Origin of the sequence: Streptomyces klenkii (assembly GCF_003626645.1) — a bacterium.
Classification (GTDB): domain Bacteria; phylum Actinomycetota; class Actinomycetes; order Streptomycetales; family Streptomycetaceae; genus Streptomyces; species Streptomyces klenkii.
Genome location: NZ_RBAM01000023.1, coordinates 1 through 57000, shown reverse-complemented (window position 1 = coordinate 57000; position 57000 = coordinate 1). Strand labels below are relative to the sequence as shown.

General features: G+C 73.1%; 42 protein-coding genes and 1 pseudogene. 16 read left to right on the top strand and 27 right to left on the bottom strand.

Features of this window, described 5'->3' with window-relative positions; all coding sequences use genetic code 11:
* Positions 1–480 precede the first annotated feature (480 nt).
* Positions 481–1104, top strand: a complete 624-nt coding sequence (locus tag D7231_RS31705) for a hypothetical protein (RefSeq protein ID WP_199739497.1) — start codon at positions 481–483, stop codon at positions 1102–1104.
* Positions 1105–1180: 76 nt separating this feature from the next.
* Here D7231_RS31705 and D7231_RS31700 read toward each other — a convergent pair whose 3' ends face one another.
* From D7231_RS31700 to D7231_RS31685, 4 genes are all read right to left on the bottom strand, one after another.
* Positions 1181–2188, bottom strand: a complete 1008-nt coding sequence (locus tag D7231_RS31700) for a lytic polysaccharide monooxygenase (RefSeq protein WP_120759244.1) — start codon at positions 2186–2188, stop codon at positions 1181–1183.
* A 112-nt stretch (positions 2189–2300) separates the two neighbouring features.
* On the bottom strand, positions 2301–3734 hold the full coding sequence (locus tag D7231_RS31695) for a glycoside hydrolase family 18 protein (protein ID WP_120759242.1): 1434 nt from the start codon (positions 3732–3734) through the stop codon (positions 2301–2303).
* A 131-nt stretch (positions 3735–3865) separates the two neighbouring features.
* Positions 3866–5299 (bottom strand): sensor histidine kinase, encoded by a 1434-nt coding sequence (locus tag D7231_RS31690; protein ID WP_120759240.1) that lies wholly within the window; start codon positions 5297–5299, stop codon positions 3866–3868.
* Positions 5296–6006 (bottom strand): response regulator transcription factor, encoded by a 711-nt coding sequence (locus D7231_RS31685; protein WP_194962873.1) that lies wholly within the window; start codon positions 6004–6006, stop codon positions 5296–5298. Before D7231_RS31685 ends, D7231_RS31690 begins: the two co-directional genes overlap by 4 nt.
* Positions 6007–6039: 33 nt before the next feature.
* On the opposite strand from D7231_RS31685, the gene D7231_RS31680 reads away from it, so the two are divergent.
* On the top strand, positions 6040–6564 hold the full coding sequence (locus tag D7231_RS31680; RefSeq protein ID WP_228775632.1) for a hypothetical protein: 525 nt from the start codon (positions 6040–6042) through the stop codon (positions 6562–6564).
* 33 nt (positions 6565–6597) lie between these two features.
* Here D7231_RS31680 and D7231_RS31675 read toward each other — a convergent pair whose 3' ends face one another.
* The 8 genes from D7231_RS31675 to D7231_RS31640 all read right to left on the bottom strand — a co-directional run bounded on the left by D7231_RS31675 (position 6598) and on the right by D7231_RS31640 (position 15479).
* Positions 6598–7272 carry a GntR family transcriptional regulator gene (locus D7231_RS31675; protein ID WP_120759236.1) on the bottom strand — a complete coding sequence of 225 codons (675 nt, stop codon included), beginning with the start codon at positions 7270–7272 and terminating at the stop codon, positions 6598–6600.
* A gap of 57 nt (positions 7273–7329) precedes the next feature.
* Positions 7330–8730: an aldehyde dehydrogenase family protein gene (locus tag D7231_RS31670; RefSeq protein WP_120759234.1), complete on the bottom strand. Its 1401-nt coding sequence runs from the start codon at positions 8728–8730 to the stop codon at positions 7330–7332.
* Positions 8727–9731, bottom strand: coding sequence for a proline racemase family protein (locus D7231_RS31665; RefSeq protein WP_120759232.1), 1005 nt, complete (start codon positions 9729–9731; stop codon positions 8727–8729). Before D7231_RS31665 ends, D7231_RS31670 begins: the two co-directional genes overlap by 4 nt.
* Before the next feature lie 70 nt (positions 9732–9801).
* Positions 9802–10710, bottom strand: coding sequence for a dihydrodipicolinate synthase family protein (locus D7231_RS31660; RefSeq protein ID WP_120759230.1), 909 nt, complete (start codon positions 10708–10710; stop codon positions 9802–9804).
* Positions 10711–10805: 95 nt separating this feature from the next.
* Positions 10806–12416: an FAD-dependent oxidoreductase gene (locus tag D7231_RS31655; protein ID WP_120759228.1), complete on the bottom strand. Its 1611-nt coding sequence runs from the start codon at positions 12414–12416 to the stop codon at positions 10806–10808.
* Positions 12397–12717: a (2Fe-2S)-binding protein gene (locus D7231_RS31650; RefSeq protein WP_120759226.1), complete on the bottom strand. Its 321-nt coding sequence runs from the start codon at positions 12715–12717 to the stop codon at positions 12397–12399. Before D7231_RS31650 ends, D7231_RS31655 begins: the two co-directional genes overlap by 20 nt.
* Positions 12718–12818: 101 nt before the next feature.
* Positions 12819–14006 (bottom strand): NAD(P)/FAD-dependent oxidoreductase, encoded by a 1188-nt coding sequence (locus tag D7231_RS31645; protein ID WP_228775631.1) that lies wholly within the window; start codon positions 14004–14006, stop codon positions 12819–12821.
* Positions 14007–14108: 102 nt separating this feature from the next.
* A complete protein-coding gene (locus D7231_RS31640) occupies positions 14109–15479 on the bottom strand; it encodes an aminopeptidase P family protein (RefSeq protein ID WP_242000029.1) in 1371 nt (456 codons plus the stop codon).
* Between the two features lie 182 nt (positions 15480–15661).
* On the opposite strand from D7231_RS31640, the gene D7231_RS31635 reads away from it, so the two are divergent.
* The 6 genes from D7231_RS31635 to D7231_RS31610 all read left to right on the top strand — a co-directional run bounded on the left by D7231_RS31635 (position 15662) and on the right by D7231_RS31610 (position 24002).
* Positions 15662–17398 (top strand): ABC transporter substrate-binding protein, encoded by a 1737-nt coding sequence (locus tag D7231_RS31635; protein ID WP_120759224.1) that lies wholly within the window; start codon positions 15662–15664, stop codon positions 17396–17398.
* Positions 17399–17405: 7 nt separating this feature from the next.
* Complete coding sequence (locus D7231_RS31630; protein WP_120759221.1) at positions 17406–18341, top strand: ABC transporter permease; 936 nt, start codon at positions 17406–17408, stop codon at positions 18339–18341.
* Positions 18338–19324 (top strand): ABC transporter permease, encoded by a 987-nt coding sequence (locus tag D7231_RS31625; protein ID WP_120759219.1) that lies wholly within the window; start codon positions 18338–18340, stop codon positions 19322–19324. Before D7231_RS31630 ends, D7231_RS31625 begins: the two co-directional genes overlap by 4 nt.
* Positions 19324–20340: an ABC transporter ATP-binding protein gene (locus D7231_RS31620; RefSeq protein WP_120759217.1), complete on the top strand. Its 1017-nt coding sequence runs from the start codon at positions 19324–19326 to the stop codon at positions 20338–20340. The genes D7231_RS31625 and D7231_RS31620 overlap by 1 nt, the downstream gene beginning before the upstream one ends.
* On the top strand, positions 20337–21395 hold the full coding sequence (locus D7231_RS31615) for an ABC transporter ATP-binding protein (protein ID WP_120759215.1): 1059 nt from the start codon (positions 20337–20339) through the stop codon (positions 21393–21395). Before D7231_RS31620 ends, D7231_RS31615 begins: the two co-directional genes overlap by 4 nt.
* Positions 21396–21593: 198 nt before the next feature.
* Positions 21594–24002, top strand: a complete 2409-nt coding sequence (locus tag D7231_RS31610) for a collagenase (RefSeq protein WP_242000028.1) — start codon at positions 21594–21596, stop codon at positions 24000–24002.
* Positions 24003–24076: 74 nt separating this feature from the next.
* On the opposite strand, the gene D7231_RS31605 is transcribed toward D7231_RS31610, so the two are convergent.
* On the bottom strand, positions 24077–24688 hold the full coding sequence (locus D7231_RS31605; RefSeq protein ID WP_120759211.1) for a dihydrofolate reductase family protein: 612 nt from the start codon (positions 24686–24688) through the stop codon (positions 24077–24079).
* A gap of 255 nt (positions 24689–24943) precedes the next feature.
* Here D7231_RS31605 and D7231_RS31600 point away from each other — a divergent pair, with 255 nt between their 5' ends.
* A complete protein-coding gene (locus D7231_RS31600) occupies positions 24944–26278 on the top strand; it encodes a tetratricopeptide repeat protein (protein ID WP_228775630.1) in 1335 nt (444 codons plus the stop codon).
* A gap of 12 nt (positions 26279–26290) precedes the next feature.
* On the opposite strand, the gene D7231_RS31595 is transcribed toward D7231_RS31600, so the two are convergent.
* Positions 26291–27181, bottom strand: a complete 891-nt coding sequence (locus D7231_RS31595) for a TIGR03619 family F420-dependent LLM class oxidoreductase (protein ID WP_120759207.1) — start codon at positions 27179–27181, stop codon at positions 26291–26293.
* 149 nt (positions 27182–27330) lie between these two features.
* Between D7231_RS31595 and D7231_RS31590 the strand changes: the two genes are divergently transcribed.
* Positions 27331–28254, top strand: coding sequence for an aminoglycoside phosphotransferase family protein (locus tag D7231_RS31590; protein ID WP_199739496.1), 924 nt, complete (start codon positions 27331–27333; stop codon positions 28252–28254).
* A gap of 66 nt (positions 28255–28320) precedes the next feature.
* On the opposite strand, the gene D7231_RS31585 is transcribed toward D7231_RS31590, so the two are convergent.
* The 3 genes from D7231_RS31585 to D7231_RS31575 all read right to left on the bottom strand — a co-directional run bounded on the left by D7231_RS31585 (position 28321) and on the right by D7231_RS31575 (position 30668).
* Entirely contained in the window at positions 28321–28692 is a 372-nt protein-coding gene (locus D7231_RS31585; protein ID WP_120759205.1) for a peptidase inhibitor family I36 protein, read from the bottom strand.
* Entirely contained in the window at positions 28689–29231 is a 543-nt protein-coding gene (locus D7231_RS31580; RefSeq protein ID WP_199739495.1) for a hypothetical protein, read from the bottom strand. Before D7231_RS31580 ends, D7231_RS31585 begins: the two co-directional genes overlap by 4 nt.
* A 225-nt stretch (positions 29232–29456) precedes the next feature.
* A complete protein-coding gene (locus tag D7231_RS31575) occupies positions 29457–30668 on the bottom strand; it encodes a cytochrome P450 (protein ID WP_120759201.1) in 1212 nt (403 codons plus the stop codon).
* Between the two features lie 246 nt (positions 30669–30914).
* Here D7231_RS31575 and D7231_RS31570 point away from each other — a divergent pair, with 246 nt between their 5' ends.
* A complete protein-coding gene (locus D7231_RS31570) occupies positions 30915–31388 on the top strand; it encodes a hypothetical protein (RefSeq protein ID WP_158673848.1) in 474 nt (157 codons plus the stop codon).
* Between the two features lie 93 nt (positions 31389–31481).
* Here D7231_RS31570 and D7231_RS31565 read toward each other — a convergent pair whose 3' ends face one another.
* The gene (locus D7231_RS31565) at positions 31482–31967 is read right to left on the bottom strand and encodes a ribonuclease domain-containing protein (RefSeq protein ID WP_242000027.1); all 486 of its coding nucleotides are present in this window, start codon (positions 31965–31967) and stop codon (positions 31482–31484) included.
* Between D7231_RS31565 and D7231_RS31560 the strand changes: the two genes are divergently transcribed.
* Positions 31939–32823 carry an NADPH-dependent F420 reductase gene (locus D7231_RS31560; RefSeq protein WP_324197193.1) on the top strand — a complete coding sequence of 295 codons (885 nt, stop codon included), beginning with the start codon at positions 31939–31941 and terminating at the stop codon, positions 32821–32823. The two genes, D7231_RS31565 and D7231_RS31560, sit on opposite strands and share 29 nt — an antisense overlap.
* A gap of 91 nt (positions 32824–32914) precedes the next feature.
* On the opposite strand, the gene D7231_RS31555 is transcribed toward D7231_RS31560, so the two are convergent.
* From D7231_RS31555 to D7231_RS31545, 3 genes are all read right to left on the bottom strand, one after another.
* The gene (locus tag D7231_RS31555) at positions 32915–33178 is read right to left on the bottom strand and encodes a hypothetical protein (protein WP_242000026.1); all 264 of its coding nucleotides are present in this window, start codon (positions 33176–33178) and stop codon (positions 32915–32917) included.
* Positions 33179–33191: 13 nt separating this feature from the next.
* Complete coding sequence (locus tag D7231_RS31550; RefSeq protein WP_120759193.1) at positions 33192–33926, bottom strand: TNT domain-containing protein; 735 nt, start codon at positions 33924–33926, stop codon at positions 33192–33194.
* Positions 33927–34134: 208 nt separating this feature from the next.
* Positions 34135–34821 (bottom strand): DUF5701 family protein, encoded by a 687-nt coding sequence (locus D7231_RS31545; protein ID WP_242000025.1) that lies wholly within the window; start codon positions 34819–34821, stop codon positions 34135–34137.
* 132 nt (positions 34822–34953) lie between these two features.
* On the opposite strand from D7231_RS31545, the gene D7231_RS31540 reads away from it, so the two are divergent.
* Positions 34954–35580 carry a TetR/AcrR family transcriptional regulator gene (locus tag D7231_RS31540; RefSeq protein WP_120759189.1) on the top strand — a complete coding sequence of 209 codons (627 nt, stop codon included), beginning with the start codon at positions 34954–34956 and terminating at the stop codon, positions 35578–35580.
* Positions 35581–35632: 52 nt separating this feature from the next.
* On the opposite strand, the gene D7231_RS36620 is transcribed toward D7231_RS31540, so the two are convergent.
* The gene (locus tag D7231_RS36620) at positions 35633–35788 is read right to left on the bottom strand and encodes a hypothetical protein (protein ID WP_158673847.1); all 156 of its coding nucleotides are present in this window, start codon (positions 35786–35788) and stop codon (positions 35633–35635) included.
* Between the two features lie 350 nt (positions 35789–36138).
* Here D7231_RS36620 and D7231_RS31535 point away from each other — a divergent pair, with 350 nt between their 5' ends.
* Both D7231_RS31535 and D7231_RS31530 read left to right on the top strand, forming a co-directional pair.
* On the top strand, positions 36139–36654 hold the full coding sequence (locus D7231_RS31535) for a GNAT family N-acetyltransferase (RefSeq protein ID WP_120759187.1): 516 nt from the start codon (positions 36139–36141) through the stop codon (positions 36652–36654).
* A 229-nt stretch (positions 36655–36883) separates the two neighbouring features.
* On the top strand, positions 36884–38692 hold the full coding sequence (locus D7231_RS31530) for a protein-arginine deiminase family protein (RefSeq protein ID WP_120759185.1): 1809 nt from the start codon (positions 36884–36886) through the stop codon (positions 38690–38692).
* A gap of 35 nt (positions 38693–38727) precedes the next feature.
* Here the strand turns inward: D7231_RS31530 and D7231_RS31525 are convergent, their stop codons facing one another.
* Positions 38728–39489: an HNH endonuclease family protein gene (locus tag D7231_RS31525; protein WP_120759183.1), complete on the bottom strand. Its 762-nt coding sequence runs from the start codon at positions 39487–39489 to the stop codon at positions 38728–38730.
* A gap of 287 nt (positions 39490–39776) precedes the next feature.
* Between D7231_RS31525 and D7231_RS31520 the strand changes: the two genes are divergently transcribed.
* Positions 39777–47951, top strand: a complete 8175-nt coding sequence (locus tag D7231_RS31520) for a type I polyketide synthase (RefSeq protein ID WP_242000024.1) — start codon at positions 39777–39779, stop codon at positions 47949–47951.
* Here the strand turns inward: D7231_RS31520 and D7231_RS31515 are convergent.
* The 4 genes and pseudogenes from D7231_RS31515 to D7231_RS37880 all read right to left on the bottom strand — a co-directional run.
* A complete protein-coding gene (locus D7231_RS31515) occupies positions 47900–52186 on the bottom strand; it encodes a hypothetical protein (RefSeq protein WP_120759181.1) in 4287 nt (1428 codons plus the stop codon). The two genes, D7231_RS31520 and D7231_RS31515, sit on opposite strands and share 52 nt — an antisense overlap.
* A 3-nt stretch (positions 52187–52189) precedes the next feature.
* Positions 52190–55915: a hypothetical protein gene (locus tag D7231_RS31510; RefSeq protein ID WP_120759179.1), complete on the bottom strand. Its 3726-nt coding sequence runs from the start codon at positions 55913–55915 to the stop codon at positions 52190–52192.
* Positions 55916–56156: 241 nt separating this feature from the next.
* Positions 56157–56705 carry a DUF4232 domain-containing protein gene (locus D7231_RS31505; RefSeq protein WP_120759177.1) on the bottom strand — a complete coding sequence of 183 codons (549 nt, stop codon included), beginning with the start codon at positions 56703–56705 and terminating at the stop codon, positions 56157–56159.
* Between the two features lie 168 nt (positions 56706–56873).
* Positions 56874–57000 (bottom strand): annotated as a pseudogene (locus D7231_RS37880) (transglycosylase SLT domain-containing protein); the annotation flags it as partial.

Sequence of the window (57000 nt, the reverse complement as noted above, 5' to 3'; positions counted from 1 at the left end):
CGGATGTCGCCCGGCCCTGAAGCGGCGCAATAACGAAGCGCCGTTTCTCGGTCGACGGCGCCCAGCGACCCCGCAATTGTTAGCGGCGGCGAAAACCCCTGACAAGCACGGTGACCTACTACCCCCATTCATGGAACGGAGCGGCCGCGGCCGCTCAGCCTTTGTAATTCAGCATTTTGCCCACTAAGCCGCTTAGTAAGTGACCCAGGCCTCATGGGCGGCCTCACACCGCCGGGGCGCCGGGGTGACGGGGAGCGAGTGATCCCGAGCTCAGCGTCAGCCGGACCGCAGATATTGATCAATTGCCGGCCGCACCGGCCGGAATTGAGCGCGAATACGCCCGTGACCTGCAAAGCTTGCGATTTCCATGCAGGAGTGTTCAGGCTTATCCCGCACTTAAGCCGGTTTCCCCGGGGAAATTTCCATGACCCAGTAATGAGTCAGCCTTACCGCCGTAAGGGTCTGCGTTTGGAGAATCGCGTGTCCGCTCTGCCGTCCGAACCGCCGCTGTCCGTCGTCCATCCGCGAGGCCCCGTCCGCGCCGCCGCACCGTCACCGGGCGCCCGGCACGCGAAGCCGCTGGCCCTCTACGACTCCTGGTGGACGGTTGCCGCCGCCGGAGCCGTGATCTGCGGGGCCTGGGCCGTCTCCGTGTGGATATCCGTGCACCTGCAAGCCGACGCGACGCTCCACACCGCAGCCCTCTTCGTCCACCTCGCCAGCCTCGTGCTGGGCTTCGGCGCCGTGCTCGTGGCCGACTACTACGGGCTCCTGTGGATGACCGGCCGCTGCACCCTCCGCGAGGCCCTCGGCAGCGCGGGCCGCCTGCACGCGCCCATCTGGGCCGGACTCGTGGGCCTCGTCGCGAGCGGCATGCTGCTCCACCCCAACCCCTCCGCCACCCTCACCGCCGTCAAGCTGGTGATGGTCCTCGTCCTCAGCCTCAACGGCCTCCAGGCGGGCCTCCTCAACCGGCGCATGGCCGAGCAGTCCTCCGCCTCCCCGTCGACGGGCATCCTGGCCTGGGGCGGAGCCACCGCCCTCGTCTCCCAGATCTGCTGGTGGGGCGCCGTCGTCATCGGCTTCCTCAACACCCAGAGCTGAACACGCACATACGAACACGGTCAGCAGCCGTACAGCTGCTGACCGTGTTCGCGTGCGTTAGGCAGCCGCCAGGTGCCTAGCCACGGCTCCGGGCCGCGCGACGCCGCATGGTCAGGAACAGGGCGGCCGAACCGGCCGCCAGGGTCCCTGCGCCGGCGACCGCCAGCATCGCCGTGCGGCTGTCGCCGCCGGTCTCGGCCAGGCGCCCGCCCTGGGCGGACGGAGCGCCGTCGGCCTTCGCCGCGGTCTGCGGCTCGTGACCGCCCATGGCGTGCGCGTTCTCGGCGTGCGCGCCCGCTCCGTGTCCCTCCTCACCCGGGCCGTCACCCCCGTGTCCGCCGTGATCGACGGTCGACTTGGCGGCCTCCTCGCTGATCTGCGCTTCGCTCGGGGCGGACGCGGCGGGGGCCGGGGCCACGGCCTTCGCCGCCGCCTGCTTCCCGCCGAAGTCCACGTCGGAGCAGGTGTAGAACGCCTCGGGGCTGTCCGAACGCTGCCAGATGCTGTAGATCAGGTGACGGCCGGACTTCTTCGGGACCGTCCCGTCGAAGACGTAGCTCCCGTTCTTCAGCGCCGGGTTCGTGACCTTGGCGAACGGCTTCGCCTCCAGATCCGACCACTTCAGCGGCTTCCGCGGGTCGTATCCGTCCTTGGTGACGTACAGCTCGAACGTGCCGCGGTGCGCGGCGGTCGCCCGGTACGTGAAGGTGTGCCCGCCCGGGGCGAGCTTCGTCCCCGGCCAGTCGGCACGTGCCGCGTCCAGTCCCTTGTACTTGTCGCGTCCGGCGCTGCACAGCTTGCCGTCCGGGATGATCTGGCGGTGACGGCCGGCGGCGGTGCCTATGTTGACCTCGTTCCAGTCGTAGAGCGGCTGGGTGCCGCCGGCCGCGACCATGGCCTTGCAGGCCGCCGAGCGCGGGTGCTCCGGGCCCTCGGCGAAACAGGCGGAGACCCGGCTCACCGGATCCGTCATGGAGCCGTGCGCGGCGGCCGGCCCGGCCGCCAGCCCGGTGAGGGCGACGCCGAGGGCGAGAGGGGCGATGCCGAGTGCGGAGATGCGGACAGCCTTGCGACACGTGGGCATGGGGGGTGTCTCCTTCATCGTCTTCATCGGTGGAGGAAGGCGCTGTGGGGGGAAGGTGCTGGGGGAACGTGGGGGAAATGTGGGGGGAATCCGAAGGGGAACGGGAAGCGCGTCAGCCCTTGAAGGCGCCGAAGGCCTTGGTGAAGGCGAATTCGTCCTGAAGGACGGAGCTACAGGTGGCGGACGCGGAGTTCTGCGCACCGCCCGGGCACTGTTTGTCGCGCGTGGCGGACCACATCGACAGCCCGCCGAGGCCCTTGGAACGGGCGAACTTCACGAGCTGGTCCGCGTCGTCGGCCTTGAAGACCTCACCGGCCACGTCGTTGACGCCGATCATCGGCGTGACCGCGACGGCCTTCCAGGCGGCCGCGTCGCTCAGCCCCAGCACGCCCTTGACCTGGGCCTGCGTGGCCGTGGCGGCGTCGATCGCGTACTGCCCCATGTCGCCGTTGAAGGATGAGCCGTAGTCCATGGCCATGATGTTGACCGTGGAGACGGACACGCCGTTCTTCTTGGCGTTCGCGACGAGGTCGACGCCGTCCTGGGTGAGGCCCGTGGGCATCACCGGGAGCGTGAAGGAGACGTCGAGGCCGGGGTGGCTCTTCTGTAGCTGCGCAATGGCCTGGGCGCGGCGCGTGTTGGCGGCGGCGTTCGGCAGTGCGCCGCCTTCGATGTCGAAGTCGACCTTGGTGAGCTTGTAGGCGTCCACGACCTTGCCGTACGCGGCGGCGAGGTCGCCGGCGGAGGAGCAGGCGAGGCCCAGTTCGGACCCGGCGGCGCCGCCGAAGGAGACGCGTACGTCGCCGCCCGCCTCGCGCAGCCGGCCTGTCTGCTGGGCGACGGGGTTGCTGCCGAGGTCGCTGACGCCGCCCCACTTGGGGGTGCAGCCGCCGCCGGAGGTGACGAAGGCGAGGGTGAAGTCCTTGACGCCCGTCTTCCCGGCGGTGGCCAGGAGGTCGTACGAGGGGTGGAGGAGGGTGTCGACGTACGGGGCGAACGCGGCCTTCGCGCCACCGGGGGCGGGTGTGCCTCCGGACGGGCCGGGGCGGGAGGGGCTCGGCGCCGGGTGGGAGGGGCTCGGCGCGGGCCCGGTCGGTCCCGGGCCGGGGTCCTTGTCCGTCGAGCACTTCGCGCCGTTGATCCGGCAGTTGGCCGGTGCGGTGGCCGCGGTGCCGGTGGCCACGAAGCCGACGGTCACGGAAGCACCCGGGGCGATGGTCCCGTTCCAGCTCTCCGGCTCGACGGTGACGCTGCGGCCGCCGACGGTGTGCTTGCCGTTCCACAGGGACGTGATCTTCGCGCCCTCCGGGAGGTCGAACGTCAGCTTCCAGTCCGTCAGTTCCTTGCCGGTGCCGTTGGTGAGGACGTACTGGCCGGTGTAGCCGCCGGACCAGGAGCCGGTGGTGGAGAAGGCCGCGCCGACGGTCGTGGCCTGTGCCGTGCCGGTGAGGGTGAACGCGGCGCCGGCCGCGATCGCCGCGGCGGCCCCGATGCCGGCGAGCCGCGCCTTGCGGCCGACTCGCCGGCGGTGTGCGGAGGAACCCATCGCGTGCCTGCCTGTTCTGACTTGGGGGGTGAGTACAGGCGGCACGCTAGCGAGAACGAACCGGTCAAATCCCCCAACCACCCTCCGAGGCCGGCTTCTTATGGCGGGCTTAAGGAAGGCATGGGCGGGCGTTAATGCCGGGCCCGGCCGCGCCGCGCCCGGCGGCGGCCGCGGCGCCGCGGCCCGTCCCCGCCGTCCAGTGCGAGCCACACCCGCACCTCCGTGCCGCCGAGCACCGACCGGCCGATCCGTACGTCGCCGCCCGTGGACTCGGCGACCCGGCGCACGATGTCCAGGCCGAGCCCGGTGGAGCCGGGGCCTCCGTCGCCGTGGCCGCGGCGCAGCGCGGCGTCGGGGTCCGCGATGCCGGGGCCCGCGTCGGAGACGAGGACGATCACGGCGTCCTCGCTGCGGTGGACGTCCACGGCGAAGGCGGTGCCTTCCGGGGTGTGCCGGAAGACGTTGCCGAGCATCGCGTCAAGCGCGGCGACGAGTTCGGGGCGGGCGACGGGTACGCGTACGGTCGCGTCGACGCCCGCGAGCCCGGCCGTGCGCCCCTCGTCCTCGGCGAGCGCGGACCAGAAGTCCATCCGGTCGCGGATCACTTCGCAGGCGTCGCAGCCGAGCGGGGGCCGTTCCTTCTGCTCGCCCTGCTCGCGGGCGGCGCGGATGAGCTGGTCGACCTCGCGCTCCAGCTGGGCGACGGCGGCGCGGGTCTGGTCGGCGGCGGGGCCCTCGCCGAGGGACGCGGCGTTGAGGCGGAGGACGGTGAGGGGGGTGCGGAGCCGGTGCGAGAGGTCGGCGGCGAGTTCGCGTTCGGCGGCGAGGAGCTGCACGATCTTGTCGGCCATGGAGTTGAACGCGACGGCCGCGGCGCGCAGTTCGGCCGGTCCGCCCTCGCGGACGCGCACGCCCAGCTTCCCCTCCCCCAGCTCGGCGGCGGCCCGCGCGAGCCGTTCCGCCGGGCGTACGAGGCGCAGGCCGAGGCGGTCGGCGAGGGCGACGGATCCGACGACGAGGCCGAGGCCCACGGCGGCGAGGATCGCCCAGGACGTGGTGACGCCGTTGGTGACCGCGCGGTGCGGCACGTAGACCTCGACGACCGCGAACTCGCCGGTGCTCAGGGCGGTCGGCTGGAGCAGGGCGTAGCCGCCGGGCACGGAGGTGACGGCGGAGCGGCCGCGGCGGGCGGTCTCCACGTCGCGCGCATCGGCCCGGCTGCGGCCGATGCCGAAGGCCTCGCGCGCCGCCCCCGGGTGCGCGTCGTACGCACCGGTACCCGTGCTTGCGCCCGTGTCCGTCCCGTGGCGCGCGGCGCCGTCGCCCGGTACGTGGACGGCCATCCGCTCGTCACCACCGGCCTGAGAGCTGGCGACGGCGCGTTCCAGCTGGTCCCGGTCGGTGGTGATGGCGAGCGCGGGCCGGATCTGAGCGGCCTGCCGCTCGGCGTCGGCGAAGGCACGGTCGCGGGCGAGTTCCCTGACGACCAGCCCGAGGGGCACGGCGAAGGCCAGCACCACCATGACCGTGACGGCCAGGGACACCCTGACGAGCGCCCATCTCATGCCGGTTCCGCCGGGGGCTGTTCCAGCTTCACCCCGACCCCGCGGACGGTGTGCAGGTAGCGCGGGCTGGCGGCCGTCTCGCCGAGCTTGCGGCGCAGCCAGGACAGGTGCACGTCGATGGTCTGGTCGTCGCCGTAGGACTGCTGCCAGACCTCGGCGAGGAGTTCCTTGCGGGGGACGACGACGCCTGGCCGGCCGGCCAGGTAGGCGAGCAGGTCGAACTCACGCCGGGTCAGGTCCAGGGCCGCGCCGTCCAGTTCCGCGATCCGGCGCAGCGGGTCGACGGCCAGCCCGCCGACGCGCAGGGCCCCGGAGGGCACCGGGTCGCCCGCCGCACCGCCGCCCCGGCCCGTGCGGCGCAGGACGGCGGCCATGCGCGCGGTCAGGTGCGCCACGGAGAAGGGTTTGACGAGGTAGTCGTCGGCGCCGTCGGTGAGCAGCCGGATGATCTCCGCTTCGTCGTCGCGCGCGGTGGCGACGATGACGGGCACGTCGGTGATGCCGCGCAGCATCTTCAGGGCCTGCGCCCCGTCGAGGTCCGGCAGGCCGAGGTCGAGGATGACCAGGTCGAAGCCGACCTGGGCGACTTCGCGCAGCGCTTCGAGGGCGGTCCCGACGCTGCGTACGGTGTGCGCGGCCTCGGTCAGCTCCCGGATGAGGGCGGAGCGCACGAACGGATCGTCCTCGACTACGAGCAGTCTTGCCATGGGCCGCACCGTACGCCATACGGGTGAGGCACTATGAGCCAGGTGAGGCGAGGAATCATGCAGGCCCTGGCGTGGGTGCTGGCGACGACGGCGGCCATGGCGGTGTCCTGGTACGGGGTGCGGACCGTCCTGACGGGCACGGCCTACGAGCCGCCGCGCGCGCTGCCGATCTCCGGCACGACACCACCGCTCGAACCGGCGGCACGCGGGTCGGCCCCCTCGCCGAGTGCCCCGGAGCGGTCCGCCTCTTCGACGCCGGTCCCGAGGAGCGCTGCGCCCGCCCCCTCGGCCTCATCTCGATCCGACGCCCCGTCGGCGCCGCCGCCCGGCGACAACGGCGAGGTGAAGAGCTTCCCCGTCCGGGGCGGGCGTGCGGTCTTCGACCTGGGCGAGTCCTCGGCCGCGCTCGTCTCGGCGACGCCGGACGAAGGCTGGCAGATGCGCGTGTGGAAGCAGAGCGCCTGGATCCGGGTGGACTTCATGTCCGGCACGAGGACGACGTCGCTGTTCGTCACCTGGAACGGCCATCCGCCGCAGGTCCAGACGGTGGAGAACTGACCTGCCCCTTGCCGCTTCTAGCCCTTGCCGCTTCTAGCCCTTGTCGCTGCCCTGCGCCCACAGGGAGCGCACGTGGCCGAGGTGGCGGGCCATGCACTTCTCCGCGCCCTTGGCGTCGCCCGCGAGCATCAGCTCCAGGAGTTCGAGGTGCTCCTCGGCGGAGGGGATGAGGTCGCCGCGCTCGTCGAGCGCGGTCAGCCCGTACAGGCGCGAGCGCTTGCGCAGGTCGCCGACGGTCTCGACGAGGCGTTCGTTGCCGGAGAGGGCCAGCAGCGTGAGGTGGAACTGCCGGTCGGCCTCCAGATAGCCGATGAGGTCGTGGTCGCGGGCGGCGCGCACGATCTCCTCGGCGACCGGGCGGAGCGCTTCGAGGTCCTCGCGCGCGGCGGTGCGGGTGACCCGCCCGGTCATGGGGACCTCGATGAGCGTGCGGATCTCGGTGTACTGGTCGAGGTCGCGCTCGTTGACCTCGGTGACCCGGAAGCCCTTGTTGCGGACCGGCTCGACCAGGCCCTCGCGGGCGAGGTCGAGCATGGCCTCGCGCACCGGGGTCGCGGAGATGCCGAAGTCCTCCGCGAGCTGTGGCGCGGAGTAGACCTCGCCGGGGCGGAGTTCGCCGGAGATGAGGGCGGCGCGCAGGGCGTGGGCGACCTGGTCGCGCAGCCGCTCGGTGGCGGTGATGAGGTTGCGCTGCTTGAGGTGGCCCATGGTGTCCCTTTCGTGCCCCGATGGACTGGACCACCAGCGTACAATGTCACATCTTGCTCAAGGGGCGAGGGTGTAGGTGCGGCCGGAGGTGTAGAAGTCCAGTACGGCGCGCCCCTGTTCGCGGGGCCCGTGGCCGGAGGCCTTGGTGCCGCCGAACGGCACGTGGAAGTCGGCGCCGGTGGACGGCGCGTTGACGCGGATCATGCCGGTGTCGAGGTGGTCGAGGCCCTCCAGCACCGCCTCCAGGCCGGCGGTGTGGACGGACGTCACCAGCCCGTACGGGACCGCGTTGCTGATCCGTACGGCGTGCCGGAGGTCGTCCGCGGGCAGCAGGGCGGCAACGGGCGCGAAGACTTCTTCGGTGAGCAGCGGGTGGCCGTCCGGCACCTTCTCGGCGAGCGTGGGGGCCGCGTACCAGCCCGGGCCGTCCACGGCGCCGCCCGCGGCGAGGACGGGGACGCCGGACAGCGACTGGTCGAAGCGGTCGCGGGCCCGGCCCGAGATAAGGGGGCCGCACACCGTCGCGGGGTCGCCCGGGTCGCCCACGGGCAGTGCGCGAAGGGCCTCCGCGAGGGCTTCGCGGAGCGGGTCGAGGGCGGTGCCGACGGCGATCACGCGGCTGGTGGCGGTGCACTTCTGCCCCGCGTAGCCGGCGAGGGCGGCGGCGATGTGGGCGGCGGCCCGCCCGATGTCGGCATCGGGCAGAACGATCGCCGCGTTCAGGCCGCCCGTCTCGGCCTGGACGGGGACGCCGCGGGCGGTGGCGGCCCGGGCGACGGTGCCGCCCGCTGCGGTGGAGCCGGTGAAGGAGACGACGTCGGCGGCCGAGACGACGGCCGCGCCTTCGGTCGCGCCACCGGTCACCACCGTGAACACGCCCTCGGGCACGGCCGCCTGGACGAGTGCGGCCAGGCGCCGGGCACAGGCGGTGGCCTCGGGCGCCGGTTTGAGGACGACCGTGTTGCCCACTGCCAGCGCCGGTGCGGCCTTCCACGCCGGGATGGCGAAGGGGAAGTTCCACGGCGTGATCAGGCCGGCGACGCCGTGCGGGCGGCGGCGGGTCAGCAGCAGCCCGGGGCCGGCGGCCGTCTCGTGGACGGTGCCGGCCGCCTCGTAGGGGGCCTGGGCGTAATACCGCCAGATCGCGGCCGTCCGCGCGACCTCGACCCGCGCCTCGGCGAGGGGTTTGCCCGTCTCGCGCACGGCGAGGGCGGCCAGTTCCGCCGCCTCGGCCTCGACGGCCGAGGCGACGGCCCCGAGCGCCGCGGAGCGGGCGGCGGCCCCGGCACGGACCCAGCCGGGCTGGGCGGCGCGGGCCCGTTCGACGGCCGCGACGGCGGCCGGGGCGCCGGGCGCGGCGATCTCGGTGACGATGTCGGCGGGGTCGGCCGGGTTGACGGAGACGAGGGGGTTGCCCGGTCCGGCGGATGCGAAGGGGGTGGTCGGCTTGGCGGTCACAGGAGGAAACCTCCGGGGAAGGGGTCGTCCGGGTCGAGGAAGTACTGGGCGGTGCCGGTGATCCAGGCGCGCCCGGTGACGGCGGGCACGACCGCCGGGAGGCCCGCGACCTGCGTCTCCCCCACCAGGCGGCCGGTGAACCGGGTGCCGATGAAGGACTCGTTGACGAAGTCGCGCTCCAGCGGGAGCGCGCCGCGGGCGTGCAGCTGTGCCATCCGGGCGGAGGTGCCGGTGCCGCAGGGGGACCGGTCGAACCAGCCGGGGTGGATCGCCATGGCGTGCCGGGAGCGGCGGGCGTCCGAGCCGGGTGCGGCGAGGTAGACGTGCTTGAGGCCGCTGATCCCGGGGTGCTCGGGGTGGACGGGCCGGTCGGGCGAGGCGTTGATCGCGTCCATGACGGCGAGACCGGCGGCGAGCAGGTCGTCCTTGCGGTCGCGGTCGAAGGGCAGCCCCAGGGCGCCGAGTTCGACGAAGGCGTAGAAGTTGCCGCCGAAGGCGAGGTCGTACGTGACCGTCCCGTATCCCGGCACGTCCGCCTTGCGGTCGAGGCCGAGGCAGAAGGAGGGCACGTTGGTGAGCGTGACGGCCTTGGCCGCGCCGTCCTCCACCTGCACGTCGACGGTGATCAGGCCGGCGGGGGTGTCGAGGCGCACGGTGGTGACGGGCTCGCTGACGGGCACCATGCCGGTCTCGACGAGCACGGTCGCGACGCCGATGGTGCCGTGCCCGCACATGGGCAGCACCCCGGAGACCTCGATGTAGAGGACGCCGTAGTCCGCGTCGGGCCGGGTGGGGGGCTGGAGGATCGCGCCGCTCATGGAGGCGTGGCCGCGCGGCTCGTACATCAGGAGCGTACGGAGGTGGTCCATGTGCTCGATGAAGTGGAGCCGGCGCTCGGCCATGGTGGCGCCGGGGATCACGCCGACGCCACCGGTGATGACGCGCGTGGGCATGCCCTCGGTGTGCGAGTCGACGGCATGGAAGATGTGGCGGGTTCGCACGGACGTCCTTCCGCTGTCGGTACGGGTCGTCTGTCGCTACGGGATTCGGTACGGAATCCCGTACGGGTCGTCAGTGGTGGCCGTCGGCGACGGCCTTCTCCGTGGCGGCGCGCACCGCGGCCTCCGCCTCGCCCGTGAGCGGCAGGCGCGGCGGCCGGGTGGGGCCGCCGTGGCGTCCGGTGAGGTCCATGGAGAGCTTGATGGCCTGCACGAACTCCGTCCTGGAGTCCCAGCGCAGCAGGGGGTGCAGCGAGCGGTAGAGCGGCAGCGCCGTCTGGAGGTCCCCGGCGACGGCGGCGCGGTAGAGGGCGGCGCAGGTGGCGGGGAAGGCGTTGGGGTATCCGGCGATCCAGCCGGCGGCGCCCGCGGTGGCGAGCTCCAGGAGGACATCGTCGGCGCCGATCAGCAGGTCGAGGTCGGGGGCGAGTTCGGCGATCTCGTAGGCGCGCCGGACGTCGCCGCTGAACTCCTTGACGGCCACGACGCTGCCGTCGGCGTGGAGCCGGGCGAGCAGGCCGGGGGTCAGGTCGACCTTGGTGTCGAGGGGGTTGTTGTAGGCGACGACGGGTATCCCGGCGCGGGCGACGTCCGCGTAGTGGGCGCGTACGGCCTGCTCGTCGGCGCGGTAGGCGTTGGGCGGGAGCAGCAGGACGGAGCCGCAGCCGGCCTCGGCGGCCTGCTCGGCCCAGCGGCGGGCTTCGGCGCTGCCGTAGGCGGCGACGCCGGGCATCACCCGGGCCGGGTCGCCGGCGGCCTCGACGGCGGTGCGCACCACGCGGGCGCGCTCCTCCGGGGTGAGGGTCTGGTATTCGCCGAGGGAGCCGTTGGGAACGACGCCGTCGCAGCCGTTGTCCAGGAGGTGGCGGACGTGTGCGGCGTAGGCGTCGTGGTCGACGGAGAGGTCCGCGCGCAGCGGGAGCGCGGTGGCGACCATGATGCCGCGCCAGGGGTGGTCGGTGGTCCAGGAGGCGGTGGTCATGTCCGTAGCCCTTCGTGATGCGATCGGTCGGTGTTCCAAGGCCGGTCGGCCGGTCGGCCGGTCGGCGGCCTGTCGATCCGCCGGCCCGTCAGCCGTCAGCCGTCGGCCGTCGGCCCGTCAGTCGGCGGTCCGGGCCGCCCGCTCTCCTCCGGCAGGTCGGCGAGGGCCCCGAGCGGTACGGGTACGGCGAGGGGCCGGCGTTCGGCGGAGGGCGGTACGGTCCCCTGCGCTGTACCGCCCTCCGCGCCGCCGCCGGCGCCGTCTCCTCGCCCGCCCCCTCGCCCGCCTTCCGCCGCGAGGCACGCCACGGCCGCTCCGCACATCCGGCCCTGGCACCAGCCCATGCCGGCCCGGGTGAGGAGCTTGACGGTCCGGGCGTCGCGGGCGCCGAGCGCGCCGGCCGCGCCGCGGATGCTGCCGGCGGTGACCTCCTCGCAGCGGCAGACGTCGGTGTCGTCGGGGAGCCAGGCGGTCCAGCCGGGGCCGGGCGCGTGGGCGGCGGCCATGACGTCGGCGAAGGCGCGCAGGCGGTCGCGGCGGCGGGCCAGGGCCCGGGCGCGCCGGCTACGGGTGAGGGCCGGGAGCCCGCGCAGCCGGGCGGCCACCGCGATGCCCGCCAGTTCGCCCTCGGTGCGGGCGAGGTCCCAGCCGCCGGTGCCGCCGGTCTCGCCCGCGGCCCACAGGCCGGGCACCGAGCTCTCCTGGAGGGCGTCCAGGGCGAGGGCGTGCGTGCCGTCGGGGGTGCGGCGGGTCGCGCAGCCCAGGCCGGTGGCGAGCTCCGTCTGCGGCACGAGTCCGTGGCCCACGGCCAGCGCGTCGCAGGCGATGCGGCGGCCCGTGCCCGGCACGGGCCGCCAGGCGCGGTCCAGCCGGGAGACGGTGACGGCCTCGACGCGGTCGGTGCCGTGCGCTTCGGTGACGGCGCTGCGGGTGCGCAGCGGTGTGCGGTGGCGCAGCAGCGCGGAGCCGTGGACGGCCGCTTCGAGCAGCTTGTGGGGGCCGGCGGCGAGGGCGTACGGCCTGCGGGCGTAGCCGAGGTAGCCCGAAGCCTCGACCACGGCGGGGACGCGGGCTCCCGCGGCGGCGAGCGAGGAGGCGACGGCGAGCAGGAGGGGGCCGCTGCCCGCGACGACGATCCGCCGTCCGGGCAGCACGAGCCCGGACTTGAGCATGGCCTGGGCGCCGCCGGCACCGATGACGCCGGGCAGGGTCCAGCCGGGGAAGGGGAGTTGCCGCTCGTACGCGCCGGTCGCGAGGAGGATCGTACGGGCCCGGACCCTGGCCGGGGTGCCGCCGTGGGCATCGGGGCCGGTGAGGGCGTGCACGGTCCATATGCCGTCGCCGTCCGGCGGTCTGACGGTCCAGACGTGGTGGTGCGGAAGGTGGGTGACCCCGCTCGCCTCGAAGCGGCCGCGGAGCGCCGTGAACTCGCTCCAGTCGTGGTGCAGGGCTTGCGGGCGCGCGGCGCCCAGGCCCGGGGCCGGGTGGCGGAAGTACTGGCCGCCGGTCTGCGGGGCGGCGTCCAGGACGGCGACGGACAGGCCGAGTTCGCAGGCGGTGACGGCTCCCGCGAGGCCCGCGGGGCCGGCGCCGATCACGGCGAGGTCGTACGGCTCAGACGGCTCGTACGGCGCAGCAGACTCGTACGGCTCAGACGGCTCGTACGGCTCAGACGGCTCGTGCGGTTCAGACGGCGAGCCCGGCATGGCCGTGTCCCTCCTGGGTGGTGACCGTGTCGCCGGGCCGGGCGGGTACGAGGCAGGCCCGGCGGTTGGGCTCCCCGTTGACCGTGGCGAGGCAGTCGTAGCACTGTCCGATGCCGCAGAAGGCGCCGCGCGGTCGGCCGCCGTTCCGGGTGGTGCGCCAGGCGAGGATGCCCGCGCCCCAGAGGGCGGCGGCGACGGACTGACCGGGCAGGGCGGTGACCGCACTGCCGTCAAAGGTGATCTCGAACGGCGGTCCGGGGTCCGCGCCGACGAGGTCGGCCGGGTTGCGGTCACGCGCCACGGCAGGGCTCCTTCCGGCTGGGATGTCGACATGAGGGGACAGTGGTGGCGCGGCTTCCCGGGACCGGGCGCGGTGACGGCACCGGCCCGAACGGCGGGCGCTCACGCCGACCCGAAGCGATCGGACCCGAAGCGGTCCGGCCCGAAGCGGTCCGGCCTGAACGGCGCCAGGGGCACGGGGGGCTGCCGGCCCGTCAGAGCCGCGGCGATCAGCGCCCCCGTGGCCGGGGCGAGTCCGATGCCCGCCCCCTCGTGGCCGCAGGCGTGGAGCAGCCCGGGAACGCGGGGGTCGGGGCCGATGGCGGGCAGGTGGTCGGGCAGGTACGGGCGGAAGCCGGCGTACGTGCGGATGGCCCGTACCTTCGCCAGCACCGGGAAGAGCTCAGTGGCCTGCGCGGCGAGGCGGCGGAGCACCTCCACCGACAGTGTGCGGTCGAAGCCGACCCGTTCGCGGCTGGCGCCGATGAGGACCGGGCCCGCCGGGGTGCCCTCGACCACCGCGGAGGTCTGGAGCGCGGCGGATCCGCTGGCCACGTCGGCGACGTAGTCGGCCGCGTAGACCTTGTGCCGCACCACGCGCGGCAGCGGTTCGGTGACGAGCACGAAGCCCCGGCGGGGCAGCACGGGCAGGTGCGCCCCGGCGAGCCGTGCCACGTCGCCGCCCCAGGTGCCGGCGGCGTTGACGACGTGCGGGGCGTGCAGGTCACCGGCGGTCGTGCGCACGCCCCGCACTTCGCCGTGCGCGCCGGTGAGGACGGCGGTGACCTCCTCGCCGGTACGCACCCGGGCGCCCGAGGCGCGCAGCAGGTGGGCCGCGGCGAGGGCGGGCTGGACCTGGGCGTCCTGCGGGTAGTGGAAGCCGCCCCCGAGCCCCGGCGCCAGGTGCGGCTCCAGGTCGTGGAGCCGGTCGGCGGGCACCTCTTCGGCGGTGACGCCCGCCTCGGCCTGGGCCGCGGCGAACTTCCGCAGGGCGGCCGTGCCGGCGGCGTCGGAGGCGACGACGAGGCCGCCCTTGGCCTCGTACTCGATCCCGGCCGGGAGCTCTTCCGCCAACTCCTGCCACAACCGACTGGAGAGCAGGGCGAGTTCGAGCTCGGGGCCGGGTTCCTTGTCGGAGACCAGGAGGTTGCCTTCGCCGGCGCCCGTGGTCCCGCCGGCGACAGGGCCGCGGTCGAGCACGGTGACGGTGAGGCCGGAGCGGGCGGCGTAGTAGGCGCAGGCGGCGCCGACCACTCCCGCTCCGACGACGATGAGGTCGCGGGCGTCGCTGACGCCCGGGGAGTTACTCAAGGGCACGTCAGTAATATTTCACATTGCACTGCCGCTGCCAAGAGCTGGTCCGGACCTGACCGCCCGCCGCCCGGCCGCCCCCGCCGCCTCCCTCACCTTCCCTCAGCCGCCGAGGAGTTCACCCATCCACGTCTCGACCGCGTCGGGCGTGCGCGGCAGCGCGTGCGACATCAGCTGCGCCCCGTCGGCGGTGATGACCAGGTCGTCCTCGATGCGCACGCCGATGCCGCGGAGTTCGGCGGGCAGCGTCTCGTCGTCGGGCTGGAGGTAGAGCCCGGGCTCGACGGTGAGCACCTGCCCCTCCTCCAGGACGCCGTCGAGGTAGGCGTCCGCCCGCGCCTGGGCGCAGTCGTGGACGTCCAGGCCGAGCATGTGGCCGCTGCTGCACAGGGTGTACCGGCGGTGGAAGTCGCCTTCGGCGTGCTGAAGGACGCCCCATTCGGCGAGCCCTTCGGCGATGACGCGCATCCCGGCCCGGTGGAAGTCGCGGAAGCTCGCGCCGGGCTTGAGGGCGGCGATGCCCGCGTCCTGGGCGGCGAGGACGAGGTCGTAGACCTGCCGCTGGACGGGCGAGAAGCGGCCCGAGAGCGGCAGGGTGCGGGTGAGGTCGGCGGTGTAGAGGCTGTCGGTCTCCACGCCCGCGTCCAGGAGCAGGAGTTCGCCGCGGTCGAGCCGCCCCTCGTTGCGTATCCAGTGCAGGTAGCAGGCGTGCGCGCCCGCGGCGGCGATGGTCTCGTAGCCGGTGCCGTTTCCCTCGGCCCGGGCGCGCAGGCCGAAGACGCCCTCGATCCACCGCTCGCCGCGCGGGTGGGCGAGGGCGCGCGGGAGCGCCCGTACGACGTCCTCGAATCCGGCGACGGTGTGGTCCACGGCCTGCTGCAACTGCCCGATCTCCCAAGCGTCCTTGACCAGCCGCAGTTCGCTGAGCGCGGTGGCGAGCCCGGCGTCGCGGGACGCGTCGCGGCCCGACGGCAGCGCGCCGTAGGCGTCCAGGTGCGCGCAGCGGATGCCGGTCATGCGCTCGGCCTCGCCGAGGTCGGGGCGGCGGCCGACCCAGAACTCGCCGTAGCGGCGGTCGCGGTAGAGCTCCGTGCCGTTGCGGGCCGAGCGCGGCCGCGCGTACAGCACCGCCTCGTGCGCGTGCGGTCCGTCGGGCTCCATGACGAGCACGTGGCCCACCTGCTCCTCGCCGGTGAGCCCGGTCAGCCAGGCGTACGCGCTGTGCGGCCGGAAGCGGTAGTCGCAGTCGTTGGAGCGGACGGCGAGCTCGCCGGCGGGGACGATCAGGCGCTCGCCGGGGAAGCGCGCCGAGAGCTTGGCCCGGCGTGCGGCGGCGAGGTCCGCGACGGGCAGCCGGATGTCGCCGGACAGCGGGGTCGGCGCCCAGTTGCCGGCCATGAATGCCTGGAACTCCGCCGAGACCGGCAGGTCATGACTGGCCGTTCGGGTCGTGGCACCTTCGGCTTCCTTCACGGGATGTCCTCCTCGGGCACAGGTGGGTAACGGAGCCACCGTCAGATGACTGACGTCTTGTCAGTGCAATTTCACATTACTATGTTACGGGTCACATTTCAGCCTCAGGCGGCCTCCTGACTGCCTCTCGACTGCCTTTCGGCCGCCTCCTGGCTGTTCGACCGTTCACGGAGTGACCACTGATGAACAAGCGCACGGGTACTGCCCTGACCGCCGTCACGGCGGCCGCCATCGCCCTCGGGCCGACCGGCTGTTCCGTCCCGCAGCAGCCGGCGCACGGCGAAGATCGCGCCGCCGTCCGCGAGGGCACGGTGATCGGCGGCACTCCGCGGAAGGGCGGCACCCTCACCGTGCTCTCCGACCAGGACTTCACCCACCTCGACCCGGCCCGCAACTGGGTCATGAACGCCATGGACTTCGGCACCCGGCTGCTCTACCGCACCCTCGTCACCTACAAGGCCGCGCCCGGCAAACAGGGCAGCGAACTGACCCCCGACCTCGCCACCGGCCTCGGCACCCCGTCCGCCGACGCCAGGACCTGGACGTTCCACCTCAGGCAGGGCGTGAAGTACGAGGACGGCTCACCCGTCACCGCGCAGGACGTCAAGTACAACGTCGAGCGGTCCTTCTCCCCCGACCTGCCCGGCGGCGCCGACTACGCCGCCCGCTACCTCGCCGGCGCCGAGGGCTACCGCGGCCCCGCCGAGGGCAAGCACCTGGACTCCGTCCGGACGCCGGACGACCGCACCATCGTCTTCGAGTTACGCAAACCCTTCGCCGAATTCCCCTACGCCACCGTCATGCCCACCTTCGCGCCCGTACCGCAGGCGCGGGACAAGGGCCCGCAGTACGACAACCGGCCGTTCTCCTCCGGCCCCTACAAGATCGAGTCCTACGCGCGCGGCAAGAAGCTCGTCCTGGTGCGCAACGACCACTGGGACCCGGCCACGGATGACGTCCGCAAGGCGTACCCGGACAGGATCGTCGTCGTCATGGGCCTGAAGGGCGGCCAGATCGACGACCGGCTGACGGAGAGCCGCGGCGCGGACGCCTCCGCCGTCTCCTGGAGCGCCCTGCGCCCCGAGAGCGGCGCCAAGGTGCTGCCCGACGCCGAGGTCAGGCAGCGGCTCATCGCCGAGTCCACCAACTGCACGGACATGGTGCAGATGCACACGGGCCGCGCCCCCTTCGACGACGTCAGGGTCCGCCGGGCCGTGCAGTACGCCCTCGACCGGGACGCCGTCCTGACCGCCTCCGGAGGCCCCGCCTTCAACGAGCCGTCGACCGCGTACATGCCCGCCTCCCTCTTCGGCGGCAAGCAGCCCGACACCCTCGGGATCCCCGTCGCCGGCGACACGGAGAAGGCCCGCCGACTACTCAAGGAGGCCGGCAAGCCGGGCGGCTTCGCGACGAGCATGACGGTCTCGACCGGGGACAAGGGCCGGGCCGAGGCGATCCAGCAGTCCCTCGCGAAAGCGGGCATCAAGGTCACCATCGAGACGGTCGACCCGTCCGCTTTCTACGCCACCATCGGCGACACCGCGAACCGCACCGACCTGGTGTACACCGGCTGGTGCCCGGACTACCCCTCCGGCTCCACCTTCCTGCCCTTCGTCTTCGACGGCCGCTTCATCAAGGAGAGGGGCAACTCCGGCAACCACTCCCTCTTCCGCGACGACGCGACGATGCGGCGGATGGACGAGATCGCGGCCATGACCGACACCGGGGAGGCCGTCAGGGCCTGGCGGCAACTGGACGGCGAGATCCTCGCCGCGGCACCGGCCGTGCCGGTCCTGGTGCGGCGGTGGCCACTCGTCCTGGGCAGCAACATCGCCGGGGCGTACGGGCACCCGTCCTTCGGCGGCCAGCTCGACTACGCGACGGCCGGCCTCAAGGACCCCGCGAAGAGCCGGGGCTGAGGCCGCCATGACCACCGCCTCCCCCGTCCCCGCCGAGGCCTCCGCCGGCAGCGGCCCCTGGCGGCTCGCCCGCGCCGAACTGCGCCGCCGCACCTCCGTGAAGGTCTCCCTCGCCGTCGTCGCCCTGTTCCTGCTCATGGCGGCGGGCGCCCCGCTGCTGAGCTCGCTCGCCGGACGGACGCCCGAGGAGTTCGACAAGACCGCCGTCGACCCCTACCTCGGCGGCCGGCCCCTCGGCCCGCTCGGCGGCATCTCCCCCCACCACTGGCTCGGCGTCGAACCCGTCACCGGCCGCGACCTGTTCGCCCGCGTCGTGCACGGCGCCCAGGTGTCCCTGCTCATCGCCCTGACCGCCACCGCGATCGTCGTCGTCGCCGGCACGGCCGCCGGCATCGCGGCGGGCTACTTCGGCGGCCGCACCGACGCCGTGCTCTCCCGCCTGATGGACCTCACCATGTCCTTCCCCTCCCTCATCTTCATGATCGCCATGCTGTCGGTGGCCAAGGACGTCAACCGCATCGTGCTGATGACCGCCGTCATCGGCCTGTTCGGCTGGCCCGGCATCGCCCGCGTCGTGCGCGGCCAGACCCTCTCGCTCAAGCACCGCGAGCACGTCGACGCCGCCCGCCTCGCCGGCGCCGGGCCCTGGCGCATCCTCACCCGCAGCGTCCTGCCCGGCGTCACCGGGCCCGTCATCGCGTACACCACCCTGATCGTCCCCGGCATGATCGCCACCGAGGCGGCCCTGAGCTACCTCGGCGTCGGCGTCCGCCCGCCCACCCCCTCCTGGGGCCAGATGATCGCCGAGAGCGTCGCCTTCTACGACACCGACCCCATGTACTTCGTCATCCCGAGCACCTGCCTGTTCCTGACCGTGCTCGCCTTCACCCTGCTCGGCGACGCCCTGCGCGACGTCCTCGACCCGAGGAGCGCCCGCGCATGATCCTCTACCTCGCCCGCCGGCTCCTCGCCGTCACCGGCGTCCTCGTCGCCGTCGCCGCCGTCACCTTCACCATCTTCTACGTCCTGCCCTCCGACCCCGCGGCCGCCGCCTGCGGCAAGGCGTGCAGCGTGGAGCGGCTGGCGGCGATCCGCGCCCACATGGGCCTGGACCAGCCGCTGTGGCGGCAGTTCGCCGACTTCGTCACCGGCATCTTCACCGGCCGGACCATGGGCAGCGGCCGCTACGCCCTGCACTGCGCCTTCCCCTGCCTCGGCTACTCCTACGAGAACTCCGAAGCCGTCTGGGACCTGCTCATGGACCGGCTGCCGGTCTCCGCCTCGCTGGCCCTGGGCGCGTCCGTGCTGTGGCTGGCCCTCGGCCTGGGCGCCGGCGTCACCGCCGCCCTGCGCAAGGACACCCTCACCGACCGCGCCCTGATGACCGGCGCCGTCGCCGCGGCCTCCCTGCCGGTCTACTTCACGTCGATGATGCTGATCTACGGCCTCATCCGGACGGCCGGCCTGCTGCCCTACCCGCAGTACGTGCCCCTCACCGGCGACCCCGTGCACTGGGCGTCCAACCTGCTCCTGCCCTGGCTCGCACTGGCCGTGCTCTACGCCGCCATGTACGCGCGCCAGAGCCGCAGTTCGATGATCGAGACGATGGCGGAGCCGTACATCCGCACCGCCCGCGCCAAGGGCCTGCCGCGCCGCACCGTCGTCGTCAAGCACGGGCTGCGGGCGGGCATGACTCCCGTCCTCACCCTCTTCGGCATGGACCTGGGCGGGCTGCTCGCGGGCGCCGTCATCACCGAGTCCATCTTCGGCCTGCCGGGCATCGGCCGTCTCTTCTACGGCGCGCTGTCCACCGGCGACCAGCCGGTCATCCTCGGCGTCACGCTGCTGGCGGCCGCCTTCATCGTCGTCGCCAACCTGGCCGTCGACCTGCTCTACGCCGTCGTCGACCCGCGAGTGAGGTACTGATGGCCGGCGAACCCCTGCTCCGCGTAAGCGATCTGACCGTCACCTTCCCCACCGGGCGCGGTCCGGTCCGGGCCGTGGAGGGCCTCGGCTTCTCCGTGCACCGCGGCCGCACCCTGGGCATCGTCGGGGAGTCCGGTTCGGGGAAGTCCGTCACCTCCCTGGCCGTGATGGGCCTGCACACCGGCGCCGAGGTCACCGGCTCCGTCGTCCTCGACGGGCGGGAGCTGACCGGACTGGCCGAGCGCGAGCTCAACCGGCTGCGCGGCCGCCGCATGGCAATGATCTTCCAGGACCCGCTGTCCGCCCTCCACCCGTACTACACGGTGGGCGAGCAGATCGCCGAGCACCACCGCGTCCACTTCGGCTCCCGCCGGGCCGCGTCCCGCAGGCGGGCCGCCGAACTGCTCGGAGAGGTCGGCATCCCCGAGCCCGCACTGCGCGCGGGCGCGTACCCGCACCAGTTCTCCGGCGGCATGCGCCAGCGCGTGATGATCGCCATGGCGCTCGCCTGCGAACCCGAGCTGCTCATCGCCGACGAACCGACCACCGCCCTCGACGTCACCGTCCAGGCCCAGATCCTGGAGCTGATCGCCCGGCTCCAGGAGCAGCGCGCCCTCGCCGTCGTCCTGATCACCCACGACCTCGGCGTCGTCGCCCGCGTGGCCCACGAGGTCCTGGTGATGTACGGCGGCAGGGCCGTCGAACAGGCCCCGGTGGACGCCCTGTTCGCCGCGCCGGCCCACCCCTACACCCGCGGGCTGCTCGACTCGCTCCCCCGCCTCGACGACGGCGACGACGAGCCCCTGCGCGCCATCCCCGGCAGCCCGCCGTCGCTGCTGGATCCGGCGCCGGGGTGCGCGTTCGCGCCGCGCTGCCCGCGGGCGGCGGCCGCGGCGCCGGCCGAGCGCACGCGCTGCGAGGACACCAGGCCCGAACTGCGCTCCGCCGAGGGGCACCTGGTCGCCTGCCACCTGTCCCCGCACACCGCCGCCCACGCCCGGAGAGGCACCCGATGACCGCCGCCGCTGCTGCTCCTGTCGCGCCCCTGCCCGCTCCCCCTGCTCCCCTGCTCTCCGTGCGGGACCTGAAGATGACCTTCCCCGGCCGGACGGCCTTCCCGGGCTGGATGGCCTTTCCCGGCCGGCGGGCGCGCTCCGCCGCCGTCCGGGCCGTCGACGGCGTCTCGTTCGACCTGGCGGCGGGCGAGACCCTGGGGCTGGTGGGCGAGTCCGGCTGCGGCAAGTCCACGACCGGGCGCATGATCGTACGGCTGCTGGAGCCGACTGCCGGGTCGGTCGTCTACGACGGGCGGGACATCAGCCGACTGCGGCAGCGCGCGCTCAAGCCGCTGCGCCGGGAGTTGCAGATGGTCTTCCAGGATCCTCACTCGTCCCTCAACCCACGCTGGACCGCGGCCCGGATCATCGCCGACCCGCTGCTGGTGCAGGGCGGTTCCGCGGCGGGCGCACGGAGGCGGGCGGCGGAGCTGCTGGAGCTGGTCGGGCTCCTCCCCCAGCACCTGGACCGCTATCCGCACGAGTTCTCCGGCGGGCAGGCGCAGCGCATCGGCATCGCGCGGGCCCTGGCCACCGGTCCCCGTCTGATCGTCGCCGACGAGCCGGTGTCGGCACTCGACGTCTCCGTGCAGGCGCAGATCGTCAATCTGCTGGCGCGGTTGCAGGAGGAGCTCGGTCCGGCCTTCCTGTTCATCTCCCACGACTTGTCGGTGGTGAAGCGGGTGTGCGACCGGGTGGCCGTGATGTATCTGGGGCGGATCGTCGAGACCGGCGACAAAGAGCGGGTGTACGCGGCCCCGGCCCATCCGTACACGCGGGCCCTGTTGTCCGCCGTTCCGCTGCCGGATCCGGCGGCGGAACGGGCCCGGGAGCGCATCATGCTGTCCGGCACCCTCCCGAGCCCGGCGGCTCCCCCGCCCGGTTGCACCTTCCACCCGCGCTGCCCGAAGGCGCGGGAGGTGTGCCGGAGCGAGGTGCCGCTGCTGCGGGTCGCGACGGCGGGCGAGGCGCGGGAGGTCGCCTGCCACTTCCCGGAGCCGGAGCCTTCCGGCTGACGCTCGGCGGAGTCGGCGTCTTCCGGCTGACACTTTGGACAACCCTTGGTGTCTGAGGGGTTGTCAGTACCATTTCACATTACTACGTTACACATGACATGGCGCGGACACCCGCTCCCCCACCTGTCGCCCACCGGACGGCAGTTGAAGCCCGGTCCGCGCCACGTACTCATACCTCCCACACACAGGAGTACATCGGTGTACCGCTCCAGAACCCCGCGCAGATCCCTGCGCGCAGCCCTGCTCACCGCCTCCATAGCCACGGCGCTCTGCGCCACCACCGCCGCGCAGCCCGGCTTCGCGGCCACTCCCCCACCGGCGGCCCCGGCCGCGGCGCCCGCGCCGGCCGTGCACCGGGACACCCCCACGCCGAACCCCTTCGACGAGGTCACCCGCCTCGCCGAGGCCCCGAAGCCGGCCGCGCAGTCCCCCTCCGCGCCGGGCGGGCTCACCGACGGGCGCGTGCCCGGGCCGCCCCGCACGGACAGGCCGACCGATAAGTCGACGGACGGCAAGGGCAAGAAGGACGGCAAGGGCAAGGCAGTCTCCCCCGCCCCGCACGCCACCCTCGGCTCCACCGCCGTCCCGTGCACCCTCGACGGCATCACCCGCCTCTCACCCGAGCAGTTCGCGGACTTCCTCGCCGACCAGGCGGTCACCGCGGACGGCTGCCTGCGCACCATCCTGTGGACCTGGGACCAGCGGCTGGCCCCGGTCATGTCGCGGGAGCACGTCCAGGCCGTCTCCCGCCGCATCGAGGGCCTCGCCGCCGCGCACGACGGGAAGAACGGCAGCCACCTGCTGGAGATGTTCACCTACCTCCACGCGGTCGCGTACCACGACTTCTCGCGCACCGAGATCGACATCACCGACGCGCCGACCGTCGAGGCCATGCGGCGCGCCGTGAACGCCTTCGGCGGCGCCGCCCGCACCTTCGACGTCACCCGCAGCAACGCCGAGTCCCTGCGCGAGGCCCTCTACGCGGCCAGCGCCCCCGGCCTGCGTCAGCACCAGCTCTCCCTGATGAAGCGCGTCCTGGCCACGATGGACGCCGCCCACCCGGCGACCGCCAAGGACGCCTCCTGGGCCGGCGCCGCGCTCGCCACGCTCTCCCTCAGCTACCTCGGCGTCTACCCCGGCAACCACGACAGCGCCTTCCAGACCGCCGTCGCCGCCGACCCCGCCTACCGCGCGGCCCTCAAGGCCTTCGCCGACTACACCCACCTCAAGGGCACGCCCAACGCCTGGGTGGTGCGCGACGCCGTCGGCGAGTACGGGCGGCTGGGCCAGGTCGACGCGCTGAAGAGCGAGATCACGGCCGGCCTCGGCGGCGTGCTCTCCACGGTCGTCCGCAACTTCGGCGAGGGCAGCGAGCCCTGGGGCAAGGTCGTCACCTGGCTCAACGAACTCGGCGCGTGCAAGCAGTACGGCGTGTGCAAGGCGGACATCGAGGCCCGCCTCTTCCCGCAGACGTACACGTACGACAAGGGCGGCATCAGCGTCCGAACGGCCCTGCCCCGGGCCACCGTCGACAAGCTCTACTACGCGAGCAAGCAGGTCAAGGCCCAGTTCCACCGCGTCCTCGGCACCGAGGAGCCGCTCGCGGGCGACACCAACGTGACGCTGAACATCGTGCTGTACGCCTCGCGCGCCGACTACGAGATCTACCACCCGCTGCTGACCGGCATGGGCACCAACAACGGCGGCGTCTACATCGAGAAGGGCGCCACCTTCTACACGTACGAGCGGCGCGTCCCGCAGGACTCCACGCTGACGCTGGAGGAGCTCTTCCGCCACGAGTACACGCACTACCTCAACGGCCGCTGGGCGGTGCCCGGCTCCTTCGGCGAGGGCCCTTGGTACCAGGGCGACCGCACCACCGCGATGGACGAGGGCACGGCGGAGTTCTTCGACGGCTCCACCCGCGACGACGGCATCAAGGTCCGCAAGTCGCTGGTGCAGGGCATCATCAACGACACGGCCGGCGGCAAGCCGCGCATGACCGTCGACCAGTTCCTGCACGCCGAGTACGACCGGGACGGCTTCCGCTTCTACAACTACGCCGGCACGTTCTTCGAGTACCTCTGGAACGAGCACCCGTCGCTGCTCAAGGAGATGTACGGCTACCTCCGCGCCGATGACGTGGCCGGCTTCGACGCCTGGCGCAACCGCCTCGGCCGGGACGGCAACCTGCAACGCGCGTACGACACCTTCCTCGACCAGCAGATCGCCAAGGTCGCCGACCTCTACGTGCCGGAGACCGCGTTCACGCCCGTGGACCGGCTCGACGCCGGGCACCCCGCCACCGTGCGCGCCTCCTTCAACGCCACGACCGGCATGCAGCCCGACTGCCGCGCGGCCGGCTCCCCGGACCGCCCCCGGTTCGTCTGCACGGGCCGCATCACCGCCAACCTCAGTGACCCGGGCAACTCCGACCTCGTCTTCAAGGACATGTCCGAGACGGTCGACTACTTCATCCTCGACCGCGCGAAGAAGGGCACCAACAACTTCGCCGACATGAACTGCGACTTCGGCAAGGTCGACCTCTGGAGCGACCGGCCCGCCGGCACGGCGGACTTCAGCTGCGAGGGACCGCTGAGGGGCTGACACCCGCCAACGGCTGCTACGGGAGCTTCGGTCCTGTCGCGGAGCGCAGGGCCGTGCAGGGCCGGAGCCCCCGCCTACTCTTTATCCTTCTCCTTCTCGGCGACCGGCCGGTAGGTGGACACCTGCGCGCCGGCGGGGCTGGTGGCGGTGGAGACCAGTTCGAGCGGGCGCTGCGCACCGTCGCCGGGGAAGATCGACTTACCGCCGCCGAGGAGCACCGGCATGATCACGAGCCGGAGCTCGTCGACCATGCCCTCCCGCAGGAGCGCCCGCACGAGCGAGGGGCTCCCCATGACCAGCAGGTCGCCCCCGCCGCCCTCGCGCAGCTGCCGGATGCGGGGGACGGCCTCGCCGCCGGGGATGCGCGTGGTGTTGTCCCACGTCAGGTCCTCGTCGCTCAGCGTCCGGGACACCACGTACTTCGGGATGGCGTTCATCCGGTCGGCGAACGGGTCCCCGGCCCGCTCAGGCCACGCCGCGGCCATCGTCTGCCATGTGCGGCGCCCGAACAGCAGCGCCTCGGCCTTCGCCAGCGCGTCGGCGAAGGCTCCGCCCACCACCTCCGGGTCGAAGAAGGGGTGCGACCAGCCGCCGTGGGCGAAGCCGCCGTCGGTGTCCTCCTCGGGCCCGCCCGGCGCCTGCACGACGCCGTCCAGACTCATGAACTCACTCACCACGATGCGCACAGGAGGTTCTCCTCGTCTTCGGTGTCTTCGGTGCTGCTCGGACAGCACGTGACAGCGTTACAGCAGGTGACAGCGGTACGGCACGTACTCGTGTACTCGTGCCGCACAGACGCAGCATCGCACCCGCCACTGACAACGCCTCCGATGACAGGCACCACGCTTCCGGCCGGACCGGCGGGGCAGGCTCTAGCGTGCACACGAGATCCCTGCGGAAGGACGGTTGAGGCTGTGGGAGCGGACCGGCACGCCCATGCGATGACGCACACCGGCGCCGACGCGGTGCGGCACTACGAGAAGGCGCTGGACCATCTGCTCTTCTTCCGCGAAGAGGTGACCACGGAGGCCCGGGCGGTGCTCGACGCCGCGCCCCGCTCGCCCATGGGAAACGTCCTCATGGCGTACCTCGGGCTGATGGGCACGGAGGAGAAGGACGCGGCCGGGGCGGCGAAGTCGTTCCGGGAGTTCCGGCAGGCCGTACCCGACGCGGACCTGACACCCCGTGAGCGCATGCACGCCGAGGCCGCCGCCGCGTGGCTCGGCGGCGACATCCACCGGGCCGGCGCAGTGCTCGCCGAGCTCGCCGTGGCGCACCCGAAGGACGCGCTCGCCCTCGCGGTGGGGCACCAGACCGACTTCTTCACCGGCAACGCCGTCCTGCTGCGCGACCGCATCGGCGGCGCGCTGACCGCCTGGGACGCGGACGACCCCCACTACGGCCTGCTCCAGGGCATGTACGCCTTCGGTCTCGAAGAAGCCGGCCACTACGGCCTGGCCGAGCGCGTGGCGCTGGAGGCCGTGGAGCGCAACGCGCGCGACGTGTGGGGCATCCATGCCGTCGTGCACGCCTACGAGATGCAGGGCCGGTACGAGGACGGCATCCGCTACCTCGACGCCCGCAGGGACGACTGGTCCGACGGCAACTATCTGGACGTGCACAACTGGTGGCACTACGCCCTGTACGTCCTGGAGACGGGGCGCACGGACCGGGTTCTGGCCGTCTACGACGCCGCCCTGCACCACAAGGACTCGCCCGGCGCGGCGATGGAACTGCTCGACGCGGCGTCACTGCTGTGGCGGCTGCACCTCGCGGGGGCCGGCACCGGCGACCGCTGGCCCGCCCTCGCCGACGCCTGGGAGCGGCGGCGGGACGGCGCCTACTACGCCTTCAACGACGTCCACGCCGTGATGGCCTACGTCGGGGCGGACCGCATCGCCGACGCCGAACGGCTCATCCGCGACCGCGAGGCGTGGCTCCGGGACACCGGGCCGGGCGCGTCTTCCGCTCTGTCCAACGTCCCGATGACGGCCGAGATCGGCCTGCCCGTCTCCCGGGCCCTCGTGGCGTACGGGAAGCAGCAGTACGACGAGGCCGTCGATCTGCTGCTTCCCCTCCGGCACCGCTTCCACGTCTTCGGCGGCAGCCACGCCCAGCGCGACGCCCTCCAGAGGACCCTGGTGGAGGCCGCCTTGCACGCGGGGCGCCTCGGCTTGGCGCGCGCCCTGCTGAGCGAACGGGTCAGCTTGCGCCCGCAGTGCCCCTACGACATGGGCGTCCGCACCCGCCTCGCCGCCGCTGCCTCACGGGGGTAGAAGCTCACGGGGCTAGCGGCCGGAGCGCACGCGTTCGAGGGTCTTGATGCCGAGCTCCAGTGCCCGCTCCGGCGTCGGTACGCACTGGTGCAGGTCGATGAAGCAGCCGTCGGCGCCGGAGTCCCGTACGTCCGCCAGAACCGCCGCGATGTCCTCGCTGGAGGCGTCCGGGCCCGGGTTGTGGCGGATGTGCTGCTGGAGCGCGTCCGGGTCGCGCCCGGCTTCCTCCGCGGCACGCCGGGCCGTCGCCCACAGCCCGGCGCGGGCCTCGGGCGGCAGGGTGATGCCGACCCAGCCGTCGGCGCGGCTGCCGATGCGGCGCATGGCGGCGGCGGAGACACCGCCCAGGAGGACGGGCGGGCCGGGCCGCTGGACGGGGTGCAGGCCGAAGTACGAGCGGGGAATGGTCCAGTGGCCCCCTTCATGACCGAAGACGTCTTCGCTCCAGATGCCATGAAGAATGTCGAGGATCTCGTCCAAGCGGGCGCCCCGCTTGCTGAAGTCGGAGTTGACGGCGGCGTGCTCGTCCCGCATCCACCCGATCCCCAGCCCGGCGTCCAGCCGGCCGTTGCTGACCTGGTCGATCGACGTGAGCGTCCGCGCGAGCAGCAGCGGCGGATACCAGGGCGCGTTGAGCGTACTGGTACCGAGCCGCACGCGACTCGTCGCCGCGGCGGCGACGGTCAGCACGGTGAGCGGGTCCAGGACAGTCTTGAAGCCGGGTGGATAGGGGTTGTCGGGGGTGTATCCCGGATACAGGTCGCTGGGCGCGACGGGCGCCAGCGCACGGTCCCCGACCCACAAGGAGTCGAACCCGGCAGCCTCGGCATCCCGCGCGAACCCGGCGACCAGCTCGGCCCGGGCATGATCTCCGAACTGAGGAAGAGCAATCCCAATCTTCATGCCCTCATCCTGACCACCACAGCCCCCGAATCCAAGGCCATGAGCACCTGCGCGGACCGATTGTCAGACCCCGGCAGTAGCTTGCGCACAAGGGACCCGGCCGCGAAACTCCGTTGCCCCTCCGCGGGCGTCGGCCTACGGTCCTGATCATGTTGCCGCCCGTGGAGGCTGACGAAGAGTGGGATGCGGTCGTACCGGACGAGGCCGTGATGCGGCCGGGGGTGGAGGACCTCTGCCGGCGTCTCGGGCTGGGTGGTGCGCCGCTGGTGCGGTTCACGGAAGGGACGCAGCCGGTTTACGCGGTGGGTGACGAGCACGTCCTGAAGCTGTTTCCCGGGTCCGCTGCCCGGGACGGCGTCGCCGAGGGGCGGGTGCTGTCGCACCTCTACGGGCGGCTGCCTGTTGCGACGCCGCAGGTGCGCGCGTTCGGCCCGTACGAGAACGGCTGGCAGTACGTCCTGATGACCCGCCTGCGCGGCGAGGGTCTGGCCGGTGTCTGGGGGCGCATACCGCGAGCCGGCCATGAACGGCTCGTTGCCGAGGTCGGCGAGATGCTGGCCGAGCTCCACTCCCTCGACCCCGGTCCCCTGGAGGACGTGCTGGGCCCCGGGGACTGGGGCGCCTTCCTGGACCGCCGGCGCGCGGGTGCCGTGACACAGCAGCGGGCACGCGGTCTGCCGGCGGCCTGGCTGGAGCAGATCCCGGAGTTCCTGGACTCGGTACCGCTGCCGCGTGCGCCGCGCCGTTCCCTGCTGCACACCGAGGTGATGCGGCAGCACCTCCTGGTCGACCCGGCCGGCCGGCACCTGACCGGGCTCTTCGACTTCGAGCCGGCCATGATCGGTGACCGTGCCTACGACTTCGTCGGGGTCGGCCTGTTCGTCACCCGGGGCGATCCGGAGCTGCTGGCCCGGCTCGCCGCGGCGTACGGCCGGACGTTCGCGCCGGCCGAACTGCTCGCGTACACCTTGCTGCACGTGTACAGCAATCTCCCCTGGTACCTGCGGGAACTGCCCGCGCCCACCGACGGGACGCTGTCCTCACTGGCCGAGGCCTGGTTCGGCACGGCCTGACGCCCCGCCGCCGCACTGCGCGGCGGGGCACGCGGCCCGTTCTACGGGGCGTTCCTCCGTGGAACTTCAGCAGCGGGAGGCCCAGGTGTGGGAGCCGCCCTTGTCGTTCGCGCCCCCGTTGTAGCTGATCTCCTGCCCGGGAGCCAGGCAGAGGGTGACGCCGCCCGTCAGCTCGCGGCCGTCGTAGATCTTGACGTGGTCCTTGACGCCCGGGCCGGAGACGCCGTGGTTCGCCCAGGAGGAGTCCTGGTTGTTCATGTTGCCCTCCCACCAGTGGTCGTCGCCGCTGTGCTCGATCTTCATGCCGTCGAAGTTCGCGTGCGTCCAGACGCAGAAGTAGCCGCGGCGGCAGGACACCGCCTCGGCGTCGGCCGACGTGGCCAGGACGGTGCCGGTGCAGATGAGAGCGGCGGCGAGGAGGGCGGTCAGGCGCTTCATGGTCGGGTGTCTCCCGTCGGTGGTGGGGTGTCGAGCAGGGTGGTGGCCGCGGCGAGAGCGTGTCCGCGCAGCCGCCGCCAGTCGGCGATCTCTGCGCGGTGCCGGTCGCGGACTTCGGCGAGGCTGCGGTGGGTGCGGCCGGCTTCGGGCTCCAGGTTGTTGACGATGACGGACGTCCGGAACCAGCGGGGCTGGTCGCCGTAGAGGCGCTGCTGGGCGGCGGCCAGGCAGCCGTCGGTGTGGGCGCGCACGACGTGGCCGGTGGGCAGGGCGACGGACAGCTCCGCCGGGCCCGCGCCGAAGAGCGCGTCGGAGACCCGCTGCTGTTCGGCGGCCGGCGGCGGGCTCTGCCCTGGGCGGTACGGGGTGAGGCCCTGCCGGGTGAGGCACGCGTCGGTGAGGCGCTGAGTGGCCGCCTTGATCACTTCGTCCGGGTCGGCGGCAGGGCGGGATGGCGAGGTCGTGCAGCCGGTCAGGACGAGACCGGTGACGAGCGAGGCGGCGGTCAGGAACCGGGCCGCCGGCGTACGGAGGTGCATCACTGATGCCGTCAGGCCTCGCCGCCCGGGCGGTTCGGTCGTTCCAGAAATGCGGGGAGTCGGCGCATGCGAGTGGCTCTCCGGGTGGCGGTGATCGATCCGGGCAGGGTCACCCTCTCCACCGTGTGCCCAGCCATGCACCCCGTGCGTCGTACCACCCGAAAAGGCGACCATAGGGACTGGATGTGCGGGTGGTGTGTTGCCGCACGCCGCGCCCCGCCCCGCTCAGCAGGCGACGAGCAGCTCCCGCAGCCCCCGGATGACGAAGCCCGGTTTCCACTCCGGCTCCGTCACGAGCCGGAGCCGAGGCGCCCGGCGCAGCAACGTACCGAAGGAGGCGAGGAGTTCGAGGCGGGCGAGCGGTGCGCCCAGGCAGTAGTGGATGCCCGCTCCGAGGCTGATGTGGGGGTTGTCGGTGCGGGTGATGTCCAGGCGGTCCGGCGCGCGGAAGCGCGCGGGGTCGCGGTTGGCGGAGCCGAAGAGCAGGGCCACTTCGCTGCCGCGCGGGATGACCGTGCCGGCGATCTCGATGTCGTCGAGCACCCACCGTTCGAAGAGCTGCAACGGCGTGTCGTAGCGCATGAGTTCCTCGATCGCGCCCGGCAGCAGCCCGGGGTCGGCGCGCAGGGCGGCGAGCTCGCCGGGGTTGCGGAAGAGCGCCCACCAGCCGTTGCCCGTGGTGTTGACGGTGGCCTCGTGGCCCGCGTTGAGCAGCAGGACGCAGGTGGAGACCATTTCCTGCTCGGTGAGCCGCTCCCCCTCGTCGTGCGCCAGCACGAGGGCGCTGATCAGGTCGTCGCCGGGGCGCGCGCGACGGTCGGCGATCAGCTCCCGCAGGTAGGCGGAGAAGTCGAGCGAGGCGCGCACCGCACTCCGCGCCGTCTCCTCGTCCGGGTTGAGCTCGTACATCCCGCAGATCGCGGCCGACCAGGGCCGCAGCAGCTTCCGGTCGGCCGCCGGGATGCCCAGCATTTCCGCGATGACGGCCACGGGCAGCGGCTCGGCGACCGCGCCGATCAGGTCGCCGCCGCCCGCGGCGATCAGGTCGTCCACCAGCTCGCCCGCCAGCCGCGCCACGACGGGCGCCAGGTTCTCGACGGTGCGCGGGGTGAACGCCTTCGACACCAGGCGCCGGATGCGGGTGTGGTCCGGAGGTTCGAGATCCAGCAGGCCGTGGCCGTTGAGGACGTGGAACGGCTCGTGGGCCGCGGGGGGTGCGGTGCGCCCGAACTCCTCGTGGGAGAAGCGGTGGAGGTACGTGCGCCCCAGCCGCCGGTCGCGCAGCAGTGCTCGTACGTCCTCGTAGTGCGGCACCAGCCACTGGCGGCTCGGCTCGAACCAGTGCGCGCGCCCGGCGGCCCGCAGCCGGGCGTATCCCGGGTACGGGTCGGCGACGGACTGGGGGGACCACGGGTCGAAACCGGCGTTCGCATCCATGTGCGGATGCTAGCGGCGGGGGGTGTACGGCTGGGCCGCCGGCTCGGAGCTGTTGCCGGGTTGCTGGAGCACTGGGGGTGCCGGGGTGCTGGACGAAGCCGGCGCGGCCCCGGCCAAAAGGTGATGCGAATGCGTCATCCCCGGTCGTACAGCGGTCAACCGGCGTACGGGGATGCCAACGTCACATGCGGCGCTCCCGACCCCGGGGAGCCCCTGTGGATGCACCACTCGACGAAAGGATCTTTCGTGAGGAAGCGGACCACCACACTCGTCGCAGCCGCCGCGCTCTCCGTGCTGGCACTCGCCGGACAGGCGACCGCAGCGACTTCCGGCAACGTCGCCCCGGCCGCCGAAACCGTCGCGGCCAAGACGGTGAAGCCGGGCACCACGGCCACGCAGACGCTCTACGCGCCGTTCTCCCTGGAGCGGAACCAGTCGGTGACCTCCAACACGGCCCAGCTGGTCATGCAGGCGGACGGCAACCTCGTCATCTACGACGAGTTCGGCAGAGCCCGCTGGGCCACCAAAACCGTTGGCCAGGGCTGGAGAGCCGTGTTCCAGGAGGACGGCAACTTCGTCGTCTACACCGCCTCGGGCCGCGCCGTCTGGTCGTCCAGGACGGCGGGCCACCCGGGTTCGCGGCTGGCCGTCCAGGACGACGGCAACGTCGTCATCTACGACGGCAGCCAGGCGATCTGGTCTTCCCACACGAGCCACTGAGCCGCTGAGTGACTTGAGCCAGTGAGCCGCTTGAGCCGCTTGAGCCACCGGTGAAGGGGCCGGGTCCCGGAAGGGGCCCGGCCTGTCCGTACGTCAGGGGCAGCCCGCGGAGATCTGCCGGAAGGTGGCGTAGTGGTCGCCGCTGTACCAGACCGTGCGGGCGGTCGTGTCGCGCACGAGCCGTTCCGCGTCCCGGTGCCGCCCCGTGGGGCGCGGGTTGACGTCGTACTCGCGGTAGTGGCCGGCTGCCGGGAGGGCACGGCTGAGGTTACGGTAGACGTTGCTGCCGCGGATGACCAGGCCCGGGCCGGCGGCGTAGTCGGTGGCGCGTTCGGCCTGCGGCCAGTCGAGCCCCTTCCAGATCCCGCAAGCGTTCTTGACTTGGGACGGGAACCTCTCGACCGGCCACGGCGGATCCTGGGCACCGGCCTGCCGGGCCACCGCATGCACGAGGGCCGCGGGTGCGGGATGCACGGGGGCCTGGGGGGCAGGAGCCGAAGGTGCGGACGCGAGAAGGCCCAGGGCCGGCAGGAGCAGGGCGCCGGCGGCCGTGCGCCAGGGGTCACGGAATGCGATCACGCAGTGGTCAACGGGGCCGGAAGCCCGGGGATGCAGGGGATCACCCTGCCGGCGGCCTCCCTTGGGCCGTGTGGTGGACGCCGGCCTTCCGGAGCGGCGCCGCACGGGAACGCACCGGAATAGACCCGGGGACCCCGGAGTTGGGCACAAGCACGGCGACACCGCCGGCACATCACCAGCCCTCGAAGGACGCTCCATGAAAATCGGCATCATCGGCGCCGGAAACATCGGCGGCAACCTCACCCGCCGGCTCACGGCCCTGGGCCACGACGTGTCCGTGGCCAACTCGCGCGGTCCGCACACCCTCACCGAGCTCGCCACCGAGACCGGCGCGACCCCCGTCACCGCCGCCGAAGCGGCGCGGGGCGCGGAGGTCGTCGTGGTGACCGTCCCGCTGAAGGCGGTCCCCGACCTGCCGTCCGGTCTCTTCGACGAGGCCGCGCCGGGCGCCGTCGTCATCGACACCGGCAACTACTACCCCAAGGAGCGCGACGGGCGGATCGCCGCCATCGAGGACGGCCTGCTGGAGAGCCGGTGGACCGAGCAGCAGCTCGGCCATCCGGTCGTCAAGGCGTTCAACAACGTCTACGCGCAGGACATCCTCGACAGGCCGCTGCCCGCCGGCCACCCGGAGCGGCTCGCCGTGCCGGTGGCCGGTGACGACGAGGCGGCCAAGGAGGCCGTCCGCCGCCTCATCGACGAGCTCGGCTTCGACACGGTCGACACGGGCGGCATCGACGACTCCTGGCGCCAGCAGCCCGCCACGCCCGTCTACGGCCTCCGTGCGGACGTCGAGGGGATTGCCAAGGCGCTGGCCGAGGCGTCACCTGAGCGGACCGCTGCGTTCAAGGCGTGACGCGGCGGGAGGCGTTGCCGGGGCCGGTTACGTACGAGGTTCTGGTACGCGGTTCTTACGAGGTCCTGGTACGCGGCCCCGGTCGCCGTCATCAGCCGCTCTCGTCCGGGAGCAGCCCGCTCAGCAGGTGCCGGCACGCCGCCGCTTCCTCGTGCACGGGGAAGCGGGCGGTCACCGCGTACTGCCCGCGCTCGTGGAGCCCGGTCTCCCACATGCCGTCGCGCAGCCGCAGGAAGTGGAAGTCGGGCAGGAGCGCGGCGGGCTCGTGGACGCCTTCGATGCAGTAGAGGCGGCCGGGGACGCCGGCCGCGCGCAGGGTCTCGTGCGCCGCCTGCCGGTCGGCCGGATCGGTCACGTCCACGCTGTGGTCACTTCGCCGCGGTGTCGGCGCGCTTGAGGTAACCCTGGTCGACCAGCCAGGCCACGCTGAGCTTGGGCTTCGGCGCGCCGGGGACCAGCTCCGGGTCGAGCTGGATCTGCTGTCCGCCGCCGGGCTGCCCGAACCACGCGGCGATGCCGCCCTGCCAGACGGTGAAGGGCTTCGCGACGGTGTAGACGTGGTAGTTGCACGGGTACTTGTCGTCGATGGTCTGCAAGTTGTCCGGCGGCAGGGCGCGCTGCGAGTAGCGGGCTCCGGCCGGGGCGAGGAAGCTGCCGCCTTCGTGGCCGAAGCGGTCGAGCTTCTGGCCCCTCTTGAGGGGCGTCTTGTTCTTGTCGAGCTTCCCGCCGCGTGTGGCGAAGCCGTCATTGGGCGGGTAGTTCCAGGTGGGCTTTCCCGTCCAGTACTTGCTGAGGAACTTGTCGGGCTTGAGCCCGCCGGTCCTGTCGTAGCCGCTGAGCAGGGGCCCGACGGGCTTCTGCGCCGGGCCGGGCAGGGTGTTGGCGGCGGGGCCCAGCTGGGGGTTCTTCGAGTCCAGCGATCCAGTGCAGAGTTTCGCCCGGAGGTCGGCGGCCTTCGTGGCGCCGGCGGTCCGCGGGGCGGCTGACGGTATTCGCTCCCGGTCGTCCTGCGTGTGTGTCGTGGCGTATGCCGGGCCGGTCAGCAGCGAGCCGGCCAGGACGGCTCCGGAGAGGGCCGCCAGGAGGCGCCTTCTGTCACTCATTCAGATATCCCTCGTCGTACGGGACTCGTGACGGCGCACGAGGCGCGGAGGCATCGGGAGCCTCAGCGCTCACTCATGCTGTCCCGTATCCCGTTCGACGAGGGAGACCAAGATCAGCCATTGGAGCCCGGAAGGGCTCGGGCTCGGGCTCGGGCTCGGGGTTCCGGGCTCAGGTTCCGGGCTCACGGCTCCGGCCCGCGGCTCTCCTCTACTGCGGCAGCGCGGCGGCGGCGCTGCGGGCGCTTGCCGAGGCCATGCCGAGCCAGGTGTGGGGGTTGCCCTGCCAGCACCAGCCCAGTTTCGGCGCCTTCCCGCTGATCCACAGGGCCGGGACCCGGCGGTCGCCGGAGCGCGAACCGCCGAGGGAGAAGCACTTGTTCTTCACGAGGATCCGAGGGAAGAGGGCGATGAGGGCGATGCCTTCCTCGATGGTGAGCAGGGTGCGCCCCCGCCCCACGATGGTGTCCATGGCCTCGTGGGGCACGGCACCGCAGAACTCCTCACCGCGCTCGATGCCGAACAGCAGGTAGGCGCCGGCATCCCGGCCGTGCGGAAGCCCGGTTTCCGCCGTGGCGACGAAACGCTCAAGGGCGCCCGGCTCGAAGGAGCGGTCGACGAAACCGGGGCGGTTTCCGCCGTGGAGGACGGTGCGCGGCATCGTCTCCTCGATGGGCGCCAGGTTCCGGGGAACCACGAGGAGGAAGGGCACGCGGCCGCCTTCGGGGTCGTACAACTGCGAGCCGTCGGCGGCTCCGTGGGCGACGGCCTCAGCACGCAGGGGCGCGACCAAGGCGGCGAAGCCCTCAGGGGCGAGACCCGCCATCGCCGGGTAGCCGAGGTCGGTCAGGGTACAGACCTGGCGGTCGAACTCGGCTCCGGCATTGGTGATCTTCAAACGGTCCTCCTGGTGCGCGAGCCCGTGCATCAAACAATCTTCCCCTCAGAGGAAATTTACGTCGGGAGCAACTTTACACACGGCGCCCCTAGGGAGTCAATGTAAAAATACGTCCGGGGTAAGATTCGCCCCATGGATATGAGGACAGGCCTGCGCGAGACCAAGAAGCGGGAGACGCGGCAGCTGATCTCCGACCACGCCACCAGGCTCTTCCTGCGGCAGGGCTTCGAGGCCACCACCCTCGCGGAGATCGCCGACGCCGCCCGCGTCGCCAAGAAGACCGTCACGAACTACTTCCCGCGCAAGGAGGACATGGCGCTGGACCACCAGGACGAGTTCGTCGCCGGCCTGGCGCGTACGGTCTCCGGCCGGGAACCCGACGAGTCCCCCTTCGCCGCCCTGCGGCGCGCGTTCCTCTCCGCCGTCGCCGCACAGGACCCGGTCGCCGGATTCGCCGGACCGGAGTTCACCCGCATGATCGCCGAGAGTCCCACCCTGTCGGCCTGCCTGCGCGGCCTGCACGACCAGCGCGAGGAAGCCCTGGCCGCGGCCCTCGCCGAGGCCACCGGTGCGTCCGCCGGGGACATCACCCCGCGCGCGGCCGCGGCTCTGCTGGGCGGGGTGCACCGCGTCCTCTTCCAGCGCATCCAGGAGCTCACCCTGGCCGGGTACGGCAACCCCGAGATCGCCGAAGTCCTCGAAGGGGAGGCCCTCCGGGCGTTCGGCCTGCTCGCACCGGCCCTCGCCGGCTACAGGTGAGAGCCGGAGGACCGGTGAGAGCCGGAGGACCGGCGGCTAACGGGACAGACAGCTAGCACAGGTAGGCGGCCTTGGCTTTGAAGGACGCCGGTGTGAACTCCTGCACGGTCGCGGCGGCCTGCTCGGTCGACGCGGCCACGCGCACGTAGTCGGGCGAGCCGGCGAAGCGCGCATCGCAGCCGCGGTGGGTGAGCGAGCGGTAGCGCAAGTCGTCCGGACCGGCCTTGGCCGCACTCCGCCGGGGCGGGGCGGGGCGGCGGCGCGCGCAGTGGCCGCGTTCACACGCAGTGGCTGCATTCAGCGGCCGCAATATTCGGAGCGGGGATTCCGGTCGGTGTGGTAGACATAGAACGTACGTGTTGATCCGGATCGAGGACGAATAGGGAGGTGGGGCTGATGACCGCGCTCAAGGCCACTGCGACAAGCAGCGCCCGGACCGCCCCTGCGTCCCGGGCGACGGCCTGACCCAGGCACCCCGCCTCGCACACGCACGGAGCGTGAGCCCGCGAGGCCGTCCCCGCACGATTTTCCGACCATGAAACGGATCTTCATCCCGTCATGCGTACCCACAGCAACTGGATCACCCGCGCCGAGACCGGCGCCGACATCCCCGCCGTCCGCGAGATCGTCCTCGCGGCCTTCGAGACTCCCCTCGAAGCCGACCTCGTCGATGCCCTGCGCAACGACCCGGCGTGGATCGACGGACTGTCCGTCGTCAGCACCGGCGAGGACGGCAAGCCCGTCGGCCACGCGCTGCTGACCCGCTGCCACATCGGCGACACCCCGGCCCTGTGCCTGGCCCCCGTCGCCGTACTGCCCGAGTACCAGGGCAGCGGCGCGGGCTCGGCCGCCATCCGCGCGGCGCTCGCCGCGGCCGCGGACATGGACGAGCGCTTCGTCACCGTCCTCGGGCATCCGGCGTACTACCCGCGGTTTGGCTTCGGCCGCGCCTCCGCGTACGGCATCGGCCTGACCATCGACGTCCCGGACGAGGCCATGATGGCCATGTCACTGGACGAGACCCACCCGCTGCCGAGCGGCACCGTCCGCTACGCGGCTCCCTTCGGGATCTGACGTCCCGGCACCCGCCGTGCGGGGCAGGAGCCCGGCTCCTCCTCGCCCGGCGGGGCACCCGCCGGCATCCGCAACGCCGTAGCAGCGCCGGCGCCGGCCGGGCTTCCCATGCCCCCGTCTCCACCCGTGAGTGGAGACGTCTCCACCCCGGGCTGCATCGAAGGATTCAACCCGCGCTCCACCCGGTGGCCGATGCGGCGCGGTGCCCGGCGGCGCGAGAGTAAACGGCATGAAAAGAGCACTGTTCACACGGACTTCCCTGGTCGGCGTGCTCGCCTGTACGGCGGTCGTCGCCGCGTCGGTATCTCCGGCCGGGGCCCGGTCCGATTCCCCGCCCGCCTCCCTGTCGGCCTCACCGGCCGCTCAGCCCGGGTTGCGCATGCCCGAGGGCGCGGTCGTGCTGCCGAACCTCGATGACGACGCGCGTCGCTGCACCATGCGCCCGGGCGATCTGGACCGGCTGGACGTCGCCGTCGACGAACGGCTCGCCGCGTGCAATGACGCCGCTGACGACGTGGTCAACGGCGCTGACGACGCCAAGGACCTCACCCCGCTGACAGTGGCGCCCATGGCCGTGGGCAGGAAAGCCCAAGCCAGGGTCTCCCTGCCGGCCGCCCAGAGCCCTTACGCGCGCGTGTTCGTCGTGCGCAACGGTAAATACGTCTCGCTGGGGTCCGGCGGCCGGCTCGGCGCGGAGGAGTTGCGGCGCGGGGTGCGGCTGGCCGTGGAGGCCCGTGACATCGTGCGCGACCGGAAGCGGTGGGACGGCCGCATAGAGGTGACGCTGTCCGTGACGGAGCACGGGGTCACGCGGTCCGCCCGCGCGGACATGCACGTGGCACCGGTGCTGTTGCAGCACGACCTCCAGCGCGCGCAGCACGTCTTCGCCGCGGCGCCCGGGCCGGGCGAGGGACAGCCCGTCGAGGTCCCGGCGGCGAGCCGGCCCCCGGGGCAGTGGCAGGAGTTCGCGGACTCCCTGCGCAAGGCGGCGAAGGAGTCCGGCCTGCCGGAGAGCGAGCTGCGGTTCCAGCCCGGCACGTCGCAGTGGTGGCGTGACATCTGGCGCCAGGACATCGCCGAGCCCGGGTACGTCACCAGGCCGACGCCCCACGGTCCGCAGACCCTGCGCATCCTGCTGCGCTCCCCCAACTACTGGACGTCCGCCGACGGCCGCTCCGCGAGCCTGCGCCGGGCCGGCCGGCTGCTCTACCGCGACCTGCGCGGTCCCGGCGTGGGCGTGGTCCAGCAGTACACCCCCACCGCGCAGCGCGAGAAGAACGTCGACGAGCTGCTGAACTTCACGGGCAACTTCGAGTCCTTGCCGCCGTACGCCGGTCACCCGCAGGGCCGGATCCTCTACGGCAGCAGCGCCGAGCGCCGCCCCGACCCGTCGTTCGTGGGCATGCTGACCGCCCAGGGGCAGCAGCCGCCGGTCGTGCTGGACACGTCCTGGCTGCTGGTCGGCCATGTCGACGAGACCGTCCACGTCGTCCGGGCGAACAATGCGCGTGGCTGGACCCTGGCCGTGTCCGACCCCCGCAAGGCCGTGGAGCTGCTCAAGGAGGCCCGGCGGGCCGGTGAGGGCGGGCAGCGCCTCTTCGCCGGCACGGCCGCCGATGCCGAGCCGACCGTGGATCAGTTCCTGCGCTACGAGGAGCACGCCGGTGACAACGAGGACGCCGCCCGGCGCATCGACGGGCAGTTGTCGGTCCTGCTCCGGGAGACCGGGCTGAAGCCCCAGGAGATCGTCCGGCTGCCGGTGCTCTACTTCAGGACCGACGTGGGCGAGGGCCTGCCGAAGCGCCACATCGCGCTCTCCCCCGCCCTCGCCAACGGCCTGTCCCTGACCTCGCGCGACTACGCCGCGCCCGTCCCGCACGGGCCGCGGGTCGCCGGGCGCGACCTCTTCCGCGCGGAGGCCGAACGGGCGCTGGCGACCGGCGGCGTGCGCGTCCACTGGGTGGAGGACTTCTCCTGGGCGCACCGCAGCGGGGGCGAAGTGCACTGCGCCACGAACGCCCTGCGGGAGATCACATGACAGCGGGTCAGGCTGCGGGGCTCAGTCGGCGGGGGTCAGGAGGTGCAGGTGTCCAGCATGGTGGTGAGCATCTTCTTCTCGTCGTCGGTGACGGTCAGGCCGTAGGTGGACTTCACCGAGGTCCAGGCCCGGCTGTACACGCACCAGGCGGCCTTCGACGGGGGCTGCCACTGGTCGGGGCTCTGGTCGCCCTTGCTGCGGTTCGACGCCGCGGAGACGGTGAGCACCTGAGGGTGCGTGAGGTCGTTGGCGAAGGCCTTGCGCTTGTCGGTGGTCCACTGGTCGGCGCCGGAGCGCCAGGCGTTGGCCAGTGGGACGATGTGGTCGATGTCGACCTGGGAGGCGGACGTGAAGGTCTTGCCGTCGTAGAGGCTCTGCCAGGTGCCGGACACCGCCCGGCACTGGTCGTCGCGCTTCACGTCCCGGCCGTCGCGCTCCAGGGCCGTCTCACGGGTGTCGCACTTGTTGCCCTGCTGGGCCCAGTGCGGGAACTTGTCGCGGCTGTAGCCGGTCATCGGCCGGGGCTTGGCCACCGTCAGGCCGGACAGCTCCTTGCGGGCCTCGCCCGCCGACGGCAGGCCCGGCAGGACGTCGCGGCCGCCGCTCCCCTTCCCGTCCCCCGGCGACGGGGCCGAGGACGAGGACGAACGGGACGGGGATGCGCTCCGGGACGGCGACCTCGAGCCGTCGGCCTTGCTGTCCGAGCTGTTCCCGCCGCAGCCGGCCAGTGCCAGCCCTGCCGCGCACACCAGCGCCACGCCTGCCCCGACCCGCACCTGATGCAACTGATGTCCCATCACTATCGCACTCCCCCGCCCATCGCCGGATCGCCCGCTGCCAGGCTTCCCGCCAGGCATTGCCGCAAACGGAACGAAAATGCCATCGATCTCTTTATTCGGCAAATCCGGCACTCAGGGTGACGGTGCGTGTACCGGGCCAAGTGGGCCTGCTGGTACGGGCATCGCCCAAGGAGACGGCCGCAGACAGCAGCGCCGCCTTCGGGCGGCATCGGCCAAGACAGATCGGTACGGTGTGCGGGCGCGAGTGATGGCGTTCGACCCGGTGGCCGAAGAGGTGGGTGGGGATGGCGGACGTACGCGGCGAGTTGATCCGTGCGGTGCCCGGCATGCTGCGGGAACATGCGGCACGGGCCGGGAGGAGGGCCGCCTTCCAGGACGCCCGGCGGGGCGTGACGTACCGGGAGCTGGAGGAGCGGACGGCACGGCTGGCCGGTCATCTCGTACGGCTGGGGGTGCGGCGCGGGGAGCGGGTGGCGCTCCTGCTGGGCAACCGGGTCGAGATGCCGGAGAGCCTTCTCTCAGTGCTGCGGTCGGGGGCGGTGGGCGTCCTGCTCGATCCCGGGGCGGCGGACGAGGAGCTGGCGCATCTCCTCGCTGACAGCGGCGCGGTCGCGGTCATCACCGAGGACATGCTGCTCCCCCGGGTCGCCCGGACGACCGCCGGCCTGCCGCTGACCGTGGCCGTGGACACGGGCGCCGTGCCCGGCGCACTGCCCGCGGGCACGCACCTCTTCGAGCAGCTCGCCCGGACGGATCCCGGCGCGTCTCCCCGGGACGACCTGGGTCTGGACGAGCCCGCCTGGATCCTCTACACGTCGGGCACCACAGGGCGGAGCAAGGGCGTGGTCTCCAGTCAGCGCGCCGCGCTCTGGTCGGTGGCCGCGGCCTACGCGCCGCTGTGGGGGCTGGGGCCGCAGGACCGGCTGCTGTGGCCGCTGCCGGTCTCCCACGCCTACGCGCTCTCCCTGGGCCTGCTGGGCGTGGTCGCCGTGGGGGCGGGCGCGTACCTCCTCGAACGGGGTGCGAGCGTCGCGGACGCGCTCGCCGAAGGAGCGTTCACCGTCCTGGCCGGCGTGCCCGCCACCTACCACCTGCTGGTGGAGGCCGCGCGCGAGGGCCGGCGGCCGCGGCCCGGCCTGCGCCTGTGCGTCACCGCGGGCGCGCCTTGTCCCCCGGCGCTGCGGGCGGACGCCGAGCTGCTGCTGGGCGCTCCGTTGCTCGACGGCTACGGCAGCACCGAGACCTGCGGGAAGATCGCGGTCGCCCGTCCCGGCGGCCCCCGGGACGACGGCTCCGCCGGGCCGCCGCTGCCCGGCGTCGAGGTGCGGCTGGCCGATCCCGTGAGCGGCGGCGAGGTGGCCGGTGGCGGGGAGGGGGAGATCCGGGTCCGGGGTCCGAACCTCATGCTCGGGTACCACGGCCGCCCGGACGACACCGCCCGGGCGTTCGAGGACGGCTGGTTCCGCACGGGGGACCTCGGGCGCCGCACCCGCAGCGGCGGTCTGCGGGTCACGGGCCGCGTCAAGGAACTGATCATCCGTGGCGGCGAGAACGTCAACCCGGTCGAGGTCGAGCAGGTGTTGCTCGCCTGCCCCGGCGTCGTCGACGCGGCCGTCATCGGCAAGCCGCACGATGTGCTGGGCGAGGTGCCGGTCGCGTTCGTGGTCCCCGGCCCCCGGGGCATCGACGCCGGCCGGCTGCGCGCCGAGTGCCGGGAGCGGCTGTCGGGCTTCAAGGTGCCCGACGAGGTGTACGAGACGGGTGCCGTGCCCCGTACCGCCACCGGCAAGACCGACCGCCCGGCGCTGGCCCGCGAGCTGGCCGAGCGGCTGGTGGCGGCCCGCGAGGACGCCGCGGCCGCCCTCGGCCGGCGCCTGCACGACCTGGCACCGTCCGCGCGGTACGACGCCGTCCTGCGTCTCGTGCTCGCAGCGACAGCGGATGCGTGCGGAGCACCTGTGCAGGATCTGGAGGCGGACCGGCCCTTCACCGCCTTCGGGTTCACGTCCCTCCTGGGTGTGCTGCTGCGCGACCGGCTCGGCGCGGCCACCGGCCTGGAGCTGCCGGTCACCCTGGTGTTCGACCACCCGACGCCCGCCGCCGTGACCGGGTTCCTCCATTCGACGCTGCCGGGCGGGCCGCTGCCCGGACCGCCTGCGCCCCGGGCCACCGGCAGGGGGCCGCGTACGCTCTCGCAGGAGCCCGTGGCCATCGTCGCCATGGCGTGCCGGTACCCGGGCGACGGGGAGGACGTCACCTCCCCCGAGGAGCTGTGGCAGCTGGTTACGGACGGGGCCGACGCGACCTCGGACTTCCCCGAGGACCGCGACTGGGACCTCGGCTCCCTCTACTCCCCCGACCCGGACCAACCCGGCACCTCCGTCACCCGGCGCGGCGGATTCCTGCGCCGGGCGGCCGACTTCGACGCCGCGTTCTTCGGGATGTCCCCGCGCGAGGCGCTGGCCACGGATCCGCAGCAGCGGCTGCTGCTGGAGACCACGTGGGAGCTCTGCGAACGGGCGGGCATCGATCCCGCGACCCTGCGCGGCAGCGACACCGGCGTCTTCATCGGCGTGATGCACGACGACTACGCGGCCCGCTTCCTGCACCACGGTCCGCACGACCTCGAGGCGCATCTCGCGCTGGGCTCGTCCGGCAGCGTGGCGTCCGGCCGCATCGCGTACACCCTGGGTCTGCACGGGCCCGCCGTGACGCTGGACACCGCCTGCTCGTCGTCGCTGGTGGCGATGGACCAGGCCGCGCGGGCGCTGCGCTCCGGAGAGTGCGCGCTGGCCGTGGCCGGGGGCGTCACCGTGATGGCCACGCCGGCGCCGTTCGTCGCCTTCAGCAGGCTGCGCGGCCTGGCGCCGGACGGCCGGTGCAAGCCGTTCGCGGCCGCGGCCGACGGCACCGCATGGGCCGAGGGCGCGGGAGTGGTGCTGCTGGAGCGGCTGTCCGACGCGCGGCGCAACGGCCACCCGGTGCTGGCCCTGCTCCGCGGCTCGGCCGTCGGCTCCGACGGCGCCTCCAACGGGCTGACCGCACCCAGCGGTCCGGCCCAGCAGCAGGTGATCCGCCGGGCCCTGGCCGACGCGGGGCTGTCCCCGGCCGACATCGACACGGTCGAGACGCACGGCACCGGCACGGCCCTCGGCGACCCCGTGGAGGCGCGGGCGCTGGCGGCCGTGTACGGGCAAGGGCGGCCCGGCGACCGGCCGTTGTGGCTCGGCGCGCTGAAGTCCAACATCGGGCACAGCCAGGCCGCGGCCGGGGTCGGCGGTGTCATCAAGACCGTCCAGGCGATGCGTCACGGGCGGCTGCCGCGCATCCTGCACTGCGAGGAGCCGTCCCCGCACGTGGACTGGTCGCAGGGCGGCGTACGGCTGCCGGTCCGGGAGGAGGAGTGGCGGCCCGCGCCCGGGATGCCGCGACGGGCCGGGGTGTCGGCGTTCGGCATCGGCGGGACCAACGCCCACGTCATCCTGGAGGAGGCCGTCGAAGAGACCGCCGGGCCGGAGCTCGCCGGGCCGGAGCTGCCCGGGCCGCGGCCTCAGCCGGCAGAGCCTCGGAAGGCGGTGCCGCCGCTCGTGCTGTCGGGCGCCGACCCGCAGGCCCTGCGCGCGCAGGCCCGCCGGACCGCGTCCCTGCTGCGGCAGCAGCCGCGGCTGCGCCCGCTGGACGTCGCATTCTCCCTGGCCACGACCCGGGCCGCGCTCGCACACCGTGCGGCCGTGCCGGCGGGTGACCGCGCGGCGCTGCTGAGCGCACTGGACGCGCTCGGCGAGGCCGACAGGCCCGGCTCCGGGGAAGAGCCGGCTTCCCCGGGGCGGCTGGCGCTGCTGTTCACCGGCCAGGGGGCGCAGCGGCCCGGCATGGGGCGGGGACTGCACGGTGCCTTCCCGGCTTTCGCCGCCGCCTTCGACGCGTTGTGCGAACGGTTCGACGCCGAGGAGGAGGGAGAAGCCGGGTGCGCCAGGGGCTTCGGGCGGCCCCTGCGTGCCGTGCTGTGGGCGGAGGAGGGCAGCGGCGACGCCGCGCTGCTGGAGCGTCCCGATTTCGCGCAGGCGGGCCTGTTCGCCTTCGAGGTGGCGCTGTTCCGGTTGCTGGAGTCGTGGGGCGTACGGCCGGACGTCCTGGCCGGGCACTCCGTCGGGGAGGTGGCGGCCGCGCATGCGGCGGGCGTTCTGCGGGAGGAGGATGCCGTGACGCTGGTCGCGGCGCGGGGCCGGCTGATGCGGGGGCTGCCCGGGAACGGGGCCATGGTGGCGGTCAACGCCTCCGAGAAGGAGGCGGTGGAGGCCGTGGAGTCACTGGCGGCCTCCGGCGGGCCGAGCGAGCGCGTTGCCGTCGCTGCGGTGAACGGTCCGCGGTCGGTCGTCCTCTCCGGGGAGGAGGCGGCCGTGCTCGCCGTCGCGGCCCGCTTCGCCGCGCGCGGGCGCCGTACGACGCGGCTGCGGACCGGTCACGCTTTCCATTCGCCGCTGGTGGATCCGATGCTCGCCGAGTTCGGCCGGGTTGCGGCCCGGTTCGCGTACCGGCCGCCGCGCATCCCCGTGATGTCGGCGCTGACAGGGCGTCCGGCCGCCGGGGACGATCTGCGCTCTGCGGCGTACTGGGTGCGCCATGCGCGCGGGACCGTACGGTTCGGGGACGTCGTACGGCGGCTCGTGGACGAGGAGCGTGTGACCGCGTTCGCGGAGGTCGGCCCCGGCGCGCAGCTCACCGCGGCGGCAGCGGGCGCCTTCGCCGGTGAGGGGCGCATGTTCACGGCCGTCGTGCGATCCGGCGCGCGGGAACCGGTCGAGGTCCTGACGGCGCTCGGGCGGCTGCATGTGCACGGCCTGCCGGTGGACTGGCAGGGGGTGTACGCGGGCAGCGGCGCGCGGCGGGTGGAGCTGCCGACGTATCCGTTCCAGCGGCGGCGCTACTGGCTGTCCGGCCCCGGCACCCCGTCGCCCACCGCGGGCGGTGCGCACGGCCACCCCCTGCTGACGCAGGTGACGACTCTGCCCGGCACGGAGCGCTTGCTGTGCACCGGCCTGTTGTCCACCGCGGTCCAGCCGTGGCTACGCGATCACGTCGTCGCCGGGCAAACACTCGTACCGGCCTCCGTGTTCGCCGAGATGGCGCTCCAAGCGGGGGACGCGTGCGGGCTGGAGGCCCTGGAGGACTTCGTCCAACTGTCCCCGCTGCCGATGTCGCTGCACGGTGGCGATGGTGGTGGCAGTGGCCGTGTCCAGGTGCAGGTGTCCGTGGGTGAGCCGGACGGGTCCGGCCGACGCGCCGCCGAGGTGCACTCCCGCGCGGAGGAGGCGGGCGCGCTGGGCGCCTGGACGCACCATGCGACCGGGCGGCTCGGCCCTGCTGCCGGGAGCCCCGGCGAGCAGCGCGGGAACGCCGCCGGGACCTGGCCGCCTCCGGGTGCCGTGCCTGTGGATCTCACCGACGCTTATGAGCGGCTGGCCGGTGCCGGTTACGCGTACGGGCCCGCCTTCCAGGGCGTCGCGGCCCTCTGGAAGAGGCCGGACGGTGAGGTGTTCGCCGAGATACGGCTGCCGGAGGGCGCGAGGGAAGAGGCCGGGCAGTACGGCATCCATCCCGTCCTGCTGGACTGCGCGTTGCATGCGACGCTCCTCGCCGCGCCGGGCGGCGGGCCCGCCCGGATGCCGTTCGCCTGGCGGGGCGTGAGCGTGTACGCCGTCGGCGCGACGGCACTGCGCGTACGGGTCCGCTCCACCGGTACGGACACCATCGCTGTGGACCTCGCCGATCCCGCGGGGAAGCCGGTGGCCCGGGTGGAGTCCCTGACCACGCGGCCGGTGCGGGGCCCGGCCGAATCCGCGGGAGCGGGCCGGACCGGGGAGCTCTACGCTCCACGGTGGGTCACTGTCCCCACGGGCACCGGCGCGGCACCAGCCTTTTCCCTAGGCGCGCCCGACGATCTGAATCTCCGTTCCGCTTTCCCCGCCTCACCTTTCGTCTCACCTTCCGTGCCCTCAGGGGCCGCCCCCGAGATAGTCGTCGTCTCCCTCTCCGGCTCGCCCGAGGGCGACGGTCCGGTCGCCGGGACGCACGCCCTGACCGCTCGGGCACTCGCTCTTCTGCAAGACCGGCTGTCCGGACCGGCGGCTCCCGGGGCGCGGCTCGTCGTGGTGACCCGGGACGCCACCGCGTCCGTACCGGACTTGGCCGCTGCCGCCGTGTGGGGGCTGGTGCGTTCGGCGCAGGCGGAGTATCCCGGGCGGGTCGTGCTCGTGGACACCGACGGGCGGCCCGGGGCCCTGCGGCTGCTGCCTGCGGCCCTCGCTACCGGCGAACCGCAGCTCTCCCTCGCCGCAGGCACCGTGAAGGTTCCCCGCCTGACGGCACACAGCAACGGCAACGGGGCCCAAGCGGCCTTCGGCGACGGCACCGTGCTGATCACCGGCGGCACCGGGTCCCTCGGAGGGCTGCTCGCGCGGCACTTGGTTGACCGGCACGGCATCCGGCATCTGGTGCTCCTCAGCCGTCACGGCCTCCGGGCTCCGGGCGCGCGACGGCTGCAAGCCTCGCTGGAGGAAGCGGGTGCCAGCGCGGACGTCCTCGCCTGCGACGCCGCCGACCGCGACCGGCTGGCGGCCGTGGTCCGGACGTACGCCTCCCGGCTGACCGGCGTCGTGCACGCCGCCGGGGTCCTGGACGACGGGGTGCTGGAGAGGCTGACGCCCCGGCGGCTGGCGGCGGTGCTGCGGCCGAAGGCGGACGCGGCGTGGCTTCTGCACGAGCTGACGCGGCAACTGCCGTTGGCGCACTTCGTCCTGTTCTCCTCGGCGGCTGCCGTGCTGGGCAACCCCGGCCAGGCGGGCTACGCCGCGGCGAACGCCTTCCTGGACGCCCTCGCACAGCACCGCGCGGCCCTCGGCCTCCCCGCGCTCTCCCTCGTGTGGGGGCCGTGGGCGGACAGGGAAGGCATGGCGGCGCGCACCAACCGCCCCGAAGACCGGCAGAACCGCGGCGTGCTGAGCGCGGTGTCCCCCGCGCAGGGGCTGGCGATGTTCGACGCCGCACTGGGCAGCGGCGAGCCGGTGCTCGCGCCGCTGCTGTTGAACCGTTCCGGACAGGTCCCCGTCCCGCCGCCGCTGCGGGGGCTGTTGCGCGCGGCCCGCCCGGTCGCCGCGCGATCCGGGAGCGAAGCGACGGGCGTCGGCCCCGCCGAGTCGCCCGGCGCGTGGCGCGAACGGCTCGCGGCGCTGCCCGTGCCCGAACGGGCGCCTGCCCTGCTGGAGCTGGTCCGAGCGGAGGTCGCCACCGTACTCGGGCATCCGGAAGCGTCAGCCGTGGCCGCCGGGCGTGCCTTCACCGAGCTGGGCTTCGACTCGCTGACCGGGGTGCTGCTGCGCAACCGGCTCGGCATGCTGACCGGCCTGCCGCTGCCCGCGACCATCACGTTCGATCACCCCAGCACGGCGGAGCTGGCCGGCCGCCTGCACGAGGAACTCGCCCCGGCCCTGCCGGAAGGAACCGCTGCCGCACCACGAACCGCACCACCTGTCACACCGCAAACCGCACCGCGCCCGCAGCAGGCCGCCGCGCGCCCGCCGCAGACCCTCGCCTCCCTCTACCGGCGGGTGTGCGAGACCGGCGATGCCGTCGCGGCGATGCGCCTGCTGATGACCGCGTCGCTCGCCGTCCCCGCCTTCGACCGCGCCGCCGGCGCGCAGCACGCGCTCGCGCCGCTCGAACTGGCGGAAGGCGACGGCAGTCCGCTGCTCGTGTGCTTCCCGGGTTTCTCCCCCAACTTCGGCGCACCCTGGTACGCGGCGCTGGCCTCCTGCTTCGCGGGTGAGCGCGAGGTCGTCGAGATCCGGCATCCCGGGGTCGCCGACGGGGAGGCCGTCGCCCGGGACTGGCAGACCCTCGTGGAGCTCCACGCCGCCACCGTGCGCGAGCGCGTCGGCGACAGCCCGTACGCCGTCCTCGGCTATTCGATGGGTGGCTGCCCCGCGCACTCGGTGGCCGCTCGGCTCGCCGCTTCCGGCAGGCCGCCGGCCGGCCTCGTCCTCGTCGACACCTACCCCGTCACCACCGAGCACGAGGCCGAGCCGTGGCTGTCCGGCATGCTCGCCCGCCTCCCGCTCGGCTTGGGCGAGCCGTTCGACGCCGCCGTGGACGACATGGCCATGGCCGCCCTGGGCGCCTACACCCGTATGACCCGCGGCTGGCGCCCGGAGCCGGCGGACGTTCCCACGCTGCTGATCCGCGCCGCCGAACGGCTCCCGGAGTTCCCTCCGGCGTCCTGGCCGTCACCGCACGTCGCCGTGACCGTCCCCGGCGACCACTGGAGCATCAACGAGCAGCACGCGCCCACGACGGCCGAGGCGATCCGACGCTGGCTGAGCGCCCCACCCCCTCAGCCCGCCTCTCCCCCTCACTCCTCCAAGACGATCCGGCCGAGCAACGACACCGTCAGGCCGAAGTAGTCGGCGTGGATGAGCCGGCGCGCCACCGGCCGGTCGGCTCCCCCGGCCGTGACCGTGCCGGTGGCCGTGGCACGGTCGGTGAGGTAGGTCTCGTGTTCCTCGATCAGGAGCCGGTAGTCGGTGAACAGGGCGGTGGCCGGCGGGGTGAGGTCGCCGGTCCAGGCGAAGCCCGTGCCGCGGGCGGTGCAGGTCAGTTCGACGGCCGGGGCGGCGGCCGCCCATTCGAGGTCGCCGGCGCCGCGGCCGCGCTTCTGCACCGTGGCGACGACGCGGCGGCTCGCCGCCATCCCCGCCTGGCCCGTGCCCGCGAGCGCGCCGAGGGCGTTGGGGGCGGCCGGTCCGGTCAGTTCGAGGTGGATCTGATTGCCGGTGGCGGCCATGGCGGCGGTGACGGTGCGGTCGGGCAGCAGCTGGACGAACTCCGCGAGGGCGACCTTCGACATGTGCAGGGGGTCGAGGGAGAAGGGCTGGTAGCGGGCGAGGGCCAGGCGCACGTACGGGAAGTAGGCGGGGCTGTCGGCGAGGTCGCCGAGGTCGACGTCGATGTCGCAGGACCACAGGCCGAGCCGGCGGTCGAAGACGGGCGGGAAGAGCGCCAGCGGTACGGTCACGGGCGCGTCGCCGGCCTGCTCGGCGAGCACGCCGGTGGCGGTGCGTTCGGCGTTCGGGAAGTTGGCCGGCCGCAGGCGGGGCAGGACGGAGTCGTCGGCCCATACGGGGTCGGTGCCGCAGCGGGTGACCAGTTCGGCGGGCAGCTTGCTGCCCGGGTCGAGGACGACGGCGAGGAGTTCGTCGTCGCCGGAGGAGAACCAGGGGCGCTTGAGGTAGACGCGGACGCCGGCGTGCCGCCGGGTGCGGGTGACGCGGTGGAGGGCGTGGTCGACGGTGCGCTGCCGGCTGAAGGTGGGCACGAGGTGGCTGATCACGGGCGGTTCGGGACGGCGCGTGCCGGGCACGGCCCAGCCCTTGCCGGAGGGACCGGTGCTGCCGGGGCCCGGGCTGGTGATGAGTTCGGTGCGGTCGGTGATGGCCGGGTGGAAGTACTCGCGGAAGCGGGTGGTCGCGGTCGGGGTGTAGGTGACGTTGCGGTGCCGGGTGTCGCGGAACTCGTGGCGGACGTCGCCGTGCCGGAAGTCGCTGAGCCTGATGTCGTTGTCGAACGGCTCCACCGTGATCTCGCCGATGTGGTCGTGCCCGGCGATCTGCCGGGGCTCCGGCTCGGTGGGATCGTCGTGCCACTCCGTCCAGGTGGCGTCGAGGTCGACCCGCCCGGTGCTCTTAGCGTGGGTGCGCAGGGAGCCGGAGAGCGTGGCGAAGGTCCGGCCGGCGTCGCGGGAGAACGTCAGCTCCCCCAGCACAGGGGGTTCCAGCGGCCGTTCCACGGCGTGGACGAGGGTGACCTCCACCCACGGGGTGATCATCCAGTTCTCGCCGCCGGCGGCCGCGGCCGTCAGCTCGTCCTTCTGCGGCTGCGGCAGCCGCACGGGGTCGTTCCACAGGGCCGATCCGGTCAGGATCCGCCAGGCACGGAAGAGGTCGAGGTCGGCTGCGTCGACCCGGCAGCTCATGCGGACGGTCGCGGTCTCGCCCTTGGGCAGGAAGACGGTCACGACGCCGCCCGCCCCCTGCGACGGCGGGCCGTCGCCCTCCTCGATTCTCAGCCGCAGGGGCCGTGCCTGCGGCCAGGGCCCGGTGAACGCGTACGTCTCGTTGGGGCGCGCGCCCGGCAGCCCGCGCAGGGAGAGGCCGCGCGCCAGGACGTCGGGCAGGTAGGGCAGGAGCAGCTGATCGGCGCTGTGGATGACGTACTCGCCCTGCTTGAGGCCGGCGCCGCGGACCACGGGCAGTTCGGTGAGGGCCGAGGTGTCGTGCGGGTTGTGCTTGACGACGTGGATGGCGTGGGCGGCCTTCAGGTCGCGGGCGATGCGCGGGTTCTCGGCGAGGCGGACGACCGTGTCGAGGTAGGTGCCGGCCTCGCGGGAGGCGGCGGCGAAGTACTCGCTCCGCACGTCCGCGGATTTGCCCGGCCCGAAGACGCCGTCGTACTGCCCGTGCTGCTCGGCCATGAGCAGGGAGGTCTTGGGCGGGCTGACGTGCCGTTCGTCGAAGGAGCGGTAGCGCCGGTCGGGGCCGTCGAGGGGGTCGCCCGGCCCGTGGTCGGGGACTTCGCCGTTCCGCCGCGTCGCCCACTCCAGCGGTGACATGGGCGTGCCGTGCTCGTCGACGGTGCTGCGGATGACCAGCCGCGGCTCGGACTCGCCCTCCAGGAACGGCCACTTCGGCACGATCGCGGGCGGCGGTACGGGCTCCCACCGCGCGTACGTGACGGGGTCGGTCGCGGTGCCCTCGACGGCCGGGGCCGCGGGGGCAAGGCTGTTGCCCGCGAGGTCGACGAGGCGGGCGCGCAGCCGGTACGTGCGGCGGTAGCGCAGGGCGGGCAGGGTGCCGGCGGTCGGCCGGAACGTGGCGTCCAGCGGGAACTTGTCCGACACCTCCGGGTTGGGCACCTCGGGCTCGTTGCCAGCGCCGATCGTCCGGCCGGGCGGCGGCGCGGCCAGGCTCCAGCCGTGCCAGCCGAACAGGGCCTGGTGGACGAAGAGCTGGTTGGCGCCGGTCTTGTCCCCGGTGACGGCGGTGGCCTTGACGCTGCCTTCGTCGGGGGCCGCCGCGATGGGAACGGCGGGCTTGCCGGGCGGTCTGAGGGCGTAGTCGCCGGTGCGGGCGCAGAGCGGGTACCAGGTGGTGACGCGGCCCGTGGCGGTGTCGACGACGCCGACGTCCACGCGGTAGCCGCGGACGAGGTGGGCGGCGTCGAGGACGGCGGCCTCGACCGGCCGGCCGTCCGGGCCGACTCCGGCCGTGTGATGGGCGTCGGCCGCCATCTGGTCGGCCAGGGAGGCGTCGCGGCCCTCGTAGAGGACGGTGAGGCCCGCGCCGTGCAGGGCCGGCAGGGCGGTGGGTTCGCCGGAGGACGCGTGGCCCGGGTCGCTCACGCCGGTGAGCACCTGGTCGACGATGCGGGAGAACTCCACGTACTTCATCGCGGCGCCGTCCACGTCGAGGTCGAGGGTGTGGACCTCGTCGGCGCCCAGCTTGAGCATCCGGTGGCCGTGGAGCCCGTCGTCGGCCGCGTACGCCTCGAAGCGCCGGCCCGCGGCGTGGCGCAGCACGGTCCACGGGCGCAGCTTCTTGTCGGTGTTGAGCTCCTCGTGCGCGGCGGTGAAGGAGACCCGGGCCTGCCACTGGTCGGCGAGCCCGGGCGGGGGCGTGACCAGGAGGTCGAGGGCCAGTCCGAAGCGGCGCAGGAGCTCCGGGTAGTCGGCGAGGAGGGCGCAGGCCCCGTGGAAGTCGAAGTCGGGCGGCGTGGGCGGAGAAGCCGGCGGAGGTGGCGCGGCAGGAGCAACGGAAGTAGCGTCGCCGGCCTGCCGGGCCGGTGGTACGGGGGGCTTCGCGAGGGTCGCGCGGTCGTAGAAGCGGTACGCCTCGGCGAGTGCGAGCAGGGCGCGGTCGTTCTTGTACTCCGGCCCGGTGCGGTCGATGCACAGCGGCCTGAACGGGTCGGGGGGCGCGGCGGCGTGGGGGCCTCCGCCGCCGGGCGGCACCTGGATCAGCCGGTCGAGCCGGCCGTAGAGGGTGGCGACGTCGCTGGAGAAGGCCCGGACGGTCCGGGTGAGGTTGCCCGTCAAGTCCTGTGTCCGCGGATGGTCCCAGCTCCCCGGGGCCTCGCCGACCGGGTCCTGGGCGGCCGGGCTCTCAGCGGTCGCGGCGGCCGCCCCGAGCTGCGGATCGCCGCCGGTGCCGGGGAACGCCCGGCGGTGGGCCGTGGCGGTCGCCGCCGCCTCGTACAGCGCGGTGATCTGCTCGTGGACGGCCCTGCTGGGGAAGGAGCGCAGTGCGGGTGGTCCGGCGGGGGCGGCGGCGAGGGCGCCGGGGGGCGGGCTCACCTTCGTGTCGGGGCCGAACAGTTGGGGCCACAGGGCGCTGTCGGCGGGCGGGAAGCGGTCGGTCTGCGGCTGGGTGGGCACGGTCACGGTGGTCCCGCCGGGGCTCCGGAACTCCACTTGGAGGGCGGCCGCGTAGTCGCGCAGGGTCTTCGGCCAGTCGTCCTTGAAGCCGGGGAAGGACTTGAGGGTGTCGGCTCCGGTCAGGCGCGGGCTGACGAGGACGGTCAGCCGGAGCTTTCCGCCGGCTGCCGTCCCGTCGGGCAGTACGGTCCACCGGATCGTCTCGGGCATGGCTCAGCTCACTTCCGCGAAGGCGGTGCAGTACTCGGCGACGGGGTCGCGCCGGGCGCCGGTGACCGGGTCGGTGTAGGGCGCCATCATTTCGGCGAAGGTGACGGGTCGGCCGGCTCCGGCCGCCTCGGCGCTCGCCGCGCTTCCCGCGGTCAGCGGGGTCAGGGAGTTCCCGGAGCCCACGAACCGCTTCTCGCACTCGATCGTGACCGACTGCGACCAGAAGCCGATGTGGATGCTGACGGAGATCCGGGCGCGTCCCGAGACCGTGTTGGGCGGCTCGAAGGTGAGCTCCAGGCAGATCTCGATGGAGGCGGAGACGATGCCGAGGACGTCGACCTCGCCCCGGGCCCTGAAGTAGCCGGTCAGCCGGGATCCGCCCGTGCCGAGCTCCAGGCGGTAGTAGATGCCCGCCATCACTGACAGGCTGCCGCTCGCGACTCCGAAGTTCATCGACAGCGCGGCGCCGAACTCCAGGGCGCCCTCCAGCACGGCCACCCGCTCCGGGGTCAGCACGATGCCGAAGAAGCCTCCGCCGCCGAGGAGGGAGACGGTGAGCCGGAAGGGGGCCTGGCGGGTGCAGAAGAAGAAGCCGATTTCGACGGTGCGGCCGATGAACGGCAGGTCGAGGTAGGCGCCCAGGCGCAGGTTCTCCAGGCTGAACACGCCGATGGCGAGGTTGGGCAGCGGCAGTGCGTAGCGGGCGGTGATGCCCGAGGGGGTGACCTGGATGCCCGGCGGGTCGCTGAAGCCGTCGACGGGGATGAGCCGGCGCAGGGTCTGCACGAAGGAGAGGGGCCCGATGAAGTCGATGCTGTCGAGGACGACGTCGATGTCGGGCTTCTTGCCGGCGCGCATGCTGAAGCGGACGTGTTTGAAGGTGAGTTTGAGGACCCGGAACGGCGGCGGGATCAGCAGGAGGCTGAACTTCTCCAGGCTGCACGTGATGTCCGCGCCGACGGTCAGGTCGGAGCGCAGTGATCCGCGGACGTCGACGATGATCGAGAAGCGGCCGCCGGGCTCGGGCACGAAGACGGGGTCGGTCGCCGGGAACTGCTGGATCTCGGGGTTCCACTCCAGGCGGGCGTTGACGGTCTCGGGGAGTTTGGCGCCCTGGGCCGCCCGCTGGACGGCTTCGCGGAGGGCGATCGCCTGCCCGGCGCCGGTGGTCCACGTCGCGACCTGCTGCCGTACGCGGGCCAGGAGGGCCCGGACCCCGGGGTCCGCGTCGGCGGGCAGGGCGTTCAGGAGGTCGGTCAGGGCGGCGCTGAAGGCGTTGAAGGCGTTGTCGACGTCCTGCATCGAGGTGGTGGGGGGCGCGGTGCGCCCGGGGAGCCGCTGCGCGATGAAGTCGCCGACGGTCCTGACGAACACCTCCGCGGTGTCGGCGACGCGGCGCGCGGCGGCCGGGTAGCGGTCGATCTCGTGGGTGATCAGGTCGCGGACGCGTTGCAGGTCGGAGAGGAAGCCGGTGACGGCCGTGATGGTCTCGGTGAAGAAGTTCGGCACCTTCAGCGGCTTGTCCAGCCCGTCCACGAGCTTGATCACCTGGGCGAGCGGGATCAGGCCCAGCAGCCTGGGGCCGATCTTGTCGATGGCGTCCAGCGGGCGGAAGTACTTGTCCGGCTGGAAGGTGCCGTTGGCGATGAGGTCCAGGGGGTCCGTGTGGAGGGCGTCCGCGACGCCGGAGACGGGACCGGTCAGGCGCGACAGCCCCGCCACGGCGATGCTGGGCGCCGAGAGCCCGCCCGCGCGGTCGCTCTGCTGCTGGAAGTCCATCGTGAGCGGATTGCCGGTGGGCGTAAGCAGGCTGAGGAAGACCTGGCCCTTGTTGGGCAGGCGGACGGGGTCGGCGGCCTGCGAGAAGCCGGAGAGGGCGTAGCGCTTGGCGTAGGCCACGGGCACGGTGGCGTCCCCGCCGGCGAGCGCCTTGACGGCGGGCACGGTGGCGTGGGCCCAGCGCAGCTGCGGGAGGAACTGGGCGCTCTTCGAGCGGGCCGGATCGCCGGGAGCGGGGTCGGCGAGGGCGGGCGGGGCGGCCATGCCCCACACCATCTGTGCCACGTCGAGGCTGGTGTCGTCGGCCAGTTGCGTGGGGGCGAGCGCCACGGTCTGCCCGAGCAGGTCGGCGCCGGTAAGGGTGGGGACCTCGACGGCCGTGGCGGGGGTGGCGGCCGTGGGCGGGTTGCTGTCCAGGGCGTTGTACTCGTTGACGGCGCGGGCGAGTTCGCCACCGGACGCCTTGGCTTCGTCGAGGAATTGCAGGGGCGTACGGAATTCCACGATGCGCCCGCTGTGGTCCACCGCGGTGACCGCGAACCGGAACGGATCCTCGGTCCGTGTCGCGGGAAAGAACTTCTGCCGGTCGGCGGGCGGGACGAGGTCCGGCGTCACCACCGTGCCGATGCGAACGCTGCGGAACGGGAACAGCATGTTCGTCAGCGGGCTGCCCGGATCGGCGCTGCCCGGCAGGGGAACCGAGGGGTCGTACGTGCGCAAGGGCTCGCGGACCACGACGAATTCCCGCTGGTTGAGATAGGCGGCGCGGGGGTCGCCGAATTTCCGCTCGGTGACCGTGACCAGGACCGCCTTGTGCCCGAAGGGGCACAGGAATCCCTCGCGCATCACCCGGACGTAGTGGTCCCGGCCCATCGACGTACGGTTGCGCCACTCCGAGAGCGAGATGCCGGCGGGGCGCTCGGGCCAGGTCCCGAGGCTGTCCAGCCAGCCGCCGACGGCCGAGAGCATCAGCACGCTCACGTCGACGGGCTTCGGGACGTAGGGCTGCCCGCCGGGCTTGCGGAGACCGGCGTTGGAGGTGAGGTCGACGATGTCGTGCCGGTCCTCGGGCAGGAGCGCCTGCCGGAAGGGCGGGGGTTCGACGGGGCCGGGCCCGCGGCCGCCCTCCCTGTCCCACAGAGCGCGCACTCCGGTGCCGTCCAGCCTGGTGTGCCACAGCTCGACGCGCTCGCCCGGCCCGGGGTCGGGAACCGCCCCGCGGTGGATCCAGCGGCCCTTCTGGGAGGGCGAGAGGTAGAGCCGGTAGGGCAGTTCGATGCCCGTGGCGGGGTGATCGGGGTCGGCGAGCGGATCCTGGGGGCCCGCGGCCGCCACCGCTGCCACCTCCTCGGAGCCGGCATCGTCGTCGGCATCGGACGGCTCGATGACCGCTCCTGCCGCGGCGGCCGCTTCGAGGGTGGGCCGGAGGCCGTAGCGCGCCGTGAGTTCGGCGGTGGTGCGCAGCAGGCGTACGAGCGCGAGGGTCCTGGCCGTGGCACCCCGGCCGCCCGCGCTTTCGCCTCCGCCTTCGTCTTCGCCGGACGTCCCCTCCACGCCGGCGGGCCGGACGGTCACGGTGAGGGGCTGCCGTTCGGGTTCCCGGGCCGCGTCGACGACGCGCAGGGGCAGTCTGCCCATGGCGGCGAGCAGCCCGTCCTCGGTGTAGTCGATCGCCTCCTGCGGCCCGACCTCGAAGACCAGCACGCTGCGGCCGCTGATCCTGGAGTCCACCGGCAGGTCCCGGGATTCGCCCGGCACTTGGTCGTTGAACGCGTGTTCCACCACGTGCTGCGGCCCGAAGGTGACGACCAGCAGGCCGTCCCGCTGCGGATCCGCGCGGACCAGCCGCCGCCGGCCCGCCGTGTCGTCGAGCCGCAGCCCGGGAAAGCCGAAGGAGAGGTCCATCAGGTCGGTGCCGCGCAGAATGCGGATCGATGCGGGTGTGCTCATCTCGCCCCCTGTTGCCGTACGCCGGGCCGGGTGCTCGCAAAAGCGAGCATCGCGGATCCGGGACGCCGCGGATACCCGTGGGGTACCACCAGTCACTTACCCCGGACGGCGCACCGCGCGTTAGGCCGAACGAGTGCCCTTTCGGCCGGCGGATCTCTACGTGGTGGCAGATCTACGGGTGGCTGGTCTACGGAGCGGCAGGTCTACGGCAACAGGGAGCGCTCGGGGCCGGGTTCCGCGATCAGGAAACGTCGATGCTGCGCGCGAAGGCGGTGACGGACAGGTCGCCGTTGGTCACGACCCTCTCGAACGGGATCGTCAGGAAGCCGTGGGAGGCGGGCGGCGTGACCCGCAGGTAGCCGGCCTGCACCATGCGCGGGGCATCGGCGTGCGCCCATGCCAGCGCGGCCTCCGCCGAACCGCCGGGGCGTACGAGGAGCGTGTTCTTGCCGGGGTCGGGGATGAAGTAGGTGCTCCCCCAAGTGGTGTTCGTCGTGACGGCGTTGTGCTGGGCGTCCTCCAGTTGCAGGCCGGGGTAGCCGCGCAGGGCGCACGTGCGGTCGGACGTGTTCGTCAGCACCAGCACGGTCCCCTCGTGGGACATGCCGTTCTGGTGACCGCCCTTGTCCGTCAGCGAGGCCTTGAGGCCGGAGACGTCGCAGGTCGGCGTCTTCCCGGCGGCTGTCGGGGCGGCCGAGGCGGTGCCCGCGGCGCCGAGGGCGGCCACCACCGCTATCGCCGCGGCCGAGGCGGCCGCCGTCAGGGGCAGGGGCAGGGTGTTCCGTAACATCGTGTGCCTCCGGTGTTCATCGGTCGTCTATCCACCGCTTGCCACTTCCGGGGCCGTCCATGCCTCCTCGCACACGCGTGAGGGCGGTGGCGCCCCTTCTCAGGGGTGCCACCGCCGTCACGGTGGTGATCAGCCGGCTGCTGTCAGCCGTCTACTGCCGACTCCGGATCAGTACGCGGAGTTGACGTTGTCCATCGAGCCGTACTTGTCGGCCGCGTAGTTGCAGGCGGCGGTGATGTTGGCGACCGGGTCGTAGATGTCCCAGGACGTGCCCTCGACGTGGTACGCCTTGAAC

Bases quoted from the DNA above. Each gene is read 5' to 3' on its own strand.
- D7231_RS31700 (WP_120759244.1), bottom strand. From the start codon at position 2,188: ATGCCCACGTGTCGCAAGGCTGTCCGCATCTCCGCACTCGGCATCGCC.
- D7231_RS31695 (WP_120759242.1), bottom strand. From the start codon at position 3,734: ATGGGTTCCTCCGCACACCGCCGGCGAGTCGGCCGCAAGGCGCGGCTC.
- D7231_RS31690 (WP_120759240.1), bottom strand. From the start codon at position 5,299: ATGAGATGGGCGCTCGTCAGGGTGTCCCTGGCCGTCACGGTCATGGTG.
- D7231_RS31685 (WP_194962873.1), bottom strand. From the start codon at position 6,006: ATGGCAAGACTGCTCGTAGTCGAGGACGATCCGTTCGTGCGCTCCGCC.
- D7231_RS31680 (WP_228775632.1), top strand. From the start codon at position 6,040: ATGAGCCAGGTGAGGCGAGGAATCATGCAGGCCCTGGCGTGGGTGCTG.
- D7231_RS31675 (WP_120759236.1), bottom strand. From the start codon at position 7,272: ATGGGCCACCTCAAGCAGCGCAACCTCATCACCGCCACCGAGCGGCTG.
- D7231_RS31660 (WP_120759230.1), bottom strand. From the start codon at position 10,710: ATGACCACCGCCTCCTGGACCACCGACCACCCCTGGCGCGGCATCATG.
- D7231_RS31655 (WP_120759228.1), bottom strand. From the start codon at position 12,416: ATGCCGGGCTCGCCGTCTGAACCGCACGAGCCGTCTGAGCCGTACGAG.
- D7231_RS31635 (WP_120759224.1), top strand. From the start codon at position 15,662: ATGAACAAGCGCACGGGTACTGCCCTGACCGCCGTCACGGCGGCCGCC.
- D7231_RS31630 (WP_120759221.1), top strand. From the start codon at position 17,406: ATGACCACCGCCTCCCCCGTCCCCGCCGAGGCCTCCGCCGGCAGCGGC.
- D7231_RS31625 (WP_120759219.1), top strand. From the start codon at position 18,338: ATGATCCTCTACCTCGCCCGCCGGCTCCTCGCCGTCACCGGCGTCCTC.
- D7231_RS31620 (WP_120759217.1), top strand. From the start codon at position 19,324: ATGGCCGGCGAACCCCTGCTCCGCGTAAGCGATCTGACCGTCACCTTC.
- D7231_RS31615 (WP_120759215.1), top strand. From the start codon at position 20,337: ATGACCGCCGCCGCTGCTGCTCCTGTCGCGCCCCTGCCCGCTCCCCCT.
- D7231_RS31600 (WP_228775630.1), top strand. From the start codon at position 24,944: ATGACGCACACCGGCGCCGACGCGGTGCGGCACTACGAGAAGGCGCTG.
- D7231_RS31595 (WP_120759207.1), bottom strand. From the start codon at position 27,181: ATGAAGATTGGGATTGCTCTTCCTCAGTTCGGAGATCATGCCCGGGCC.
- D7231_RS31590 (WP_199739496.1), top strand. From the start codon at position 27,331: ATGTTGCCGCCCGTGGAGGCTGACGAAGAGTGGGATGCGGTCGTACCG.
- D7231_RS31585 (WP_120759205.1), bottom strand. From the start codon at position 28,692: ATGAAGCGCCTGACCGCCCTCCTCGCCGCCGCTCTCATCTGCACCGGC.
- D7231_RS31580 (WP_199739495.1), bottom strand. From the start codon at position 29,231: ATGCACCTCCGTACGCCGGCGGCCCGGTTCCTGACCGCCGCCTCGCTC.
- D7231_RS31575 (WP_120759201.1), bottom strand. From the start codon at position 30,668: ATGGATGCGAACGCCGGTTTCGACCCGTGGTCCCCCCAGTCCGTCGCC.
- D7231_RS31550 (WP_120759193.1), bottom strand. From the start codon at position 33,926: ATGAGTGACAGAAGGCGCCTCCTGGCGGCCCTCTCCGGAGCCGTCCTG.
- D7231_RS31540 (WP_120759189.1), top strand. From the start codon at position 34,954: ATGGATATGAGGACAGGCCTGCGCGAGACCAAGAAGCGGGAGACGCGG.
- D7231_RS31535 (WP_120759187.1), top strand. From the start codon at position 36,139: ATGCGTACCCACAGCAACTGGATCACCCGCGCCGAGACCGGCGCCGAC.
- D7231_RS31530 (WP_120759185.1), top strand. From the start codon at position 36,884: ATGAAAAGAGCACTGTTCACACGGACTTCCCTGGTCGGCGTGCTCGCC.
- D7231_RS31525 (WP_120759183.1), bottom strand. From the start codon at position 39,489: ATGGGACATCAGTTGCATCAGGTGCGGGTCGGGGCAGGCGTGGCGCTG.
- D7231_RS31520 (WP_242000024.1), top strand. From the start codon at position 39,777: ATGGCGGACGTACGCGGCGAGTTGATCCGTGCGGTGCCCGGCATGCTG.
- D7231_RS31515 (WP_120759181.1), bottom strand. From the start codon at position 52,186: ATGCCCGAGACGATCCGGTGGACCGTACTGCCCGACGGGACGGCAGCC.
- D7231_RS31510 (WP_120759179.1), bottom strand. From the start codon at position 55,915: ATGAGCACACCCGCATCGATCCGCATTCTGCGCGGCACCGACCTGATG.
- D7231_RS31505 (WP_120759177.1), bottom strand. From the start codon at position 56,705: ATGTTACGGAACACCCTGCCCCTGCCCCTGACGGCGGCCGCCTCGGCC.